Here is a 56,695-nt window from a genome sequence, read left to right as displayed (position 1 = left end):
CTGTGCGGGGGTCTCGGATGGGTCATGACGGGCGGCCTGGACACCGGTGCCGGCGCCATGATGCTGGCCGGCATCCTCGTGATCGTGGTGGGCGTGGCCATGCTGGCGGTGCCCCTCTTCGTCTGGCGGAACAGATGAGCGCAGGATCGGTGGGTGACCATGGCGGGTGAGGCGCTGAAGGAGGCGCGCGAGGGTGAGTTCGCCAAGGGCGTGGGCTTCGGTTCCTTGGAGGCGACGCTCTTGATGGAGACGCCGTCCCTGCGCGGCGCCCACCGCACCGACCTGTGGTTGCGGATCTTCAAGGCGGTCATGCTCATCGCTCCCTTCGCCGGGCTGGTCGCTCCCCTGGGTAACCCGGGCGTCCCGGGCTCGGGCGGAGGGATGTCGAGCACCATGCAGTCCGATGGTCTGGACGGCGGCCTGCTCTACGGGGCGGTCCACTGGTCCTTCGTCCTCGGGGCGATGGGGCAGGGATGGACGATCCTCGACTGGTGGCGGCTCGGCCGGCACAAGGACGGCCTGTGGACGGCGTGGTCAGCGGTGGCCCTCGTCTCCTCGATCATCGTGCTGGCCTGGTTTCCATCCCTCCTGTCGAGCGAGGAGTACCGGACGGTCGCCCCCTTCGTCGTCGCGACCGCGGTCCTGGCCCTCGTGGCTCTCGTTGCGATGCGGATGTGGTCACGTCCGCCCTCCCGCTACATCGCGGATCGCCTGCGGATGGAGGACTCGGTGCGCGCGGTGCCCGAGGAGGAGCGCCGCGCTCTGCTCGCCGAGCGGAGCCAGGTCGCGGAGGTCCTGCTCGAGCGGGACCTCATCACGCCGGCGGCGGCCGACGTGGCTGCACGTCTCGAGCCGGGCCAGTGGTGGCGCCTCGACGACAACGCTGGCCCGGACCACCGGATCTCGACATGAACGCGCCGGCGGGGCGGAGAAGAGACCGGTGTCAGCCATGACCTGACGATTGGTGCGCTGGGGGCGGGTTCAGCGCCGGGTCAGCTTGGTGGTGAGGCGCCGCCGCAGGTGGGACCTGTTGTTACGTGCGGGTACGACGTGCACTTGACCGTTGGGCCGGATCAAGAACCCCGGAAAATCAGGGTTTCGCTTCCGGGTCGCGGGACAAGTGGGTGTCGTACCCGCAAGTAATACCGCGGAGGCGCGCGCGTCAGTCGCGCACCGGGCGATATGTGACGTGGGTGACGAGCGAGGCGGCCCTGACCGAGACCCGCTCGAGCGACTGCGGCGGGACGCCCTCGAAGAGCCGCTCGCCAGAGCCCAGGATGCTCGCCGTCACGTGCAGGCGCAGCTCGTCGAGAAGCCCCGCGGCGAGGAACTGGTTGACCGTGCTCGCTCCACCCGCCACGGAGACATTGTGCTCGCCTGCCGCAGCCCGCGCCCGCTCGAGCGCGACCTCGATGCCCTCGGTGACGAAGTGGAAGGTCGTGCCACCCGCCATCTCGATCGGCTCGTGCGCGAAGTGCGTGAGGACGAAGACGGGCCCGTGGTACGGCGGCTCGTCGCCCCACCAGCCGCGCCAGTCGCGGTCCCACTCACCGCGGACGGGACCAAACATGTTGCGCCCCATGACGGTCGCGCCCGAGTCGAGGATCCCGTCGACCTCGGCCTTGTTGTCCTCGTAGGCCTCGAACATCCACGCATGCAGCGCGCCCTCGGCGATCTCGCCCATCGGGGTCTGCTCGCTCTGGCGCGGTCCGGCGGCGAACCCGTCGGCGGACACGGCGATGTCGCTGTAGACGACGCCCACGGCGGGGCTCCCTTCGGTCAGATGAACTCGAGCGGGTCGAACTCGTCGATCTCGATCACGCGGACGCGCGGCAGGCGGCTCTTGAAGGCCGAGACGTCGTACTCGAGGTCGAAGAACTCCACGCCCGGGACGTGCTTGAGCCCGGTGGCCATGAACTCGCTGAAGCCGACGATCCCGACGCGACGGTCGTCGTCCTTGGCCAACGCCTCCATCTGGGGCGTGAAGTCGTTGTCGTGGCTGACGAGCATGACGTCGGCGTCCCGCTCGATGAGCGCCTCGGCCGTGCGCTGGATCGCGATGTCGACGACCTTGCCCTCGCCGCGCAGTGGCACGGGGCGGTAGCCCATCGCGAGCAGCGCCTGGACGAAGGACGCGGGCAGCTCACCGGCGACGGCGAGGAAGAACAGGCCCTTGACCGGCTGGCCCCACGCTGCCTCGGTGTAGTCGAGCAGCGTGTTCCACCGCGGCCGCTCCTGCGGCTCGGGGCGACGTCCGAGGACCGAGACCCCCAGGGTGGCGTCGATGTTTTCCCCGTCGACGAGGAGGTAGGTGCTGCGCTCAGCCATGCTCGGACCTTACTGTGAGTGGTGCCGGTACGTCCGCCGGCACGACGACGAAGGGGAGTGTCCGCTCGTGTGCAGGCCGGTGAGGTGCCAGCAGTGTGGCAAGACGACGTGGAGCGGCTGTGGTGAGCACGTGGCCGACGTGCGGGCCCAAATTCCCGCCGCCAACTGGTGCCAGTGCCCGGAAAACGCTGATCCGAGGGCTTGATCAGCGCAGAGGGGCGGTCAGGGTGCGGGCAGGGCGAGCCCGGTGACGATGAGACCCCTGTCGATCCTCCATCGACCGAACACCGTCCGAGGGTGGGGACCGGTGTCAAGGACGAGGATCTCAGCTTGGAAGGTGCCATCCGGCTGAAGGGCAACCTCGGCCTCATCAAAGCCAAGCCAGGTGCGGCGCAGCGGAAACCATGTCTTGAAAAGCGACTCCTTGGCGCTGAAAATGATGCGCTCCCAAGGGCGCTCTTCAGATTCTCTGAGTTGTGCCACGGTGAACCTCTCGCGTGCCGTCAGGATGGCGCCGATGAGTTCAGTAGGTAGCGGTCGGGCGGGTTCGCAGTCGATGCCCAGGCCGCGCCAGTGTGTCGCGGGCGCCACGGCCGCTCCAGCGAAGCCGGCGCAATGGGTGATGCTACCGACGAGGTCGGACGGCCAGAGAGGTTCGCGGGTCGGGCCAGACAGGAGTGGACCAAGGTCATGACCCGTCTCGAGAGCTGCTTCTCTCGCGCAGGAACGTCCAGCAGCAAATTCTCTGCGACGAGATTCGATCGCGCGAGCCACGACCTGGACCTCAGGACCCACAAGGTTCGACGGGTTGCCCTGGCCACGCAGTTCACGAACTGCTGGCCCGGGGCCGAGAACAGCACGCAGGAGTGCGGACGCGCCGACGGGGCTCAGCAGTGGCTCCTTCTCGTTCGCGGTCTACTCAGGGAAGACCGGTCGAACGACCGGTCGTCCTCAGCGTAGTGCGCGTCGAATGAGGTGGCCATCAGTCTCGGAACGCAGTCCAACCAGCTGAGGCGTTGAAGCCCAGGGCGCTGCGTCGATCTCGGTAAAGCACGTCGTCTTTGCGGCCGTGGTGCCGGTGCGGTTCCTTAAAGGGATCCGTGAACGCGGGGGCCTCGGAAGATCCTCGGTCGTGGCGCTCTTGAACTGGTGAATCCATCCATCGCAACGACCCCAACGCTCTGACGCCATGCCTCGGGGCGAGCGGCGAGCCACTCCTTGAAGACCTGTTTGGAGCGGCCCTCGACATGGTGTCGCGCGGTTCCTTCACAGCCACAGCCTCGGCAGCAGCGGTCGGCGTTCGATCTCGTGGCGACACCTACCCGGGCAGCGCCCCGCTGATCGATCCTTGACCACGCGCTACACCCTCATCTGTGAAGAGCCGTCTTAAGAATCGTCGGGAAATGGTAAATGTTTCTCGGTGGACCGAGGAAGCGAAAGGAGCAATGGGGACCGTGAGGAAGTTGACGGATCAACCAGATGCAGATCGCCGATTGCTGTGTCAGGCTGCATTCGGCTAGAGGTTCCGACCTCGCGGCCAGCTGCGCGATACCGCGTCACTATCGTCGACACTTGGGGGACTCATGATTGCATCGGACATTTCAGAACCAGACGTTGAGCTGAACCTTGGCGCCTTGCTGGAGGCCAATAAGCACCTTCAGGTCGACCGAGACGAATACAACATCAATGTCACATCAAACAGTGGCGAGGGAGTGAGTGTCGAAGAGTGCAAGCGGGCCATCGCGAACTTCGATGGGGCAGGCAAGCGCGCTCATCTGTACTTTCATCTGCCCCTGTGCAATTACATCTGCCACTTCTGCAACTACGTCAAGCGCCTGATCCCTCGAGGTAAGGAAGACGCTTCCCTCCTGTTGTGGCAGGACCTCCTCATCGAAGAGTCGCGCCGGCAGCTCAAAAATGCCCCGTGGATGGCTGATGCCAAAATCGGCTCGTTCTACATCGGTGGCGGAACTGCTGCTCTGATGCTGAACAGCACTCAAACCATCGCGCCCTTGGTCGACTGGGTCCGCAGCGAGTACTCCATCCAGCCAGATGTCGAGTTCAACATCGAGGGAAATCCAGAAAACTTCACGAAGGAAAATCTGGAACGTGCGCTGGACCTTGGATTTAATCGGTTCAGCCTAGGCGTTCAGAGCCTCCAGGACGAGGTCAACGACTTCACGAAGCGCCGCCACACGGCCGCGCAATCTTTGGAAGCCATCGAGAATCTCAAGGCAACTGGGATGCCGTTCAACGTTGACATGATGTTTGGCCTGCCCTATCAAACCCCTGAGAGCGTGAGGCGTGACTTCGAGATCCTCACGGATCTCGACATTCCGACCATCACGATTTACCGTCTTCGCAATGCCGACCGACAAGACATGGGTATTGGTAATCGCGCGGTCTGGAACAATCCCAGCGTTCGAGAGCGACTCATTCAAGAGGGCCGTTTCCCATCGTTGAATCAAACCTACGACATGCGCGAAGTGGCGGTGGGTGAACTTCTCGGCGACGGGTACTCTCCGAGCCCGTGCGGATGGTGGTCCCGACCCGAAACCTACGAAGGCGGAAATATCCCACGCACCTCCAAGGACAAATGGGAGCACTATGACACGATGCTTGCCGTTGGTCCGGGCGCTTACGGGTGGCTCACCGGCGGCGGAGAAGAGTTCCTCCAGACCCACAACATGATTGATATCGGGAAGTACGCCAACTTCATGCAGAAGGAGGAAGGTCTCCCTCTGGCCCCTGGCCGGCGCTTGGAGGGACATCAGGCGATTGGCACGGCACTGGGATTCAACTTCAAGGCCAACCAGCCGATCCGTCTGGCACGCTACAAGGAGCAGTTTGGCGCGGACCTCGTCTCGATGGAGCCCTTCGCGTCCTCCTTCGCGGACCTTCTCGAGCGTGGCCTGGTGACTCAGACGGACAACGGTGACGCCTTCATCCCGACGCTCAATGGGGAGGCGCTGCACGAGGAGATCATCGAGCACTATTTCCACCAGCGCATCGGCCTGTCCGATGCCCCGGTGTGCCGTCGGTGAGCGCGCCGGCCACGACCGCCCAGGCGACGTCGCCCGGTGACGGTGGCGACGGGACCCTGATGGTGGGAGTGACCGTCACCGAAGCGTTGGCATTGTCGGCTCTTGCGATGTCGAATCGAGGGGGCCGGGTGGTGGTGTCCGCCTCCATCGCGGGTGCGAGCGACCTCGCCGACTACTTGCTTCGGCACGATCGCCCGACGTCGATGGTGGACGCGACGAACTTGGAAGATGTCGGTGGCCAGGTCGATGAGTTGACGCAGGTCGTCGTGCTCGACTCGATCACCGATCAGGGCGCGCTCGTGGACATCGCGGCCTTCGCTGAACTGTGCCACTCTCACGACCTGGTCCTGGTCATCGACAACAGCCGACTGTCCTCTCGGGTCCTTGAGGCAACCGACCTGGGCGCCACCTTGAGCGTCTCTGCACGAGGCGATGGCACCCAACCCTTGACAGAGATCGAGGGCACCACGTTCGCGACCTCGCTGTTGCTCCGGCTGGCACATCAAGCCCAGCTGGATGTAGCCATCAATGCGGCCCGCGCCGACTGGTCACAGGGCACCCCAGTGGACCTTGACGCGATCGCCTCCCTGCCCGACGTGGCAAAGGTCAGCCCACTGGACTGGTCTGAGTCCTACTGGGCGAGTGAAATCCACTCGAACCTCGACGACCTGGCCGTGGTCACCCTTCGCTCAGAGCGCGTCCTGCCAGCGGCCACGAGTGACGTGCGGGGACTGACGCAACTGACGCCAACGACGGTGCTGCTCCATCGCTCGTGGATTGGTGCTGAGTGGCCCGCAGCCGCGATCGCGACCCTGGCCTCAACCGAGCGAACGCCCGGGCAGCAGCGGATCAGCGCCCGCATTCAGGACTTCGATACCGACCGTGATCTCCCCGTCGAGAACTCTCGCCGCCATGCCCGTGAGTTGGTCGACGCCCAGCCATGGGCCTGCATGTGGACCTCCCGGCTCGAGGTCACGGGGCAGGGCGACGAGGTCACCGCCAGGACCCTGCCCTCGATCTGGGCGTCGACCCGGATTGTGCGGCCCTTCGCGATCCCCGCATCGAGCCGTGATGCTGTCACAGGCCACACGGACCTGGTGACGCGTGCCCTGCAGGCCGAAGTCATCCTCTCGGACCGTGACAGGCCCGGCGTTGTCTCCGCAACGGTGACCGCGGGGCTGCCACTGCGGGTCAGCATGGTCGGGGCGACTGGAGCCACAGAGTTGCAACTGCCGATCCTGCCCGCGCAGGACCGCGCCGCACTGGTCGCGGCCCAGCTGAGCGCAACGGTCTTGTCGCATCAGCCTCTCGACGGTGGACTGGTGATTGATCAGCCATGGCAAGAAGGCGGACTGGACCGGGGGCCCGACCCCGGAGAATTGCTCCTGCTCTCCCTCGGATTGGATCTCGGCCGAGCGCTTGCCTCCGTAACCGACGATCCGTGGAGCATTCTGATCGAGGCTCGGCGCGACCTGCGCACGGACGCCCAGTCGTGCGCATTGAGCAATGCGGTGGCCTACCTCAGTCTTGACGACCACGACGTGGTCGATCCCGACAGGGTGGCTCGCGCATGCTTCACTGCCCCCACTTATCAGCTACTCGCCACGTCTTGATCCCCAGCTCGTCATCACATATCGGAGCCTTGTATGCCACGTGAATGGAATGCCCGAAGCTACGACTCCCTTCCTCTGCCTCACCAGCACTGGGGGACTAGAGTCCTCGAGCAGGTGACCCTGACGGGTGCCGAGCATGTCCTGGACGCAGGCGCAGGAACCGGCCGCGACACGGCCGCGCTGTTGGAGCGGCTGCCCCGCGGTCGAGTCACCGCCGTCGACGCTTCCGACCGGATGCTCGAGGTCCTCCAGGAAAAGATCAACGACCCTCGTCTGGACTCCTACAAGCACGACCTGACCCAGCCCCTCCACCTGCCATCCCTCGTGGACGCCTGCATCAGCATCGCGACCTTCCACTGGATCGCCGATCACGAGGTCCTCTTCGCCAACATTGCCGATGCCATGCGCCCTGGCGGACAGTTCGTCGCCGAGTGCGGAGGTTCCGGCAATGTGGCGAGGGTCGACGCTGCGGTAGCGGCGACCTTGGGAGACCGTCAAGATGGCGCCGTCTGGCACTTCGCTGACGAAGGGGACACCCGCTCGCGCCTCGAGGCCGCCGGATTCACCGACATCCAGGTGCGTTTGCGACCCGACCCGGCCAAGCTGGAGGAGGGCGAGCAATTTGAGGCCTTCCTGGCCACGGTCATCCTGGGCGGGCACCTGCTCAAGCTTGACGAATCCGAGCACGAAGGATTCGTCAAGGAGGTCGCGGCCCGCATCGGCGAGCCCGTGGTGGATTATGTTCGCCTGGAGTTCAACGCCCGCAAGGCCTGAACCGTTATGCGCCAACCGATCCCCAGCGAATCAATACCCGGTCGCATCCACGCCTGGGTGGCGATGACACCCGACGCCGTCGCCGTCCAGGAGTCAACACGCACCCTCGCCTACGCTCAGTTGTGGGATCACGCAGGGCGGGTCGCTGAAAACCTGCTCACCCACCACGACGTCCACCCAGGCGAGACCATTTGTGTCGCCTTGGAGCCGAGCATCGACGCGATCACCGTCATGCTCGGCGTGTTGCGTGCCGGTGCCGTGATCGCGGCGGTGGACCCTCGTTGGCCTCAGCCACGTCGCGATCTGATCCGCGTCGAGCTCGGCGTCACCGTCAGCGTCGGTACCGGTGGGGGGGACATCCGTCCACAAGATCTGCTGTCGCCGCCGCCGCGTCCGCATGAGCAGGCTCTTCCGGTCGTGGACGCAGGATCGATTGCCACGATTTTTTTTACATCGGGCACGTCGGCCGCGCCCAAGATGGTTGCCTCACCACACCAAGCATTGACTCGCCTCATCGGCCCGGGACGAACCCTGTTGACCGAACCGGGTCACGTGATGCTGCATGCGTCGCGACCCGGATGGGACGTGCATTCCCTAGAAACCTGGGGCACTCTCAGCGGTGGAGGAACTGTCCACGTGTTGGCGGGCGGGGTGTTTCCTGATTCGGTGATCAGTGCCGTAGATGCGGGCGTGGACCACGCGTGGATCACGTCCTCACTGCTCAACCTACTGATTGACGAGGACATCGACTGCCTCGCTGGGTTGCGCACCATCTTTACCGGCGGCGAGAAGCTCTCCGCGCCGCACGTCGCCAAGTTCCTTGAGCGCCACCCTCACACGACCTTGATCAATGGATACGGCCCGGTCGAGAGCTGCGTGTTTGCCACTACTCATACGGTCACCTCAGCCGACCTCGATGACATTCCGATCGGACGTCCGGTCAGCGGCACCACGATTGCGCTGGTGACGCAGGGCGACGTTCCTGCTGACCTGCTAGGGGGTCAACCAGGCGATACGGGTGAAATCTGGCTCGGTGGCACCGGCCTGGCCACGGGATACGTCAACGCTCCGGACTCGGACGACCGGTTTGTTACCGCCGGACCCGAAGGGCAACGCTGGTACCGCACCGGTGACCAAGCATGGCTCGCCCCCGATGGCTCGTACCGGTTCCGGGGCCGCCTGGACCGTCAAGTGAAGATCCGCGGCGCACGGGTCCAACCCGAAGAACTGGAGGCACAGGCCACCTCCATACTCGGAGTCAGCTGCCGGGCAGAACCCGTCCCCGGACGCTGGAGTGGCTACGACCGCCTGGCCCTGTTCATTGGTCCCGGTATCACTACATCGCCGACCGAAGTGCGTCAAGCATTGGCCTCGGCCCTGCCCAAGCACCTCGTTCCCGATGTCGTCGTCTGTGTGCCCACGCTGCCGGTGACGGCCAACGGAAAAGTCGACTCACACACCCTTCTCGAGGCCCTCGCGTCGAGTGGAGAGGCCCAACCATGCCGGTCATAGAGGTGTACTCGCCCACGCCTGGACCAGGCGCGCAGAGGTTGGGTGAACTCAGCTCGGCAGTCACCGACCTGCTGGGCATCGACGGCGGCCACTGTTGGGTGATGTGGAATCGGTTAGCAGCCGGAGACCACTATCGACCGCAATGGCAGGAGGAGACGCCCGCCGCGCCCGTTGCCTTGGTGACGTGCAAGGTCACCTATCCGAGGGGACTGCGCAACGCGTTGGTTCAGACGATCGCCACCGGCCTGAGCAAACTCGCCGACGTCGACCCACAGGATGTCTACGTCGCCTTGCGCCCGGTAGACCCGGGTGACCTATGGGTCCGAGGCGCGCTATGGACCGATGAAGACCTTTCGAATCCACCATCCGACACAGGAGGAATGTAGACATGACCGCACCATCGCAGGACTGGAAGAACCCCGTCACCCTGAGCCCGATTGGCGTCGTCCGCGGCGGACGGCCGACCGGAGACGACGATTACTGGGGTGGGTTTGAGTCCACGATCGAGCTCGACTCCGAACGGTTCGGCGCCGACGCCTTGGCTGCCCTGGACACTTACTCGCACGTGCTCGTGCTCTTCCACTTCCACTTGCTCACGCCGGGATCCGAAGAGACCGGTGGCCGGCACCCTCGCGGCCGCAAGGACTGGCCGCTTGTCGGGATCTTCGCCCAACGAGCCAAGAAGCGCCCCAATTTTGTGGGAGCCACGACGTGTCGTGTCGTGTCTGTGGACGGAACCACACTGACCGTCGAGGGCCTAGACGCCATGGATGGCACCCCGATCCTCGACCTCAAACCCCACATGCAGGAGTTCGAGCCCCGCGGCGAGGTCATTCAGCCGGAGTGGTCGCACAACGTCATGGCCGACTACTTCGCCCCGCACACTGAGGGCCCGCAGTGACCGAGAGCGGCCCAGCCGCCCCTCGCGACAGCGTCGAGATGGAGTTGGTCGCCATCTGGGCTCAGGTACTCGCTGTGGACGAGGTCGGTATTCATGACAACTTTTTCGATCTCGGCGGGCACTCTCTGCTCGCCCTGCAACTGGTCAGTCGTATCCGTCGGGCGCTGTCTGTTGACCTGCAAGCAGATGAACTGCTGGCAGCGGGAACCGTCGCAGAGATGGCCCCACTGGTGCGGGGAACCCGCGGCGCGTCCCGGACTCACCCGCTGGTGCGTCTGCGTCCCGGTGACGGGCGTCCCTTGGCCGCTTTTCCTCCCGTGTCGGGGACCCTGGGCCTCTATGGGCCATTCAGCCGGCGACTGGATCCGTCGTGGGATGTGTGGGGTGTCCAGTCGATCGGGCTCCTCCCGGGCGAGGAGCCCATGGAGGACCTGGGTGAGATCGCGACGCGTGCCATCGCGGCCCTGGACTCCGTGCAGCGCACCGCTGCGTGGAACCTCGTGGGTTACAGCATGGGCGGATTGTTGGCCATTGAGGTCGCCCGGCAACTCATTGGTAGAGGTGATGAGATCGGACAGGTCTTTTTGTTGGACACCAGGCCTACGGTTGACCCCGCCGAAGACGACCTGGATTTCGCATTGCGTGCCTTGCTATACCGGGCGCTGAAGATCGACGTGGACATCGATTGGCTGCGCGGTCTGTCGGAGCACGAGCGGTCATCGGTGTTGCTGGAGCGTTCCGTCCAGGCCGGTACCATCCCGCCCGACTTCGACCCGGAGCGCCTACGGCGCATGGTCGACATGTATCGGCACAACCTCCAGGCGCTGTCGCAGTACGAGCTGCAGCCGACGGCGATCGGTGTTGACGTGATGCGCGTGACGGACCGGAGTTTGGAGGGCGCCACTCCGCTCGCTGAGGACCTTGACTGGTCTGCGTGGGCGACTAAGGGGGCTGCTGTGCACCTCGTGCCCGGTGATCACTTCACCATGGTCGATCCTGAGAACGCGGAGAGTTTGGCGCGCTCCATGGACCTGGCCGTGGGGGCTGCCCCGTGACACCGACCGCGGCGCAGGCACCGAGCATGCAGGAGCTGGACATCGATGTCGTCGGGGACGTGGACTCGGCCCCGCGAGCGACCGTCTTCCTCCATGGTGCCGGTGGGGACAAGTCGCAACTGGCGCCGCTTGGCCGCGAGTTGGGATCACCGGTGCAGATCATGCCCTCCCTGCGCGGACATGGACAGTCGTACTCGCCCAAGCAGGGGCACTCGCCCTTGGAATACGCGGCTGACCTGCACCGGAGCGCACACCGCTGGCCCGACAGCCTCGATGTCGTCGGCTACTCGTATGGCGCTCTCGTTGCCCTGCTGAGCGCCACGACGTGGGCCGCTGGCCGGGTGCGAAGCCTCGTGGTCCTCGACACCTCCTTCGAGTCCTTCCCGACGATGTACGTCAATGACGAGGACGCCGAAGGGAGTTGGTTGCGGTGGATGTACGACTATGAGTCAGCCTTGGCGTTGGTCCAGGTACCGGTCCTGTGTGTCAGGTCCTCCCAGAGCACCCTGCTGACTGAACGGACATGCCAGCGAATGAGCCAACTTGAACAGGTCAGCGTCGTGGAGCTGCCCGGTGACCACCGCAGCATCTTGGACGACTCGAAGGCCCTTGCGACAGTGATTTCGGAGTTTTACGGTGAGCTCAGTCTCTGAGGTGTTTCAGTCCGGACCGTTGCGGCTCCTCGCGGCGTCCACTCTCGTCAACAATTTTGGTAATGGCGCGTTCGGCGCTGCAGCAGTGGTCTTTTTGAGCGAGATCGTCGGCTTGTCCGCGAGCACCATCGGCGTGGGCCTGACCATCAGCGCCGTCGTCGGGTTGCTGTCGTCCTTGCCAGCCGGACTGATCTCTGACCGAACAAACGCCGCTATGGCCGCGGGCACCCTGCTCATCTTGGCCAGTGTGGCGTCCGCGCTCTACGCCGTCATCGATTCGGTCGTGCTCTTCATTGTCGTGGCTGCCGTCTTCGCGCTCCTGGAGAGGTCTGCGGCGGTGGCCCGACAGTCTCTCGTCGGGCTGGTCTTTACCGGTCCCACCCGAACTGCTGCCCGAGCCAGGCTCCGCTCCATCACCAACATCGGCGCTGCGCTGGGCGGTGGCTTGGCGGCGCTCACGCTGGCGATTGGCTCACGTGAGGCCTTCCAACTGCTCTTTCTCGTCAATGCCGCCTCGTTCGTGATCGCCGGCGTGCTGATCATGCGTGTGCGCTCGTACACCGCGGTCTCCGCGACCCTTGGCGATAGTGACTCAGAGATCAGCACCCATCGGGCACTGCGCGACCGACCATATGTGGCAGTGTCGATGGTCAACGCCTTGCTCACCATCCACGTCGTGGTGTTGGACGTCATCATGCCCATCTGGGTGGTGACCCGGACTCAGGCCCCCCACTCGGTCGTGGCGGCGCTGCTCATCAGCAACACCTTGTTGGTGATCGCCTTCCAGCTGCCCGTCAGCCGTCCTTTCGAGACGGTGCACACCGCGGTGTCCGGGCTCCGGTTGTCCGGTTTGCTCTTGGCGGCCATGTTTGCGCTGCTGGCTCTTTCGTCGTCCGTCTCCGTGTGGCCGGCCGTGATCCTGCTCTTCATCAGCGTTATCGCGCACACCGGTGCTGAAATGGTTCAAGGGGCCTCGTCGTGGCCGTTGAGTTATGACCTCGCCCCGCAACGGCACCTTGGCGAGTATCAAGGCGTCTGGAGTTTGTCCGAGCAGGCTGTGCGGATTATCGCTCCGGCTGGGTTGACGTTCATCTTGTTCAGCTGGTCCGGTCCAGGTGCCATCGTCCTAGCGGCGGCCTTGTGCGCCGTCGGTATCGCCATTCCGTTCTTTGTCCGGCCGCTCATTGCCTCACGTGTCTTGTCGGCGACGCCCTAACTTTGGGTCGGCCTCTCTAGTGCGGCGATCAGGTCGAGGGCGATGCGCTCCGCCGTCTCGGTGGATACAGCCGCGCACTGATGCGACACAGTCAGTGATGGCGTTACGCCTGGCGCGGCATGAATTTCGACCAGGAGTTCGACAGGCGAGTCGGGCGGTTGTGGCCGGGTGAACGATGTCGCACACCCGTCGATCTGCAGGCTTGGCTGAGCATTGTCCTGAAGGGCAAAGATGGCCTGATAGACGGGGGTGCGCGTCGAGCGAGGCGGCTGCAACTGCCGCACGAGTTCGGGGAATGACAACGCTCGGTGCTGCTGCGCTCGCTCGAGGTGCCCCTGGAAGGTGCGCGCCCTGACGATGATGTCACCGGCTGCGTGGGGGGCGACGGGTAGACACCACATGTTCAGGATGCACCCGACGGCGTTCTCTTCGACGACGCTATCCCGCTCCGTCACCGGGACACCGACCGCGAATCGCAGCCTGACGTGCGGCGCGAGGACCTGCTCATACAGGCTCAGGAGTACGGCGAGGAGGGAGACTGAGTGGTCCCGGGCAACGGTGGCCCAGGTGTGCAGCGTTGACGCATCCAATGGGTGGTGGACGGTGTGGCTGCCCCCGTGGTCGACACCTCCACATGAGTTTGGCGGTCCCGTCACCAGGGTCAGTTCGTTGCAGGAGCGGGCGATGCCCGTCCAATAGTCGAGGTCCTCAGGGGAATACGCATAGCGCCGCCGGGCCTCGCTCGCGTGGGCGAGGGCAGCAGCTGACGCGCTGGTCCGGGACCACGTCGGCTCTTCGCCGCGAGCGCGGGCGGCATAGGCGTGCGAGAGGTCAGAGGCGAGGACCGCCTCGGACCATCCGTCGAAGGCCACGTGATGGACGGCGATACCGAGGACCCCCATCTCGTGGCCTGCTACGGCTCGGGTCGTGGCGCGCCACACCTCGCCGCGATCGATGGACAGCGGTTGCGCGGTCAGGGCGCCGAGGACAGCATGACGCGCCGTGGCCAGATCGGGCAGAGGCAGGTCCTGTTCGGCAGTGAGCAGGACCTTGCGGGGCTCGCGCGTAGGGATCGCCACGCAGGTGTCGGTGACGTCATACCGCGCCCCCAAAAGTTGATGGCGCTGCTGGAGGTCTTGTAGGGATCGCCCGAGAGCCTGCAGGTCGACAGGGCCGTCAAGGTCCCACACCATGAGGCAGGTGGCGCTGGTGTCTGATGGATGCCGCAGGTACGAGGCCAAAAATGTGGCCTGGACGGGGTTCAACTCGACGGGGGCATGGGGATCGTGCGGGGGCGCGGGGATGGCTGCGTTCGGGTGGATCGAGTCAACGTAGTCGGCGATGGCGCGCAGATCGATCGCTTCGCTCAGCGCGGCGACAGAGATCCGGGTCATGCAGGTGCGCTCAAGTCGCATTGCCAGGCGGGCACGGTCCAAGGAGGTCGCGCCGGCATCATGAAGCCGGGTGTCGAGACCCACCTCCGTCTCGAGGAGGTCCCGCACGATGGCCAGCACGGTTGATTGCGTGGGCGACAGGTCTGTCGGCGGGTCCGCCCGGGGCTCGATGTTGCTCAGCGTGCCGAGTGACCTCAGCAGGGATGCTTCGTCGATCTTTCCGTTGACGGTCAGTGGGAAGGCCGGGACGTGCACTACCGCCCGTGGGACGAGGTAGGTCGGAAGGGTGGCGCTCAAGGAGTCCCGATGTGCGCCTGGGTTGGTGGCAGCCCCGGTGTAAAAGATGGCCAGGTCGACGGGACGATGGTCGGCACCCCTGACAGGCACGGCTCGGGCTCCCGTGACGCCGGCGAGGCTCATGACGGCTCGCTCGACCTCGCGCGGCTCGACCCGGTGACCACGGATCTTCAACTCACGATCGGCCCGCCCCACGAAGTACAAGAGGTCGTCTTCTTCGACCACGAGGTCGCCCGTGGCATAGGTCCGCACACTCGCCCCCTCACGGTCGATGGTCAGGAAGGCTCCGGGGCGATCGGGGCCTAGGTAGCCAAGTGCCAGTCGCGGCCCGCTGACGTGTAGCTCCCCCACCTCGCCGGCGGGGGTGGGTTGACCGTCGGAGATGACGGTGAGGGTGGTGTGAGGTACCGCTCGACCAATGGGGATCCCGCGGGGGTGGTGCACGTCTTCACGGGTGATCTCGTGGGTGCTCACGAAGACGGTGGCCTCGGCGGGTCCATAGCCATTGGTCAGTCGGCACCCGGGATGAGCCGCGAGGAATTGAGTGACATGCTCGGGGGAGAGTCTCTCGCCCCCGATGAGGAGGTGATCGAGGCCGACGAAACACTTGATCTCTTCGTCGACGAGCAGGTTGAAGAGGGTCGACGTCAGCCACATCAGCGACGTACCAGCGGCAATAGCGTCGCGGACCAACTCACCAGTGGGGGTGTGGAACTCGCCCGCCAGGAGCACGCTTCCCCCGGTGGTGAGCATGCTCCACACCTCCAAGCTGAGCCCATCCCACGCGATCGCAGCGGCTTGCAAGATGGCCGACCCGGGGCCGAGCGTCGCGAAGGCGCAGTCCCGGAAGAGCAGTACGGTGCCCGCATGGGGAACGAGCGCGCCACGTGGCGTGCCGGTGGTCGTCCCCGAGGTGAAGAAGACGCAGCACGGGTCCGAGGCGGCTGAGGGGTAGAAGGGGGCACTGGCCGCCATGGCCGGTCGAGAGCGCTCCCGCACCGCACGGGGGTCCCAACTGGGTATTGGCAGTTGTTCACTGGGTGGGCCCAGGATCAGGGTGGGCTCGATCATCGCCACCAGGTCGTGGACTCGTTGCTCCGGCCACGCCGGATCCAAGGCGGTGTACGCGGCTCCCGTCTTGAGGATGCCCAGGAGGGTCGCGATCAGGTCGGGACTTCGGTGCAGCAGGACCGGCACGATGTCGCCAGGTCCGATCCCCGTCGAGTGCAGGTGGGCGGCGATGTGATCGGAGTACTCATCAAGGTCCGCATAGGAGTAGACAGAGTTGCGCTGTCGCACCGCTATGGCCTGCGGAGTCTGCTCGACCCACTGACGGAAGCACGCGTGGATCGAAGGCGGCGCGGTGGTGGTCGGGGGACGAGACGCCGGGCCACCAGAGCCGCCCCACGCGGCACGAGCCCGGTTGCTTCGCGTCATCCGGAAGCGATCGTCCACGGACTAACGACTCCGTGGGTCCAGGTATGTGCCATCTACCTCGTCGCTCTCGTCATGAGCCCGATTCTGCCTGCTGGGGTGCGGGTCGGCGAGTCGAGTGATGGCCGGCCAAGGAGACGCCCGACTCCTCGTGCACAGGACGTCCGGGCTGATCAGCGCAGGGTCACGTGCACCTGCGGCTCGGGGCCCTGCGCCCCTGACAGCGCCCACAGCCGGCCGAGGGCCGGCTGGAGCAGCCAGGCGCCGAGCTGGCGCACCAGCACCGTCACAGCCTGCTCCGTGACGGGCGCCTGACTGGCTCCGATCCCGTGGTCGCGCAGGTGCTCGGTCTGGGCGACCTGCTCGGCGAGGATCTTGCGCACCAGCCGGGCATCACCCGCGCCGGGGGTGACGACGACCCGCCGCAGGTAGTCGACGGCGTGCGGGTTGCGGGCAAACATCCCGTTGACTGCCGAGTCACGTGCCGCGACCACCTCGGTCACCGTCCCCTCGAGGGGGACCGCGCCCAAGGTCTCGCTGAAGAGCCCGACGACCCAGTCCTCGACGGCCTCCTGCAGACCGTCCTTGCTCCCGAAGTAGTGGCCGACCAGTCCCGGGGCGACGCCGGCGGATCGGGCGACCTCGCGCAGGCTGGTCGCGGCCACCCCGTGCTCGGCGAAGAGAGCCAGTGCGGCAGTGCGGATCCGCTCGCGGGTGTCGCCCGCGGCGTTGACCCGTGAACTCACGGCGACCTCCCTTCGGTGTGATGGTGAACTCTTTGCACACCATTGCACAAGTGTTCAACGGATGCGTAGGGTGACGGAAAACCATCGTTTCATCGAAGGAGCCGGTCCATGCCCGAGCAGCCCCAGGCCGTCATCTATGACGCCGTCCGCACCCCCCGTGGGAAGGGGAAGTCTTCGGGCGCCCTCCACGAGGTCAAGCCGATCGACCTGACCGTCGGTCTCCTGAACGCCGTGCGTGAGCGCAACCCGGGCCTCGACGCCGCCCAGATCGACGACCTCGTCATGGGCATCGTCTCCCCGGTCGGTGACCAGGGCGCCGTCCTCCCGCGGATCGCCGCCCTCAAGGCCGGCTACCCCGAGCCCGTCGCCGGCGTGCAGCTCAACCGCTTCTGCGGCTCCGGCCTCGAGGCCATCAACCAGGTCGCGGCCCGCGTCCGCTCCGGCTTCGAGGACCTCTTCCTCGCCGGTGGCGTCGAGTCGATGTCCCGTGTGCCGATGGCCAGCGACGGCGGCGCCTGGGCGATGGACCCGGCCACCGCGCTCGCGACCGACTTCGTCCCCCAGGGCATCGGTGCCGACCTCATCGCCACCCTCGAGGGCATCGACCGCGCCGAGGTCGACCGCTTCGCCGCCCAGTCGCACGCGCGCGCTGCCGCCGCGTGGGACGCCGGCTACTTCGACAAGTCCGTCATCCCGGTCAAGGACGCCAGCGGCATCACCATCCTCGCCCGCGACGAGACGATCCGTCCCGGCACGAGCGTCGACTCGCTCGGTGGCCTCAAGCCCTCCTTCGCCGGGATCGGCGAGCAGGGCGGCTTCGACTCCGTGGCCCTCGAGAAATACCACTCGGTCGACCGGATCAACCACGTCCACCACGCCGGCAACTCCTCCGGAATCGTCGATGGTGCCTCGCTGATGCTCATCGGCAACGAGAAGACCGGCCAGGAGATGGGCCTGACCCCCCGGGCCCGCATCGTCTCCACGGCCGTCATCGGCTCCGAGCCGACGATCATGCTCACCGGCCCGGCCCCGGCCTGCCGCAAGGCGCTGGACCGCGTCGGCATGACCGCCAAGGACATCGACCTGGTCGAGATCAACGAGGCCTTCGCCGCGGTCGCCCTGAAGCTCATGCGCGACATGGGCTGGAGCGAGGACCAGACCAATGTCAACGGCGGCGCGATCGCCATGGGCCACCCCCTCGGTGCCACGGGCGCGATGATCCTCGGCACGCTCGTCGACGAGCTGGAGCGCCGGGACCTCGAGCGCGGTATCGCCACCCTCTGCATCGGCGGCGGCATGGGAATTGCCACCATCGTCGAGCGCGTCTGAACCAGCGGATAAGGAACCCAAGAGCTATGAGCGAGAACATGATCCGTTACGAGCGCGACGACGAGGGCATCGTCACCCTGACGATGGACGACCCCGACGCGGGCGCCAACACGATGAACGAGACCTACAAGGTCGCGATGGGCGAGACCATCGACCGGCTCGAGGCCGAGCGCGACGACATCACCGGTGTCGTGCTCACCTCCGCGAAGAAGACCTTCTTCGCCGGCGGCAACCTCACCGACCTGCAGTCGGTCACGCAGGAGACGGCGGGTGAGTTCTTCGAGGAGATCGAGGGCATCAAGTCGCAGCTGCGTCGCCTGGAGCAGCTCGGCAAGCCGGTCGTCGCGGCCATCAACGGCGCCGCGCTCGGTGGTGGCCTGGAGATCGCGCTCGCGACCCACCACCGCATCGCCGTCGACGACCCGAAGATCAAGCTCGGCCTGCCCGAGGTCTCCCTCGGGCTGCTGCCCGGTGGCGGCGGCGTCACGCGCCTCGTCCGGATGCTCGGCATCCAGGAGGCCCTCATGGGCTGGCTGCTGCAGGGTCAGCAGCGCAACCCCGCCGCGGCGCTCGACAAGGGCGTCGTCGACCAGCTCGTCGCCACCCGCGAGGAGCTGGTCCCCGCGGCCAAGCAGTGGATCCGTGAGCACAAGGACGACGAGACCGCGGCCGTGAAGCCGTGGGACGTCAAGGGTTACCGCATCCCCGGCGGCACCCCGTCCGTGCCGAAGTTCGCGATGAACCTCCCGGCCTTCCCGGCGAACCTGCGCAAGACCCTCAAGGGCGCCCCGACCAAGTCGCCCCGCGCGATCATGTCGGCCGCGGTCGAGGGCTCGCAGGTGGACTTCGACACCGCCAGCCGGATCGAGTCGCGCTACATCACCGAGCTCGCCGCCGGCCGTGAGTCGACGGCGATGATCCAGGCCTTCTTCTTCGACATGCAGACGATCAGCAGCGGCAAGCTGCGCCCGGAGGGTGTCGAGAAGCGTCAGGTCGCCAAGATCGGCGTCATCGGTGCCGGAATGATGGGCGCCGGGATCGCCTACTCCGCCGCCATGTCCGGCATCGAGGTCATCCTCAAGGACGTCACGGAGGAGGGCGCGGCCAAGGGCAAGAGCTACTCCGAGAAGCTCCTGGCCAAGCGTGTCGAGCGCGGCACGATGGACCAGGCCAAGGCCGACGCCGTCCTGGCTCGGATCACGCCGAGCATCGACGTGGCCGACCTGGCCGGTGTCGACGCCGTCATCGAGGCCGTCTTCGAGGACTACGACCTCAAGAAGCAGGTCTTCGCCGAGATCGAGGCCGTCGTCGGTCCGGAGACGCTCCTGTGCTCCAACACCTCGACCCTGCCGATCACCTCGCTCCAAGGCTTCTCCACCCGCCCCAAGGACTTCATCGGTCTGCACTTCTTCTCCCCCGTGGACAAGATGCAGCTCGTCGAGATCATCCGCGGTGAGCAGACCGGCGACGAGGCGGCTGCCCGGGCGATCGACATCGTCCAGCAGATCCGCAAGATCCCGATCGTCGTCGGTGACGGCCGTGGCTTCTACACCAGCCGCGTCTTCGGCACGCTGATCCTCGAGGGCGCGACCGCGCTCGCCGAGGGCATCGACCCGCAGTTCGTCGAGCGCGCCGCGACCCAGGCCGGCTTCCCGGCCCCGCCGCTGGCGATGCTCGACGAGGTCTCGCTGACCCTGACCCAGCACATCCGTGCGGAGGCCGACAAGGCTGCCGCCGCGGAGGGCAAGACCCTGCCCAAGGGTCCGGGCGAGCAGCTCATCGACACGATGGTCGAGCTCGGTCGCAAGGGTCGCGCCTCCGGCGCGGGCCTGTACGACTACCCGGCCGACGGCCCCAAGGTCCTGTGGCCCGAGCTGCGTGAGCGCTGGGGCAAGGGCACCGAGATCCCCTTTGAGGACCTGCAGGACCGCTACCTCTTCATCATGGCGCTGGAGACGGCTGGTTGCTTCGAGGACGGTGTCCTCACGGACGCGGTGTCGGCCAACATCGGCGGCATCTTCGGTATCGGCTTCCCGCCGCACACCGGTGGTCCGGCGACCTTCATGACCAACTACGAGGGTGGCCTGGCCGGCTTCGTCGCGCGGGCCAACGAGCTCGCCGACACCTACGGTGAGCGCTTCCGCCCGAGCGCGTGGCTCACCGAGCGCGTCGCCAAGGGCACCCTCGTGGACGAGGCCTGAGCGACATGTCGCAGACAGGGCCTCTGGCAGGTGTCACGGTCCTGTCGATCGCCATCAACCTGCCCGGTCCGGCCGCCGTCGCGCGGCTGGCCGGGCAGGGGGCGAATGTCGTCACGGTGCTGCCGCCGAGCGGGGATCCGATGGAGCAGTTCGCCAAGGCGTACTACGACGAGCTGCACGTCGGGCAGGAGGTGCGTCGGGTCGACCTGAAGTCGCCGGCCGGGCGCGCCGAGCTCGAGGAGCTGCTGGCCACCGCCGACGTCTTCGTCACGTCGTCGCGTCCATCCGCGCTGCGGCGACTGGGTCTGGACTTCGAGTCCGTGCACGCGAGTCACCCGCAGGTCTGCCAGGTGGACATCGTCGGCTACCCCGGTGACCAGGCGGAGACCGCCGGGCACGACCTCACCTACCAGGCCGGTACCGGGCTGCTGGGCGAAGGGAGCATGCCCACCACCCTCGTGGTGGACCTGGCCGGGTCCGAGAGGGCAGCCGCCGAGGCGTCCGCTGCGCTGGTCGCCCGGGCTCGCCTCGGGGAGGGGGTGCGCCGCGAGGTGCCCCTGTCCGACCTCGCCCACACGATGTCGCGCCCGCTGGCCCACGGCCTCACCGCTCCGGGCGCGCTGCTCGGTGGTGGTCTGCCGGCCTACGGCATCTACGACACCGCGGAGGGCAAGATCGCCCTCGGCGCGCTCGAGCCGCACTTCACCACGGCGCTGCTCACCGCCCTTCGCCTCCAGCCCGAGGACTGCACCGGTGAGCGCCTCGCCGAGGTCTTCGCCGAGCGCACCGCCGCCGACTGGCAGACCTGGGCGGACGAGCACGACATCCCCCTGACCGCCCTTCGCTCACCGGGTCTCGAGGCTTCACCGCAGAGCTCCTCGCACCTCGACCAACGGTGATCGAGGTGTGAGGCCGCCTGCGGCCGAGCCTCGAGATCCCCAGACCGACGCAACCCGAAAGAGGCAACGATGCCCGAGATCCTCCAGCCCCAGCCCTATGTCTCGCCCTGGATGAAGGACGAGGTGTCCGATGTCGCTGACCTGGCGCGGACCTTCTTCAGTCGCGAGGTGACTCCGCACCAGGAGCGCTTCGCCGAGCAGCACCAGGTCGACAAGGAGACCTGGCTGGCGGCCGGTGCAGCGGGCCTGCTGTGCATCTCGATCCCCGAGGAGTACGGCGGCGGAGGGGGCAGCTTCGCGCACGAGGCCGCCGTGATCTGGGAGCAGGGTCGGTCGGGTGACGACGCGCTCGGGTACTCCGTGCACTCCTCGATCGTCGCCCACTACCTGCTGACCTACGGGTCCGAGGAGCAGAAGCAGAAGTGGCTGCCCAAGATGGCCTCCGGTGAGCTCATCGGCGCTGTCGCGATGACCGAGCCCGGCACCGGCTCGGACCTGCAGAACATCAAGACGACGGCCAAGCGCGACGGTGATGACTACGTCATCAACGGCTCCAAGACCTTCATCACCAACTCCTCGCACGCCGGCCTCGTGGTCGTCGTCGCCCGCACGGGTGGCTCTGGGGCGCAAGGTATCTCGCTCATCGTGGCGGAGGTCGACGGGCTGGACGGCTTCGAGCGGGGCCGGGTGCTGCACAAGATCGGGATGCACGGGCAGGACACCCGTGAGCTCTCCTTCACCGACATGCGCGTCCCGGTCGCCAACCTCCTCGGCGAGGAGGAGGGGCAGGGCTTCTACCAGCTCATGGCGCAGCTGCCGCAGGAGCGGCTGGCGATCGCGGTGGGTGCCGTCGCATCAGCGGACCTCGCGGTCGACCTGGCAACGTCGTACACCAAGGAGCGCACCGCTTTCGGCAAGCCGATCTCGACCTTCCAGAACACTCGCTTCACCCTCGCCGAGGTGAGCACCGACGTCCTCGCCGCGCGCACCTTCCTCGACTTCTGCATCGGTCTGCACATCGACGGCAGGCTCGACGCGGCCACCGCCTCGCGGGCAAAGTACTGGACGACCGATGTGCAGTGCGATGTCATCGACCGCTGCCTGCAGCTCTTCGGTGGCTACGGCTACATGATGGAGTACCCGATCGCGCGCCTGTACGCCGCCGCTCGGGTGCAGAAGATCTACGGCGGGACCAACGAGATCATGAAGGAGCTCATCTCCCGCACCCTCTGAGCGCCGCGACGCGTGCCGGGCGGGAACGCTCGGCGCGCAGGGCGGGCAGCAGGCACCAGACGCCACCGAGGCCGAAGGCGCCCGCGGCCGCCATGGCTGCCGGCGTCGAGACGCTCTGCGCCAGCAGGCCGGCCAGCGGCATCGTCAGGGCGGTGTAGACGAGCAGGTGGGCGACGACGAGGCCGACCGGCCCCATGGCCAGCGCCATGCCGATCGTCAGCACGCTGTGGACCACCCGAGCGAGGATGGCGGCGCGGGCCACACCCCAGCGCGCCGACGACTTGCCGCACAACCACGCGCCGACCGCGAAGACGGCCCAGGCCCCCGCCGCGAGCGGACCCATGACCACGCCGGCCCGCTCCTCGCTGCCGAGCAGCTCTGCCATACGCACCGGGGTGAGGGCCTCGCTGGCGATCATCGCGGTGCTCCAGAAGCACTCGAGCAGCACGAGCCCGCGCAGCACCGGGTTGTGCCAGAGGAGCCGCAGGCCGGATCCGATGACCCCGGGGGTCGCCTTGGCGGACTCGGCCGCCCGCGACCATCCGGTGGAGTCGAGGTGGGTCGTCGGCTCGCGCATGAGCACGACGACGGCGATCAGGTGCACCACCGACAGCGCCAGGCAGATGACGACCGGCAGCCACAGCGCGGAGTAGGACGAGACCGGGTGCCACGCGACGAGGCCACCGGACACGAGCGCGCCCCCCGCGATGGCCAGCCCGAGGATCGAGGTGGACCGCGAGAGGTCCTGGTCGACATCGGCGCCGGGCCGGCTCGCGTGGACGGTGTCGACGTACCAGGCCTCGAGTGGTCCTGAGCCCGGATCCACCGTCCGGGTTCTCGTGACGGCGTGATTCACGATTTTCGGGTGGTCGCGTGTGAGGGCGTGAGGTAGTCGCCGGTCTGTCCGGCTCTTCCACTGCAGGTCCTTGGTCGTGCCCCGGCGGGGCTGGTGGTCAGTTCCTCGCGGTGCCTGGTGGTGCGCAGGTGGCGGCGAACAGGACTTCCCAGGCGTACTGCCAGGGCCAGCCCTCGGGCAGATGCAGGCGCAGGCGGCGGGCGGAGCGGGCCAGCCGGGCCGGGACGCTGATCAGTTGGTCGCGGATGGTGGCGGTGGTGGCCTTGGCGTGGAAGAGGGAGGCCAGGGCCCCGGCGGCGCGGGTGAGGTTGAACGCGATCGCGGCCAGCACCAGCCAGGCACTGTTCGCCGCGAACGAGCCAGAGGGTGCGTGGGCCAGGGGACCGGAGCGCAGGTCGGCGTGGACCTGCTCGATGATGGCGTGGGCGCGGTGCGCGACCTCCGCGTCGAGCATGGGCAGCGGGGTGTCGGTGAACACGCCGTGGTGGCGGTAGGTGGGGAACAGCTCGCCTTGCCCGGCGGGCACGCTGGTGGGGTTGAGGCGCTTGACGCGGCGCACGATCAGCCGGGCGGTGATGTGCTCACTCTTGCGGCGGGAGGTGAACGCGGTGAAGGGAATCTCGGCGACCTCGGCGTCAGAAACCAGACGCTGTTCGTCCTCGTCCCAGATCGCGTTGGGGTAGCGGATCGGGACCCACGATTCCTCGCTGATGGTCGAGATCGCCGCTGTGACAGCTGTGTTCATCCGGGCGGTGACGGAGAACCTGGCACCGGACCGGTGGGCGGCGGCGGCCACGTCGTGGCCGTAATAGGCGGAGTCGGCGCGCACGATCAGCTCGCCGGTCGCGCCGGCGGCGCGGCTGGTGGCCAGTGCGTCGGCGACGAACTTGCCCGCGCCGCGGGCGGAGTTGGTGTTGCCCTTGCGCAGTCGGGTGCCCACGATGACCGGCGCGGCCAGCGGGGTGGACAGGGTGGCGATCAACGCGTTGACGCCCTTGACGTGGTTGTAGCCGTAGCCGACGCCTTGCTTGGCGTAGCCGTGGGTGGCCTTGATCGTGTCGTCGACGTCCAGGTAGGCGATTCGGTGCGCGCCGGGCAGGACCGGAGACTGTTTGGTCAGGCCGGTCAGGAACCGGGAGGCGATCGCGTCCAGCTGCCGCACGTGCCCGAAGGTGAAGGTGCGCAAGAACGTGCCCAGCGTGGAGGGAGCGCGTACCCCGGTGAACAGGCGGTCCATCCCGCCGTGGCGCAGCAGGTCCATGTCATCGATGGAGTCCGCGCCGGCGACCATCCCCGCGACCAGGGCGGGGATCTTCAGGTGCGCGTTGGCGCTGCCGTCCCCCTCGAGTGTCAGGTGCTTGGTGACCAGCCGGGCCAGGCCGGCGCGCTGGGCCAGCGCCATGGTCGGGGCCAGCCCGGCGCAGGAGACCAGGTTCGGGTCATCGAAAACGGCGGTGAGGTTGTGAGAGGATTGCATCTACCGGATGCCCCTTCTTTGCTTGGTGAACTGGAACTGTCGTAAGTCCCAATTCTCCTCGCTCGCAGGGGCATTCGCATGTTCCGACCCGCACAACTGCCTACGTCATCGACACCTCATCGGTGGATCCGGGCTGAGTCGAGCGCTCGGAAGATCCCGGTGAGCAGCGACGCCAGGACGAAGGCGGCGAATGAGTGGGCGAGCAGCAGCGCCACCATCGACGCGACATTGGCGACCGCCGCCGTGATGAGCACCGGACGACGCCCGAGCGCATCCGCGAAGCCGGAGGTCGGCAGCTCCAGGGCGAGCACGGCGACGCCCATGACGGAGGAGGCGGTGAGGGCCTGCGTGAGGGTCAGCCCTCGCTCGAGCTGCCACAGGGTGAAGAGGCCGACGACGAAGCCGATCGGCAGCCACCGGGTCGCGGTGAGGGTGAGGAAGACGCGACGGGCGGCGGTGGGGGACAACGCCCTTCGAGACGGTCGCGGGGCGACCTCCTCAGGGAGCGGTGAGTCAGACATCCCAGGGGCCCTCGTCCTCGGTGGGGAAGCTCGAGACGATGACCGCGTAGCGCCGCTGCCCCTCCTCCAGGGACCCGGGGGTCGGCGGGTGCTCCTCGAGGACCTGCCAGACGAGCTGCTCGAAGCGGGACTGGATCGCCGCCGCCTGCTCGGCGGTCACGGGCACCTGCAGGTCGCTGATCGAGGTGAGCGGACGCCACGCGTCGCTGTCGCCACCACGCCGGGCCGCTGCCGCCTGCATCCGGCCCGCCGAGTGGGTCACGGCCAGCTGGTGGAAGGCATCGGTGGCGTCCCTCCCTTCGTCCGTCGTGACGTCCTCGTCGCGGACCGAGGTCATCAGGCTGGCGGCCCGCCACCACCGCTCCCGCTTGTTGCCCAGCTCGGGGGCCTCCTCGATGAACCCGTGCTCGGCCAGCTGGCGCAGGTGGTAGCTCGTCGCGCCGGAGTTGAGGCCGAGGCGCCGGGCCACCTGGCTGGCGGTCGCGGGGCCGAGTGTGCGCAGCATGCCGAGCAGGCGCATGCGCACCGGGTGTGACAGGGCGCGCAGCTGGGTGACATCGGGGATGACGGAGTCCATGGGAGCGAGCATAGACCGCAAAGAGATGTTTGCAAAGAGATGTTTGCGAAAGGCGTCTCGAGGCTCGTCGCAGAACTCCTCGCACCTCGACCAACGGTGTTCGCGCTCTCGTCAGGCGGTGTTCTCCCTTCGCCCCTAACGTCATCCGCATGACCCGACTCCACAGGTACGCGGCGCTGACCGGCGCCGCCGCGCTCGCGCTGACCGCGAGCCCCGCTCTCGCCCAAGACCGCCCGGCGCCGCAGGGGGGCGGGGACCGCACGCAGGCGGTGCGCTTCGCGACCTTCAACGCCTCGCTCAACCGCGGTAGCGAGGGCCAGCTGGAGCAGGACCTGTCGACCCCCGACAACGAGCAGGCGCGCAATGTCGCCGAGACGATCCAGCGGGTCGACCCCGACGTCGTGCTGGTCAACGAGTTCGACTACTCGCCCGAGGCGGCTCGTCTCTTCCGGGACAACTACCTGGCCGTCGGCCAGCGCGGCGCCGACCCGGTGGAGTACCCCTACCACTACATCGCGCCGAGCAACACGGGCGTGCCGAGCGGCCACGACCTCAACGACGACGGCACGGTCGGTGGTGGCGACGACGCCTACGGCTTCGGGCTCTTCCCCGGGCAGTACGGGATGGTCGTCTACAGCAAGTACCCGATCGACACCCGCAAGGTGCGCACCTTCCAGCAGCTGAAGTGGCAGGCGATGCCGGGCAACCGCATCCCCACCGACTTCTACTCGCCGGCCGAGCAGGCCGACCTGCGGCTGAGCTCCAAGAGCCACTGGGACCTGCCGATCGAGATCGGCAACCGGACCGTCCACTTCCTCACCAGCCACCCGACTCCTCCCACCTTCGACGGGCCCGAGGACCGCAACGGGCGGCGCAACGCCGACGAGATCCGCTTCTGGGCCGACTACGTGAGCGGCGGCCGGCAGGCGCGCTGGATCCGGGACGACGAAGGGGGCCGAGGTGGCCTCTCGCAGGGCACCAGCTTCGTCATCGCGGGCGACCAGAACGCCGACCCGAACGACGGCGACAGCACCGACGACGCGATCCAGCAGCTCCTCGACCACCCGCGGGTCAACACCTCCGTGACCCCGACGAGCGAGGGCGCGGTCGAGGCCAGCGAGCAGCAGGGCGGCGTCAACGCCGGGCACGTCGGTGACCCTGCCCAGGACACGGCCGACTTCGCCGAGCCTCCGGGCAACATCCGCGCCGACTACGTCCTGCCGAGCCGGGACCTGCCGATCCGTGACGCCCAGGTCTTCTGGCCCGCGAGCGGGGATCCGCTGTCGCGCCTGACCGGCAGCTACCCCTTCCCGACGAGCGACCACCGGATGGTCTGGGTCGACACCGAGGTCGGCGGGGGCCGCGGCCAGCGCGACTGACCCTCCCTTCGCCCACACCGCGAAGGGGGTGACGTGTTGCGGTGAGGGGCGCCGCGCGCGTTAGTGTCGCAACATGTCCTCCGTGGCCCTCGGCGATCATCGCCCCGACCTGATCGACGACTACCGACGGGTGGTCACGAGCAGCGAGGGGGTCGACGAGCTCGTCACCCTCGACGGGGTCCGCGAGGCCTCCCAGCCCCTCGTCGAGCAGATGGTCGAGGCCGGCCTGCCCGCACTGCTCGCCGCGCGCTCGGCCACCCGGCGCTTCGTCGCCGATGACGGCATCACCTACGGCGCCGGTGTCTCCCCGGAGGACAGCGAGGCCCCCGAGGGCCGCCAGATCCCCACCGAGCCCCGCACGTGGGACCTCGACCCCCTCCCGCTGACCTTCGGGCCCGGCGAGTGGAGCCGCCTGGAGCAGGGGGTCCGGCAGCGGGCCGTGCTCCTGGACGCCCTGCTCACCGACCTCAGCGGCGAGCAGCGGCTCGTGCGCTCGGGGACCCTGCCCGGAGCGGCCGTCTACGGGCACGACGGGTGGCTGCCCCAGGCCGACGGGATCCGCCTGCCCGGGCCGAGGCAGCTGGTCATGCCGGCGATGGACCTCGCCCGGGACCGCAACGGCAACTGGCAGGTCTTCGCCGACCGGACCCAGGCGCCCAGCGGTGCCGGCTTCGCGATGGCCAACCGCCGGATCATCGCCCGCGTCCTGCCCGACCTGCACCGCCGGGTCGACCTGGCCCGCCTGCGCGGATTCTTCTACCAGGTGCAGCGGGCGCTCGTGGCCGCGGCCCCTCAGACCGATGACATGCCGAGCATCGTCATCCTCACCCCCGGTGCCCTGAGCGACGCGGCCTTCGACGAGGCGCTCCAGTCGACCGTGCTCGGTGTGCCGGTGGTCGAGTCCGAGGACCTGGTCAGCCGTGACGGCCGGATCTGGATGCGCACCACCAGCGGGCTCTCCCCGGTCGACGTCATCATGCGGCGCGTCGAGGGTGACGCCATCGACCAGCTCGACCTGCGCGGCGACTCCCGCCTCGGGCTGCCCGGCGTCGTCGAGGCCGCCCGCCTGGGCAATGTCTCGATCGTCAACCCGATCTCCTCCGGCGTGCTGGAGAACCCCGCGCTCATCCCGTACCTGCCGCAGATCTGCCGTCAGGTGCTCGACGAGGACCTCAGCCTCACGTCGACGCAGACCTGGTGGGCCGGCGACCCCACCCACCTCAGCCACATCGTCACCCAGCTGGGGAGCCTCGTCGTCAAGCCGGCCTCCCGGACGGGCAGCACCAACAGCGTCTACGGCTGGGAGCTGACGGCGCAGGAGCGCGACGACCTGGCCATGCGGATCCAGTCCGAGCCGTGGCGCTGGACGGCCCAGGACCCGATGACGATGTCGAGCGCACCGGTCGTCACGGCCGGTGGCCTCGAGCCGCGCAGCGTGGTCCTGCGGACCTTCGCCGTCGCCGACGAGGACGACTACGCGGTCATGCCCGGTGGCCTCGGCCGGGTCGCCGTGCGTGCCGACTCGGGGACGGTCTCGAGCCTCACCGGCGCCACGAGCAAGGACGTGTGGGTCCGCGTCGACTCCGACACCACGCCCCGCGAGGGCGAGATCCAGAGCGTCCCGAGCCTGCTCGAGGGCAGCACACCGTCCGGCTACGCAGCACCGTCGCCCCGCGTCGCAGCGGACCTGTACTGGATGGGCCGCTACGCCGAGCGCGCCGAGGCCGCGGCCCGGCTGCTGCGGGTGGCCGACAACCTCGTCGACGACCACGCCGCCCGCCCGGGCACCACCGGTCACACCGCGATGCTCGCGATCCTCGAGGCGGTCACCGAGGTCATGTCGGTGCACCCCGGGTTCATCGGCGACGAGGCCGAGGCGCGACGCGAGGACCCGCTGCCCTACCTGCGCGAGCTCACCCTCGAGCCCCGCATCGTCGGGTCGGTCGCCTACAGCACCCACCGGGCGGTGATCGCGGCCCAGTCCGTGCGCGAGACCCTCTCCGTCGACACCTGGCTGGTCATGTCCCGCCTGGAGCGCACCCTGCAGCACAGCGTCCCGCAGGACGACCTGCAGGAGCTGCTGATGGAGACCATCGAGGGCCTCCTCGCGCTCGCCGGGATCGGCGTCGAGTCGCTGGTCCGCGACCCGGCGTGGGCCTTCGCCGACGCCGGCAAGCGGGTCGAGCGCGCGCAGCAGACGATCCGGCTGCTCGCGAGCGTCCTGGCGGTCGAGCGCACCCCCGTCGTCGAGGGGACGACCACGGAGTCGGCGCTGCTCGCCGCAGAGTCGGTCATCACCTACCGCCGCCGCCTCACGGCGGGCCTCGGACCCATGTCCGCGCTGCAGGCCGCGGTCGACCTGCTGCTGCGCGACGCGAGCAACCCGCGCTCGGTTGCCTTCCAGGTCCAGCAGCTCGGCGAGGACCTCGAGCTCATCGAGGACGAGGCCGCGCTCCCCGCGGTCCGCGAGCTCGCGGAGCGGATCGCCGGGCTCGACCTCGACGAGCTCTTCGCCGACGGACACCAGCCCCTCGCCGCGGCCCTGAAGGACGTCGGCGGTGACCTGCGCGCCGCGCACCAGGCGATCGACAGGGAGTACTTCAGCCGCAAGGAGCCGGGGCGCAGCGTCCAGTGGGTCCAGTGGAACGGCGCGGAGGAGTCCTGGTGAGCGCCGACGAGCAGCCCCGGGCCGACGAGCAGCCCCGGACCGACGCGGCGGCCCCGGACGAGCAGCGGACGACGGGGGACACCTCCGTCCCCGAGCGGCCACCGGCCCCCGAGCCGGTCGTCACCGGTGACCCGCTGGTCCCCGTCATCAGGCCGGAGCACCACACCCTTCGCCAGTACGAGGTGCGCCACCGCACGACCTACACCTACGAGGAGTACGTGACCGACTCCTTCGGTCGGGCGCTGCTGCGGCCCAGGCAGACCGACCAGCAGCGGGTCGTCGAGCACACCGTCGAGATCACGCCCGAGCCGCACATCCTCACCGAGCACGTCGACCACTTCGGCAACCAATCGAGCTTCTACGAGGTGCGCACCCCGCACACGGTGCTCGACGTCCACAAGCGCAGCCTCATGGAGATCGAGTGGCCGGCCCCGGACATGGACCGGCTCAACGCGTGGACGGTCGCCGAGGTGGCCGAGCTCGTCGCCACCGGTGACGAGCTCGACCGGGCCGAGGCGGCGCAGTACCTCCTGCCCTCCCAGCTGGTCGAGATCGCGCCCGAGGTCGTCGCCTACTCCGCGGGGATACTCCCGCCGGACCGGCCCTTCGGCGAGGGGCTCGTGGCCCTCTACTCCGACATCTACCGCGACTTCACCTATGCCAAGGGCACGACGAGCGTCAAGACGACGCTGCCGGAGCTGCTGGCCCAGCGCGAAGGCGTCTGCCAGGACTTCGCCCACCTCGCCGCCGGCTGCCTGCGGGCGGTCGGCATCCCCGGGCGCTACGTCTCGGGGTACATCGAGACGCGCCCGCCGGCCGGCGAGGTCAAGCTCGCGGGCTCGGACGCCTCGCACGCGTGGGTGGCCGCGATGACACCGGAGGGCGACTGGGTCGACCTCGACCCGACCAACAACCACTTCGCCGACTCCCGCTACATCGTCACCGGGTGGGGGCGGGACTTCCGCGACGTCTCGCCGCTCAAGGGCGTGATCTTCGGCGAAGGGGGTGGCTCCAGCCTCAAGGTCGGCGTGGACGTGATCCCCCTGGACGGGTCGGACCCGCGCGCCGACGCCCCGCCGAAGTAATCTGACGTCCATGCCCACCACCGCCTTCGTCCTCGGTGGCGGTGGCGTCCTCGGAGCGACCCAGGTGGGCATGCTGCAGGCGCTGCTCGCCGAGGGCATCACCCCCGACCTCGTCGTCGGGACGAGCATCGGTTCGGTCAACGGGGCCTTCGTCGCGGCCGACCCGAGCATCGACGGGGTCGCGCGGCTCGAGGAGCTGTGGCGCGATGTCGTCCGGTCCGGTGAGATGAGCGAGAGCCCGGTGCGGCAGGCCGCGCGCTTCGCCCGGCACCGCACGCACGTCATGCGCCGTGGCCTCATCCGCGACCTCGTCGCGGAGTACCTCGGGGTCGAGCGCATCGAGGACCTGCAGGTGCCCTTCCAGTGCGTGGCCGCCGAGATCGAGAGCTCGGCGTCGCGCTGGTTCACCTCCGGGCCGATCGGGCCAGCGGTGGCAGCCAGCTGTGCCGTCCCCGGGCTCTTCGCGCCCGTCGAGGTCGACGGCGCGCACTACTACGACGGCGGCCTGGTGCACTCGATCCCCGTGGGGCGGGCGATCGCGCTCGGGGCCACCGAGATCCACGTGCTGCAGGTCGGCCGGATCGAGCAGCCGCTGAGCGCCCCGACCAACCCGCTCGACGTCGGGCTCGTCGCCTTCGAGATCGCCCGGCGGCACCGCTTCGTCGAGGAGATCGCCGAGGTGCCGGACTCGGTGCGGCTGCACGTCCTGCCGAGCGGGGTCGACAGGACACCGACCGCGTCGCTGCGCGGCCTGGCGAGCGTGGCCAAGGTCGAGGACCGGATGGCCCGCGCCTTCGACGCGACCAGCGCCTACCTCGAGGGGACCACGCGATGAGGATCAGCTCGCTCCCTTCGCTCGGAGCGCCGCCGCTCTGGCTGCGGATGGTCCTGCAGGGGCTCTACCCGCTCTTCGGGATCGTCATGTCGCTGGTGCTGCTGCTCATCACCCCCTTCCTCCTCCTGCTGTGGCCCTGGGACCGGCACCTGTCGATCCTGCGCTGCCTCTTCCTCACCGTCTACGTCATGTGGGAGGACATCGGCCTGGTCGTCGAGTGCTGGTACCTGCGGCTGCGCTCACCGCGTGGGACGAGCCCGACCTGGGACGAGGACCACTTCGCGCTGATCAAGCAGGCGCTGCACAACGTCCTCTTCACGGCCAAGCGGGTCGTCGGCTTCCACGTCGAGATCGAGGGCGAGCTCACCGTCGGCCGCCCGGGGCACCCGCTCGTCGTCATCTCGCGCCATGCCGGACCCGCCGACTCGCTCGCGATCGCCTGGCTGCTGGCCTCGACGGCCGGGCGCGTCCCGCGGGTGATCCTCGCCGACGCGATGCTGTGGGACCCGGGCATCGCCATGGTCCTGCAGCGGGTGGGCTCCTACTTCGTCCCCTCGCGCTCGGGTGCCGGCGACGACCGGACCAAGGGGGTCGCCGACCTCGCCGCGACCCTGTCGGCCAAGGACGCGCTGCTGATCTTCCCCGAGGGGCGCAACTGGACCCGCGACCGGCACGAGGACCAGGTGCGCGACCTGCGGGCCAAGGGCGAGGCCGACCGGCTGGCCACGGCCGTCGCCCGGCCGTGGGTGCTCGAGGCCCGCTCCCGCGGGGTCGCCGCGATCCGCGAGCACGCGCCCGATGCCGATGTCCTCGTCATCGCGCACACCGGGCTCGACATGATCTCCGGGCCGGCCGCGGTCATCCGCAACGTGCCCTTCCGCAACCGGCTGCTCATCCGCGGCCGCACCTATCGCAGCGAGGACGTGCCCACCGACCCGGACGAGGTCGCGGACTGGCTCGAGGCCCGCTGGGGCGAGGTCAACTACTGGGTCGACAACCGGATCAGCGGACGGGACCACCTGTGAGGCTGCCGCCCTTCCCCCCGACGGTGAGCTCGGTGGCGGTCGCTGCCGCCGCGGAGGCGGACAACCGGGTGCACCGGTGGCCGCTCACGCCCCGGATCACCGCACGGCTGCGGGCGAAGGGAGCCGCGCAGCGGATCGCGGGCTTCGAGGCCGATCGTGCGGGGCTGGGTGTCGAGACGGAGCGCGATGCTCGTGGGCACCTGGTCATGACGGCGCCTGATCGGCACGACGTCGGGCAGACGGGTGCGGACGGTGACGACGCGTGGGTGCTGTGGATCCACGGCGGCGGCTTCTGCTGGGGGTCGGCGCGCGACGGGACCGGGCTGCGGCTGGCTGCCGGGCTCGGCCGACCGGTCGTGTCGGTCGAGTACCCGCTGGCTCCCGAGGCGCGCTTCCCCGTCGCGATCGACGTCTGTCTCGAGGCCTACCTGGCCGGGGTCGAGGAGCGCGGGCCGCGGGTCCTGCTCGGTGGGGTCTCTGCCGGGGCCAACCTGGCCCTCGGTGTGCTGCAACGGATCCGGGAGCTGCGCGCGGACGGTGACGGACCGCCGCTGCCGCTCGGGGTGGTGGCGCTGACCCCCTTCGGCGACCTGGCGGGGGAGGGCGACTCCTACCGCGTCAACGAGGGCCGAGACGCCTACCTGCGCTGGCGCGGTCAGCAGCGGAAGTTCGCGCTGGCCTACGCCGGTGGCGCCGACCTGCGCGACCCGCTCGTCTCGCCCGTGCACGCGGACTGGACCGGCGAGGCGCTGCCGCCGGCGATCTTCACGACCGGGACGCGCGACCTCTTCCTGTCGGACACCGCGCGGATCCACACGGCCTGGCGGGCGGCCGGTGGCGAGGCGGACATGGTGCTGGCCGAGGGGATGTGGCACTCCTACCTCTCCGACTCCCGGCTGCCCGAGTCGGCCGCGCTCCTGGCGCGGCTGCTGGACTGGTGCGAGGAGGTGCTGGGTCGGTCTCGAGACTCCCGTTCTGCTCCTCGTGGTGGGTCATGACCCACCACGAGGAGCAGAACGGGAGCGCCCGGAAGGGCTGTCGCCATGCCGGTCCGGGACCTGCTCAGTCCGGTCCGGGACCCGCTCAGTCGCCGAGGCGCCGTAGCCAGTCGAGCCACTCCCGCGCGGCGACGAAGGCCCGGTCGGTCGCGATCGGGTCGATCGTGATCTCGACCCCGGAGGCGGCGGCGTAGGAGCCGAGGAAGCGGACGTCGGCGCAGATGCGGTGCAGGCTCATCAGTGCCGCGCCGACCCGCTCGTCCTGCACGTGCCCCTCGAGGTCGATCGAGAAGCAGTAGGAGCCCATCGAGTCCTTGGTCGGCCGCGACTCCAGCCGGGTCATGTTGATCCCGCGCACCGAGAACTGCTCGAGCAGCTCGAGCAGGCCACCGGCGCGGTCGCTGCGCTGGTAGAGCACGACCGTCGTCTTGTCGCGCCCGGTCGGCGCCGGCTGCCACTCCGGGCGGGCGACCACGACGAAGCGGGTCACGGCGTTGGTCATGTCGCCGATGTCGTGCGCGAGCACGTCCAGACCGAAATGCTCGGCCGCGATCGGCGCGCACACGGCGACGTCGTACCCGAGGTCGTCCGGGTGCTCGGCGAGGTCCTTGGCGGCCGATGCGGTCGACAGGGTCGGCACGTAGATCGCCTGCGGCGCCTGCTTGCCCGCCCAGCCACGCACCTGCGCCCAGGCGTGGCTGTGCGTGCCGATGGCCCGAGCGTCGGTCAGGGTCGTGCCCGGCCGGGCGCACGCGACAAAGGTGATCGGGACGAGAACCTCGCCGACGACGACGAGCGGGTCGCCCGAGGTGAGGGCGTCGAGGGTGGCCGAGACACCCCCTTCGACCGAGTTCTCGATCGGGACGACCGCAGCGTCCACGTCACCGGCCCGCAGCGCGTCCAGCGCGACATCCACCGAGCCGAGCGGCACCTGCTCGTGCTCGGTGTCGGCCACCCACGACAGGAGTGCCTGCTGGGTGAAGGTGCCCTCGGGGCCGAGGTAGGCGTAGCGGGTCATGTCTCCTCCTGGGGACGTGCGGTCAGGCATCGGGCGAGCCGGTACGGGCCGCGGCGAGCGCCTGACGCTCTTCGGGGGTGAGGGTGGCGTCGGCGTCGCCACCGACGACGCCCTTGGCATAGGTGCGCGACTCCCCGCGGCCGTGGATGCTGCTGAGGACGACCCCGTCGCCGGTGTCGTCGATGATCGCGGCGGAGAAGGAGAGCCGGCCGCCCATGTCGCCGAAGGCGTCGTAGCGCACGACCGCCACGTGCCGCAGGGCCTGGGCGATGTCATGACGAAGGGCGGCGAGGTCCCCGTCGCCGACGGGCGAGCGGTCCTCGAGGACCGCGACGCGGTCGCCCAGTGACCGGACGCGCGCCACGAGGGCGGCGACGGCGAGGATCGCGAGGGCGAGACCGCACAGCAGGGCGATCTCGACAGCACTCATGGCGTCACCCTAACCACCGGACGCGACGCGGGTCCCGCTGTCCGCGCCGGGTGCAGGTACCGGGCGCAGCGCCGCGGTCACCTCTGCGGCCGACCGCTCACGGTCGGTGCGGTGCACGGCCCAGGCGAGCAGTGCGAGGACGACCACGCTGCCGACGACATTGCCCTCGACCAGGACGTCGCCGACCCAGCGCGGGTCCCTCCCTTCGCGGAGCCACAGCACCCCCCAGAAGGGCATCGTGCAGACGAACCACGCGACGACGACGGCGGCCGCGCCGACGCGACGCCAGTCCGGCCGGGCCCGCAGGACCGACCAGCCGAGGATCGCCGGGACGATGACCATGATCCAGTGCAGGTGGTGCACCCAGGAGACCGGCGAGATCAGGAAGCCCGCCAGGCCGACCGCGCCGACCTCGGCGATCCAGTCGCCCTGACGGTGGGCGCGGTGGGCGACCCAGAAGACGATCGCACCCATGACGAGCAGCCACGGCGCCCACGCGAGCGTCAGCTCGGTGCCCTCGAGCCCGCGCCGCAGCAGGGTCGCCCGGAAGGCCTGGTTGGCCGAGCCGTCGTTGGGCCCCAGCCGGGTCGGGTCGGACAGCGCGCCACCCCAGAAGGCGAAGGAGGCCTGCGGCAGCGCCAGCCAGGCCGCGACGGAGACGAAGGTGGCGGTGCCGATCGCCCAGCCGGCCTCCCGCCAGCGGCGGTTCAGCAGGTAGTGGATGACGAAGACTCCGGGCGTCAGCTTGATCGCCATCGCCAGGCCGACGAGGACCCCGGGCGGGACCTTGGCCAGCCACCGGGCACGCGGGCGCTGCAGGTCGAGCAGGCAGGCGAGTACGAGGACGGCGTTGACCTGGGCGAAGCGGATCCCGTCACCGACCGGCTGGGTCCACAGGAACCCCGCCGCGACGACCCCCACGAGCACCGGTGCCCACACCCCGACCCGCTCCCGCAGGCGGAACCACGCGACCCACGTGATCGCGACATTGGCGAGCAGCTGGGCGATCGTCCAGCCCCAGGCCGCGACGGGGAAGGGGACGAAGGCCAGCGGGACCGAGAGGAAGGCCGCGATCGGCGGGTAGGTGAAGGGCAGCAGCTGCGGCGGCTGGGTCATCTGCGCGTAGATGTCGCGCCCCTGCAGCACCGAGATCCCGCCCTCGCGGTAGACCTGCACGTCGACCTGCCACTGGTCCTGGGGGAAGAGCAGGAGGAACTTCGCGATCGGCCAGGCCGCGATCAGCACGAAGAGCACGACGGCCAGCAGCAGGTGGGGACGGCTCACGCGGGACATGCCGCCATTGTGTCCGACGGGCGCTCGCAGAGGACGCAGGTCACTACGGTGGACACATGATGAGCGCCCTGCACTCCCTTCGTCCTGCGGGTGTGCTCCTGGTCCTGCTCCCGCTGCTCGTCCTCATGGGGGCGCTCGCCCCGTCGTCGGCGGCCGCGCAGGAGCCACGTGACGTCATCGTCGTCGGGGCACCGGGCCTGTCGTGGAGCGATGTCACGCCCGAGGCGACGCCGGCCATCCACTCCTTCGCCGGGGGTGCAGCGATCACCAACCTCAACGTGCGCTCCACCTACTTCACGTCCTGCCCGTCCGACGGGTGGCTCGGCCTGTCGGCGGGTGCCCGCGCGGCCGAACCGCGCGATGTCACCCGGGCGCAGCTGCGTGCCAACCCCCGGGCGCTGCCGCACTGCAGTCCGCTCCCGTCCCTCCCCGAGTCCGGCCCCGACCTCGCTGCGGTCGAGATGGACCACGGCTACTGGCAGGACCTGTCGAAGAAGATTGCGGCACAAGGCTTCGACGCGCAGATCGGCACACTGGGCACGGCCGTCCGCGAGGCCGGAGGCTGCATCGCTGGCAGCGGCGCCGGCGCGGTGCTCGCGATGGCCGACCGCGACGGGGTGGTCCCCGGCGGCGAGCCCGGGATCAACGAGAGCTGCGCGATCACCCTCGCGGGTGCGCCTCCGGTGACCGCACCCGACCCGGGGCCGGTCCGCGCGCAGGAGGTCGAGGCCGTCGACGCCGTCGTCGCCGACGTCGTCGCCGGGGTCGACTCCGACACCGTCATCGTCCTCGCGGGCCTGTCCGACGACGGTGGCCAGCCCGGCCTGCGGGTGCTGGCCATGGCCGGCGCGGGGATCCGTGCCGGGTGGCTGCACTCCGACTCGACGACGCGCGACGAGATGGCCCAGATCGCCGATGTCACCCACACGGTGCTCACCACTGCCGGGATGAGCGTGCCGGAGGGTCTCGCCGGCCGACAGCTGGTCCCGGTCCCCGACGCGTCGCCCGTCGACGACCGGATGGCCTCCCTCGTCGACGACGATGCCCAGCTGCGGGCCGCGGACGAAGTCATCCCGCCCTTCTTCCGTGGCTTCGGCATCGGGCTGGTGGCCCTGCTCGCCCTCGCGGGGCTCGTGGGGGCCTTCGGTCCTCGACGTTGGCGCCCGGTGGTCAGCCGCGGGGCGGGGCTCGTCGGTCTGGTGGCGATGGCCGTCCCTGCCTCGACCTATCTGCTCACCCTGACGCGGTGGTTCGACACGGCGACCCCCATGTCGGCCTTCGTCCTGCGACTCGCGGTCATCGACCTGGCCCTGGTCGCTCTGGCCCTCACCGCGGTCTGGGCCGCCCTGCAGCGGCCTTCATCGCGCTCGCGTGCCGAGGGCACGACGGCCGCCCTGACCGGCGTCGGGGTGCTGAGCGCGGTGACCTTCCTCCTGCTCGCCGGTGACCTGCTCCTCGGCGGTGGGCGGATGACGATGCTGTCGGTCCTCGGGCTGCTGCCCCTCGACGGCGGGCGCTTCCACGGCTTCGGCAATGTCCCCTTCGCGATCTTCGTGGCGGCCGCCTTCCTGCTCATGACGGCGCTCGCGGACTCGTCCCTGGCTCGAGGACGCCGTGGTCCGGCCGTCTTCGTGGTCGCCGTCGTGGGGCTGGCGACCTTCGTCGTCGACGCCTGGCTGGGGGCTGACGGTGGTGGCGCGCTCGCGCTCATCCCGTCGGTCGGCTACCTCGTGCTCGCCGTGGCCGGGGTACGGCTGGGCTGGGTCAAGGCGCTGGGCATCGCGGTCGCCACCGGGGTCGGCTTCCTCGCGATGGCGGGCGCGGACTGGCTGCGCCCCGAGGAGCAGCGCACCCACCTGGGTCGCTTCTTCCAGAGCCTGCTCGACGGCGACGCGTGGGGGATCGTCTGGCGCAAGCTGCAGACCAACGTGGACCTGCTGCTCGGACCGGAGCGCGCGGCACTCCTCGTGCCGCTGGTGCTCATCGCGCTCATCTGGGTGCTCGCCCGGCCGGGCAGCGCTGCGGGAGCGCGCCTGCAGCCGACCTTCGCGGCCTACCCGGCCCTGCGGGTCGGGCTCATCGGCCTGGTCGTCGCGCTCACCGTGGGCTTCCTGCTCAACGACTCGGGCACCGCCATCCCGGCTGCCGCCGCCCTCGTCCTGGGACCGGCGCTGGTGGTCCTGTGGGTCGGGCACCGGCCGCAGCGCGCCCTGCGCGCCTCTACGTGAGGAGCGCAGCGCCCGACGACCAACTCGCGGTGAGGTCTGTCAGGGACTCGTGAGCTGCCGCGGGTAGCAGGTGTTGGTGAGGTCGTCGCCGGTCAGCCACGGGAACTCGCTGTCGCACCACGCCTGGGCGTCGGCGCGTGAGGACAGACCGCCCGGGTCGACGATCGTCATCCAGATCTTGTCTCCGTCGGGGCCCTTGGTGCTGCCCAGGTCCTCGGCCTTGAGGAGATAGACCGACGTGTAGCCGGAGTAGACGCTGTCGAGGTCGTCGTGGAGCTCGAGGATGTCCTGGAGACGGAAGACGTGCGACCCGCTGCGCGTCGTCTGGCGCTCGTCGCGAGTGCCGTCCTGCTTGGCCGAGAGGCTCAGCGCCCAGGAGTCGTCGGTGACGAGCTGACCGAGGGACTGGTCGCGCAGGTCGCCCAGCTGGTCGGCAGCCGTCACGGGCGCGGTGGTCGTGGACGTGCTCGTGGCGGTCGTAGTCACGGTCGTCGTCGGGGGTGGCGGAGGCGCAGTGCTCGTCACTGTCGTCACCACCGCGGTCGCGGTGCTGGTGGTCGGCGCCGCGGCGCTCGTGTCGTCGCGCGTGCTCGCCCACCAGGCGGCCGCCCCTCCGAGGACCAGGACCATCGCGGCGACCGCACCGACCGCGACGAAGACCGGCCAGTGTGGTCCGCCGCCACCGGACGGCGCGGGCGGGCCCGACGCCACCGGTGACATGGGGGCCGGGGTCGTCTCGGCAGGCTGTCGGGAGACCAGCCAGTCGTCCCAGCCGGACTCGGGACCGTGGGGCTGGTCCGGGGGCGCAGCCGGATGCTGGACGGAGGTCGGTTGGTCGTCGGCCCAGAAGACATCGTTGGGATCAGCCTCGCCCGGACTCAGACGCGCTCCGCACCGGGCGCAGAAGGTGCCCGTCCCCGTGGTCCCACAGCTGTTGCACAGCATCTCGCTCCCCGCTCTCCCCAACGAACCTGAAGTCTAGGGCCGGCGACCGACAGCCGTGGGTCTCGGGGCCCGACGCCACATGACCCACAGCGCCGCCCACACCGCCAGCGTCATCAGCGGCGACGCGACGAAGCGGAAGCCCAGCGTCACCGCCTCGATGTCCCCGGGCAGGTGGACGCGCCCGGGCACGTAGGCCAGTGCGAGGACGACCGACCGGGCGAGCAGCAGCAGCAGGAGCGGACGGAAGCGGCGCCAGCCCTCGGCCGACAGCAGACCCACGAGCGCTGCCGTCGCCAGCCACTGCGGCAGCTCGTACCAGGGCAGGACATAGCCGGCCCCGAGCGAGTAGGCGGTCGTCAGGACGAAGAGTGCCCGCACCGCGAGGACGTGCGTCAGTTCCTCGGTGAGGCGCCACAGGGCGATGGCGAGCAGGACGCAGCCGACCGCGGCTATCCAGGTGGTCGCCGTCCGGGCCGCCGGCTCGCTGACCACCAGGTCCAGCGCCGTGTAGACCGCCCGCCACGGCATGGCATAGGAGATGCCGCCACCCGCCTGGGCGATCCGGCCGAGCGCGTGGCCGCCGATGACCAGGTGCGCCGGCACGATGACGAGCAGCGAGCCGATGACGAGCCGAGCCGCCCCTCCCAACCGAGCCGCCCCTCCCAACCGCATCTCCTTAAGGTCGTGCGCAGGGGCATCACGGTTCGGGCGCATCTCCTTAAGGTCGTGCGCAGGGGAATCACGGTTCGGGCGCATCTCCTTAAGGTCGTGCGCAGGTTGGGGGGCCTGCGGGTGCCTGCGCTCGGCGACGAGCGCCCACAGCAGGGTGATGCCGACGACCCCCGCGGTCAGCTTGGTGCTCGCGGCGAGACCCGTCGCGAGCCCGGCCAGGAGGGGCCGGCGGGCCAGCCCGAGGGCGAGGGCCGCCACCATCGCGCAGACGGCCAGCGTGTCGACGTGTGCGCCGAGGACGCCGGCGCCGAGCACGACGACATTGGTCGTCCACCAGCGGTCGACGGTCGGGCGAGCGGTCCCGAGCCGGACGAGCACCTCACGGGTGCCGAGCCACGCCCCGACGACGACGACCTGCCAGACCCACACGACCTGCCGGGTGACCTCGCCGCCCAGCCACGCGGACAGGCCCATGAGCCAGGTACCGACCGGGCCGTAGACGCTCGTCGCCTCCCGCCACGGGTCCTGCACCTGGCTGACGACGGGGTCGACCCCGCCGCGCCAGTCGGCCGGGACCACCGACCACGGGTCGCCGCCCTCGACCAGGATCCGGCCGTAGGCGGCGTAGTTGGTGTGGTCCGCGGTGCCGAAGGGAGCTGTGAGCAGGACCAGCGCGGCGAGGGCCGCCAGGTGCCACGACCGCAGGCGAAGGGGGGTGGGCCGGCACACGTGCCGCCACAGCGAGAGGCCGCCGAGCAGGTAACCCGAGGTCTGCAGCACGACGACGGTCCAGCCGCCGAGCTGCCAGGGCAGGTCCGGTGGCGCCCAGCCACGTGGTCCGAGGGGCGGCAGGGCGAGCGAGGTGCCGCTGGCCCCGACGAGCAGCAGCAGGCCGATCGCGGTCGCGAGCAGGGCGAGCCCCAGCGAGTCGCGATCGTCGCGGGTGTCCGTCACGACAGGAAGCGACGGGCGAGCAGCGCGGTCGACACGTCGCGCAGCTGCTTGGCCCGGTGCAGGCGCCCCGCGAGGTCGGTGCCGGTGCGTCGGTGGGTCAGCCCCACGGGGACCTCGACGACCCGGCGGCCGGCCCGCAGCACGTCGACGAGCATCGCGGCCTCGACGCCCCAGCCGCTCGCCAGCGGGGTCGCGTCGGCGAAGGTCTCGCGGGTCATCGCGCGCATTCCGTTGAGCGGCTGCTCGATCCTGCGGCCCGTCATCGCCTCGATCTGGCCCCGGGCCAGCCGGACCACCCTGCCGGCGCCGAGCGACGACGCGCTCCTCGGGATGTTGGCCACGGCCAGGTCGGCGCTGCCGGCGAGGACCGGCAGCAGCAGCGGCTCGAGGTTGGTCGCCGAGGCGCCGAGGTCGGCATCGGCGAAGAGCAGGACGTGCGGGTCGGAGCCGGTACGGGTCTCCTCCTCGAGGAGCCGAGCGACGCCCGTCTCGAGCGCAGCAGCCTTGCCCCGGTTGGCCGGGTGGCGCACGACGAGCGCCTCGGCGTCGGCAGCCACGGCGGCCGTGGCGTCGGTGGACCCGTCGTCGACCACGATGACGAGGTCGACGTCGTCCAGCGCCAGGAGGGCCGTGACGGTCGCGGCGACCCGGTCGGCTTCGTCCTTGGCCGGGACGATCGCGGCCACCCCCGCGGACATGATCAGCGCAGCGTCACCTGCCGCGAGAGCAGGCCGGACCGGGCCCGGCGCTCCTCGGCAGTGAGCTCGTCGGTGGCTGCGGCAGCCGAGGTGTACCGCTCGGCGAAGTCGGCGACGGCGCCCTCGTGCTCCGACGGCTCGGAGTCGGCGGGCACCTCCCACACGGGGACGAGGAGGCCACCGGCGCGGAAGGCGCCGAGGAGGCGACGCTCGTCGTCGAGGTGGGCCGCCCCCTTCGCGTGGAGCCGGGCGAGGGCCGTGGTCGCGGTGTCCTCGTCGTCGGCGAGGACGTGACGGATGTAGGTGCGCTCGCCGATCCGGCACCAGTAGGTGCTCGGGGTGCCGGCGATCGGGGAGGTCGGGACGACCGAGCCGTTGGCCTGCTCGAGCGACGCGGCGGCCTCACCGGTCAGCTCCTGGCCGTCGACCCAGAAGTCGAAGCCCTCGTGCACGGTGATCTCGAAGGGAGCGTCGGTGTCGATGAGCTCCTGCAACCGCGGCGTCTCCACGGTGGTGCGGGGCAGCTGCGGGATCGGGGCGCCCGGCTCGGTGGCGAGCGCGGTGAGCAGTGCCTGCGCGAGGTCACGGCTCGGGTCGCTGCTGCTGGAGCCGGACTGGCTGGCGATGAGGATCTCGCCGTCCTGCCGGCGCAGCGCCGGCCAGGCCATCGGCAGCACGCTCGCGAGGGTGACCGTCGCGGGGGAGCCCTCGGGGACGGCGCCCGCCTTGAGGGTCAGGACGGCCGTCGCCGCCGGGAGGATCTCGTAGGCGGCGACCCAGTCGGGCTCGCCCGGCAGCCCCTCGAAGGGGCGTGCCACATAGGGCGCGGGGGCGACCTTGGTGGTCTTGCCCTGCGTGTCCTTCTTACGACGAGATGCCTTACCCATGGCGGTCAGCGTAGGCCCTCGGCGTGGCCTGGTTGGGTAGCACCGCCAGAGCAGGGACAATGGCCGGGCCAGCGACCGCGACGAAGGGACCCTTCCAGATCATGGGCCAGGCACACGACGGCATCGACCCCGAGCGCACCGTCGACTCCTTCGGCGGTGAGATCGGCCGAGGCCAGGCGCGCACCATCCGCGCCCGCTGGGAGCTGCAGACCGTCACCAGGGTCCGTGAGGCGATCGCCCTGGACCTCACCGCGCGGGGGGTCTCCGACGAGATCGTCAGCGAGGCCGAGCTGGTCGCCACCGAGCTCGTGACCAACTCCCTTCGCCACGCCGCTCCGCTCTCGGACCGGACCGTGCGCATCCACTGGAAGGCGCGCGGCGACTCCGTCGAGATCGAGGTCAGCGACGGCGGAGCCGAGACCGAGCCGGCCCCGGCGCCGCGCCAGGTGTGGGCGACCTCCGGCCGTGGGCTGCGGATCGTGCGCAGCATCGCCCACGAGTGGGGCGTGCAGCGCGACGAGCGGCAGACGACCGTGTGGGCCGCGCTGGGTGGTCCCTCCCGCCGCCGGGTCGGTCCATGACGTCCCCGGCCGCGCCCCAGAGCCGCCGACGCACCTGAGCACCGCCCGACCGCGGTAATTCGGTGGCGGCCCGGGGCCCGTGGTGCCACCGTGGCCGGGATGACCGACACGACCGATCTGGTACCGCTGGGCTGGGACGACGCCTGGGCGGCCGCCTACCGCGAGACGAAGGGGGCGACCCCCTTCGCCCTCGAGCCCGGCCGCGTCGGCCGGGTCGACCGGGGCCGCGTCACCGTGCACACCACGGCCGGCCCAGTCCCCGCGCTCGTCCGCCTACCCGCCGGCAGTGATCTCGAGGACCAGCCGACGACCGGCGACTGGGTCGGCCTGGAGCGTCGTGACGACGGGGACGTCGTGCGCGTCGTCCTCCCCCGCCGCAGCTCGATCGTGCGCAAGGCCGCCGGTGAGCGCTCGGACGCGCAGGTCATGGCCGCCAACCTCGACCACGTGCTCGTCGCGGTGCCCTTCGAGACCCGGGTCAACCTGTCGACGATCGAGCGCTACCTCGTCGTCGCCTGGGAGTCGGGGGCCCAGCCGCTCGTCGTGCTGACCAAGACCGACCTGGCCTTCGACCCGGACGCCACGCGCGCCGAGGTCGAGGCGGCCGCCCCCGGGGTGGGCGTCCTGGCCGTCTCGGCCGAGACCGGCGAAGGCGTCGACGAGCTCGCCGCGGTCCTCGCCGGTGGCACGACCGCGCTCGTCGGCCAGTCGGGCGCGGGCAAGTCCACCCTCGTCAACGCCCTTGCGGGAGAGCCGGTCCAGGCGGTCTCGGACACGCGGCAGGACGGCAAGGGCCGGCACACGACGACCGCGCGCGAGCTCGTCCCGCTCGCCGACGGTGGGGTCCTCATCGACACCCCCGGCCTGCGCTCGATCGGTCTGCACGACGACGGCGAAGGGGTGGCCCTCACCTTCCCCGACGTCGAGGAGCTGATCGGGTCGTGCCGCTTCAGCGACTGCGGGCACGTGAGCGAGCCCGGGTGCGCGGTGCGCGCCGCGCTCGAGGAAGGTGATCTCGACGAGCGGCGCTGGCACAGCTGGCAGAAGCTGCAGCGCGAGGCCGAGTGGATCGCCATGCGCACCGACCCGGCCGCGCGGTCGGCCGCGCGCAGGCGGTGGGCGGCGACGGGCAAGGTCGGCAAGGCGCAGGCGGCGATCAAGCGGGGGCAGGACCCCTTCGCACGTTCCTAGGCCCGGTCTCGGCCTGGGGGGACGGACCGCTCACGGTGAGCGATGCCCGGCTGGCGTCCCTGCACAGGGCAGGGATCTCGCTGGAGCTCGAGATCTACGGTGAGTCCTCGACCATGTCGACCCCAGGGGAGTCCAGTGACACTGCGCACCAACGTCGTCGTCGGGGTGCTGGCCCTGACGCTCAGTGCTTGCTCCAGCGTCCGCTTGGGTGGGCAGGACCCCACGGACGAGCTGCCGAGCCCGAGCGAGGCCATGCAGCAGGCCGGACTGGAGCTGCCGGCCGGCGCGACGGATGTCACGATCACGTCGTCGGACCTGCCCGACCGCGAGCACGCATGGGCGTTGGCCTTCACGGCGCCGCGCGTCGAGGCCGAGGCCGTCTGCGAGCCGATGGGCGGAGCGGGCCGCCAGTCCTTCGTGCCGAAGATGCACCAGGAGCTCCTCGGTGACGTCGAGGCCGGCCCGGAGACTCGCGGGTGCAGCGCCTCGACCGGCAATGGCGGACTGTGGGGCCGCTTCGTGCTCATCGAGCCGGGCGACCCGGCCACAGTGCACGTCTCCTTGCAGCAGCTGACGCGCTGATCCCCCTTCGCCGACGGCTGGCGAAGGGGGACCTGCGGGCTCAGAGCACGTCGTGCCCGGGGTGTCCGCCGTGCTCCATCGCCTCGACGACCTCGAGCGCGGGACGGACCTTGGGCGTCTTGGGGATGACGCCGAGCCGACCGGCCTGGAAGTCCTCGAAGGCGGTGACGAGCTCCTCGCGGGTGTTCATCACGAAGGGCCCGTACGCGGCGACGGGCTCACGGATGGGACGGCCACCGAGCAGGATGACCTCGAGCGAGGCGCTGCGCGAGTCCTGCCGGTCGTCCGCCGCGATCTCGAGCGCGCCGCCGGAGCCGAAGACGGCGAGCTGACCCTCGCGGATCGGTCGCCGCTCGGGACCGGCGACGCCACGGCCGGAGAGCACATAGGCCAGGCCGTTGAAGTCCTCGGGCCACGGGATGTGCATCCGCGCGCCCGGGGCGATCGTCGTGTGGATCATCGAGATCGGGGTCGTCGTCATGCCGGGACCCTGGTGACCGTCGAGCTCGCCGGCGATGACGCGCAGCAGCGCGCCCCCGTCGTGGCTGGAGAGCAGACCGACCTGGCCGGAGCGGATGTCCTGGTACTTCGGGTCGGACATCTTCTGGTGGCTGGGCAGGTTGACCCACAGCTGGAGGCCGTGGAAGACGCCACCACCGACGACGAGCTCCTCCGGCGGGGCCTCGATGTGCAGCAGCCCGGACCCGGCGGTCATCCACTGGGTGTCGCCGTCGGTGATCAGGCCGCCGCCGCCGTGGGTGTCCTCGTGGGCGAAGGTGCCGTCGATGATGTAGGTGACGGTCTCGAAGCCGCGGTGAGGGTGCCAGCTGGTGCCGCGCGCCTCACCGGGGGCGTACTCGACCTCACCCATCTGGTCCATGTGGATGAAGGGGTCGAGGCGCGCCATGTCGACGCCGGCGAAGGCACGTCGGACGGGGAAGCCCTCGCCCTCGAAGCTCTTGGGCGCCGTGCTCACGGACAGGACCGGGCGCGAGATCGCGTCGGGGCGCGGCTGGGTCACGCGGGGGAGGGTGAGGATGTTGTCGACGGTCACGGCGGGCATCGGGTGCTCCTTCGGGTTGCGGTCACCTGTACCAACAGTAGTTGAAAATCAAACATTCCCCCTCGTGGTCCCTGAGGAGGTCGCGCAGCGACCATCTCGAAGGGCGCCTAGTCTCTCGATCGTGCCCCCACGCTCACCCCTCCCTGCCCGCCACGGGCTCAGCGCCGCGTGGGTGCGCACGCCCGACCTCGACCACGGGCGACCGCGACCGTGGTCGACGATGGCTGCGTGGCTGCGGGACAAGAGCCCGGACGAGGTCGACGTGGAGGGGATGCTCGCCGATGAGCGCTTCGTCTACGACGACGGGCGCGCGGTCCTGGCCGACGACGCCTACCGCCCGCACACCTTCGTGTGGTTCCACCGCGACCTGCGCGACGAGCCCGAGGTGCCCGGCGAGGTGACCGTCCTGCACCGCGACGAGCGGCTCGTCGTCGTGGACAAGCCGCCCTTCCTCTCGACGATCCCGCGAGGTCGACACGTGCGCCAGAGCGTGGTGGTCCGGCTGCGTGACGAGCTGGGTCTGCCAGAGCTCTCGCCGCTGCACCGCCTGGACCGGGTGACCTCCGGCGTGCTCATGCTGGCGACGGAGCGTCGGTGGCGCGGGCCGTACCAGACGCTCTTCGCCGACCGGCAGGTGCGCAAGACCTACCTGGCGCTGGCACCCTGCCGCGACGACCTGGCCCTGCCCGTCACGGTCCGCAACCACATCCACAAGACGCGCGGGGTGCTGCAGGCTCAGGTGGTGCCCGACGCCCCGGTCAACGCGGTGACCCAAATCGAGCTCGAGTCCCGGGTCGGGGACTTGGCGGTGTACCGGCTGACGCCGCAGACCGGGCGGACCCACCAGCTGCGCCTCCACCTGAACGATCTGGGCATCCCGATCGTGGGCGACCCGCTCTACCCGGTCGAGCTGGATGTCTCGGTCGACGACTTCTCCCGGCCGCTGCAGCTCCTGGCCAGCACCGTCGAGCTCGTGGACCCGATCGACGGCAGCGAGCGGCGGTTTGTGAGCGCTCGGCAATTCCCGCTCCTTTAGCTACCTGCGGGTACGACGTGCACTACATCGGTAGGCAGGGAGCAGAACCCCGGAAAATCAGGGGTTTCCGTCGGGCGGGAATGGCAAGTGGGTGTCGTACCCGCAAGTAACTCTGGCGCAGGTCGCCGTAGAGCTCGACTCGCCCCGCGGGTGCGTCACGCCGACGGCCCCGCCCCGCGGGTGCGGGACGGGGCCGAGCTCTACGGCGTGACGGCCGTCGAGCGACGAAGGGAGCGGCTCAGGCCCGCGGGGACGCCGTCAGCTGCGGCTCGGTGCTGCGCGGGTCGGCGTCGGGCGACTCCGAGGCGTAGGCGTCGAGCACGTGCTGGCCCGCGTCCTCGGCGGGGTGCTCCTCGTTGCTCTCGCGCAGCGGCGTGTGCGGGATGAAGAGGGTCGCGAGGAAGACCACGGCCAGGACCGGCAGGCCGAGGGTGAAGGCGTCACCGAGCTGCTGCGCCAGGCCCCACCGCACGGCCTCGGCGACCTGCGGAGGCAGCTGGCTGAGGGCGGAGGGGTCGAGCACGGCACCGGCGTCGATGTGCCCGGTGGCCGTGGCCGGCAGGCCGGACGGCAGGTGCGAGGCGATGCGCTCACCCAGACCGCTGGCCATGACCGTGCCGTAGATGGCGATGCCGACGGTCGAGCCGACGTTGCGGAAGAACTGGGTCGACGCGGTGGCGACGCCCATGTCCTTGCGGGAGACGACGTTCTGCACGATGAGCGTGTACTGCTGCATCGCCATGCCCAGGCCGATGCCGAGGACGACCATCGCCAGGGTGAGCTGACCGGCCGTGGCGTTGTGGTCCAGGCGGGTCAGCATGAAGACGCCGCCGCCCATGATCGCGATGCCGGCGAGCATGAAGGGCCGGTAGTGCCCGGTCCGCGTGATGAGCAGCCCGGTGAGGATGCCGCAGATGATGAAGCCGAGCATCAGCGGCATCAGGATCAGGCCGGAGTTGGTGGCGTTGACCCCGATGACTCCCTGCGCGTAGACGGGGATGTAGATGATCGAGCCGAACATCACGATGGCCACACCGAAGGACGCGACGAGGCTCAGCGCGATCGTGCGGTCGGCGAAGAGGCGCAGCGGGAGGATCGGCTCGACGGCGCGCAGCTGGATGAGGACGAAGGCGATGCCCGCGACGATGGCGATGCCGAAGAGGACGAGCGAGGTGGTCGAGCCCCAGGCCCACGAGGTCCCGCCGGAGGAGACGGCGACGAGGAGGGCGATGAGGGCGGTCGACAGGGTCGCGATGCCCGGGTAGTCGATGACCGCCTTGCGCGGCTCGTGCGGGATGTGGAGGAACTTGACGATGAAGGTCAGGGCGATCAGACCGACCGGGAGGGTGACGAAGAAGAGCCAGCGCCAGCCCAGGTGGTCGGTGACGACGCCTCCGGCCAGCGGCCCGGCGACCGAGGTGACGCCGAAGACGGCGCCCATGAAGCCCTGGTACTTGCCGCGCTGACGGGGCGGGATGATGTCGCCGATGATGGTCTGCGACAGGGGCATCAGGGTGCCCATGCCGAGGCCCTGGATGCCACGGGCGATGACGAGCATCCAGAAGCTCTGGGCGAAGCCGGCGAAGATCGTGCCGACCATGAAGACGATGATGCCGCCGATGTAGAAGGTGCGGCGGCCGTAGAGGTCGGACAGCTTGCCGACGATCGGCACGGTGACGGCGGAGACGAGCATGGCCGCGGTGGCGACCCAGCTGTAGTGGTCCATGCCGCCGAGCTCGGCGACGATGCGCGGCAGCGCCGGGCCGACGATCGTCTGGCTGACCGAGGCAACGAGCATGCCGAGCATCAGGCCGATGAAGACACGCCGATGCTCCTTGCTCATCTTGTAGGGAGCGGGGGCTGTCGTGCTCATGAAGCGGTCCTTGCGGTGGTGGGGAGTGGCGAAGGGCGGTGGGCGGCTTCGGCGTCGGTGGCGAGGTCGTCGCTGAGGCGGGTGAGGAGACGGTCGAGCTCGACGAGGTCCGCCTCGGGCCAGTCGACGAGGATCGCGCCCAGGAGGCCGGTGCGGGCGATGCGCTCGTCGTGCAGCGCCGTCCTGCCGGCCGGGCTGAGGCACACGGTGTAGGCGCGGCCGTCGCTCGGGTCGGGTGCCCGCTCGAGCAGGTCCTGCCTCTCGAGGTGGCTGACCCGACGGCTGATCGTCGACAGATCGTGCCCGAGGGCGGCGGCCAGCTTGGAGATGCGGATGCCGGCGTCGTGGGGGCAGTGCTCGAGGACGCCGAGGAGGGAGTAGTCGGTGCGGCTCATGGCCTGGGGGTCGGTGGCCTGCCGCCGGGCGATCATCTTGGCGAACTGACCGAAGACGCGACCCAGCGTCTCCTGCAGGTGGACCGCGACGGCCGGAGTGGTTGTGTGCACCCATCAACTATATACCTGCATGGCGCAACCAATCAAATGAGTCCGGGGCGGCCCCCGCCCCACCGGCGAAGGGGGGTCAGGCCCCCTTCGCCAGGTAGGACAGGACCGCGACCGTCATCGCGCTGGCGCCGGTGCGCAGGGTGGGCTCGGCCACGGGGGCGAAGGTGCTCGCGTGGTTGCCGGGGATCGTCGAGTTGAGCGTGCCGTCTGCCTCGGCGCGGTGGTAGGTCCCGGGGTCGAAGCCGCCCCAGACCCAGTAGAGGTACGGCGCACCGAGGGCCCGTGGGATGTGGCTGAAGTCCTCGCTGCCCGTCGACGGCTCCATCGCGATCGCCTTGTCGCCGAAGTGCTCGGTGAAGGCCGCCGACACCCGCGCGTGCACCTGCGGGGAGTTGTCGGTCAGCGGGAAGGGGTCTGTGTACTCGAAGTCCGGAGGCCGGGGCGAGCCGGACGCCTCGCACTCCGCCCGCACGATCCGCTCGACCGCCGCCTGCAGCCGGGTGCGGGTCGCGTCGTCGTAGCTGCGCAGGTTGAGCAGCAGGGTGGCGGTGCCGGGGATGACATTGCTCTTGGAGCCCGCCTGCAGGCTGCCGACCGTCACGACGCCGAACTGGCCGGGCGCGAGCTCGCGGGCCACGATCCCCTGCAGCCGCACGACGATCGAGCTGGCGAGCAGGACGGCGTCGATGCCCATGTGCGGCATCGACCCGTGCGTCCCGCGGCCGTGCACGGTGACCTTGATGCTGTCGGCCGCCGACATCGCCGGGCCGGGTCGGCTGGCGACGGTGTCGTGGGGCAGGCCCATGACGTGCTGGCCCAGCGCCACGTCGGGGGTCGGGATTGCCGCCGCCAGACCACCGTCGACCATCGAGGCGGCGCCGGTGCCGACCTCCTCGGCCGGCTGGAAGAGGGCGGTGAAGGTGCCCGACCAGGTCTCGCGGTGCTCCGCGAGCAGCTGGGCCGTGGCGAGCAGGCAGGTGACGTGCATGTCGTGGCCGCACGCGTGCATGACGGGCACCGCGCGCCCCTCGGCATCGGTCGCGGTGGCGGTCGAGGCGTAGGGCAGGCCGCTCTCCTCGAGCACGGGCAGGGCGTCCATGTCCGCGCGGGAGAGGACCGTGGGGCCGTCGCCGTTGCGCAGCACCCCGACCAGGCCCGTCGGGCCGATCTCGGTCGTCACCTCGTAGCCGAGCTCACGCAGCCGGACGGCGACAATGCCGGAGGTGCGCTGCTCCTGGAAGCTCAGCTCCGGGTGGCTGTGCAGGTCCTCGTAGAGGTCGAGGTGCGCCGGCACCAGCTCGTCGAGGTGGGTCAGCAGGGTCTGTGCAGCAGTGACCATGGCTCCAGTCTGCACCCGCCCGCGAGAAGGGCAGTGAGTGCGCACGACCTCAAGGAGATGCGCGCTCAGGCGGGTTGCTGGATCAGGAGGGTGGGGGTGCCCAGCGCGGGGTCGCGGACGGTGGCGACCCGGGTGCCGGGCTTGCGCCCGACCCGGACCTCGGAGACTTCCACGCCGGCGCCGACCAGGCGCTCTCGGGTTGCCTCGAGATCCCTTGTGCGCCAGGCGATCCCACCGAAGACGTCGGGGCCGTCGACCCCCTTCGTCGGGGCCACGACCTCGACCACCGCATCACCGCAGCGGAAGAAGAGCCCGCGGAAGCCGTGCTCCTCCAGCCGGCGGTCCAGCCGCAGCTCCAGACCGAGCCGGGCGCCGTGGTCGGCAGCGGCCCGCTCGGGGTCACCGGTCCGCACGACGACGTGGTCGAGGGCGAGGTCGCTCCCTTCGCCGGGGACGAAGGGGGCCAGTCGCCACCGCAGACCGCCCACGTCGAAGCCGCTTGCGTCACCTTCGAGCCCGCGTCGCTGGAGCAGGCGCTCGGTCGCGGCCACGTCGTCGACGCCGAGGACGAGCGCGGCCAGGCTGCCGTCGTCGCCGGCCTCGACCAGCACCTCCCGGTCGAGCGCGCCGAAGCGCCGCCACGCGGCCTGCGTGGCGGCGACGTCGGGGGAGCTGATGACGAGTCCGGTGATCCTCACCCGGACATCATGACGTGGCGGGCTCCTTGGCGGACCAGGGCTGGGCGAAGGGGGTCGCCGGTCGCCCCGTGTCGGCGAGGACGAGCTCGCCGCTCTGCGCCCCGTCGATCTGCTCGCGGATGATGTCGGCGTGGCCGGCGTGCCGGGCCAGCTCCTCGATGACGTGGACGAGGGAGTAGCGCAGCTTGACGTCCGAGCTGGTCATCTGGCCGAACCACGGGGCCGGCGGGACGCTCGAGTCGGCATCGGCGTCGCGGGAGGCGACCCACTCGACGATCGCGACCCGGCGCCGGTCGAAGACCTCGATCGTCCCCGCCAGGGTCTCGTCGTCACGCAGCGCGAAGGTGTCCATGAAGGCCGCGAAGGCGTCGGCGCTGACCTCGCCGCCCTCCTCGACGCGTCCCTGCTTGTCCTCGGGCGGAGCGATGACATAGCTCGTGTGCTTGATGATCCCGCCGATCGACAGCGCTGACCGGGTCGGGGTGAGGCGGGCCTGCTCCTCGGTCAGGCCGTGGGCGCTGGCGCGCAGCGCCTCGAGCTGCTGGTCGACGTACTCGGCGTAGCCGGTGCTCTCGTCGTGGACGGCCGGTGCGTACATGGGGTGCTCCTTGTCTCGGTGTGCGAAGGGAGGTCCCTCGCCCTTCGTCTGAGATCCACTGTCGACCCCATTGCGGACACTTCCTGTCACCAATGGGAGGAGGATGGGTGCATGGCCGAGACGACCGAGCGTGTGCTGCGCCTGCTGGGGCTCTTCGAGACCCGGTCGGTGTGGACCGGGCCCGAGCTGACCGAGGTGCTCGGGGTGACCACCCGCACCCTGCGCCGGGACGTCGAGCGGCTGCGCGACCTCGGCTATCCCGTCGCGGCGACCCCCGGGGTCGGGGGTGGCTACCGGCTCGGCTCGGGCGGGCGGATGCCGCCGCTCCTGCTCGAGGAGGACGAGGTCGTGGCGGTGGCCGTCGCCCTTCGCGTTGGCGCACAAGGGATCTCGGCGATCGGGGAGCCGGCTGTCCGCGCGCTCACCAAGCTCGACCAGGTGATGCCGCCTCGTCTGCGCGGCGAGGTCGCGGCGATCGCCGACGCGACCGCACTGCTGCCCGGCGCCACCGACGACGTCGACACGGGGGTCCTCGTCGTTCTCGCCCACGCGATCCGCGACCGGGTGCGGGCCCGCTTCGGCTACACGGGTCGCACGGGCGAGGCGAGCGAGCGCGATGTCGAGCCCTACCGCCTCGTCGCGACCGGCAGGCGGTGGTACCTGCTCGCCTGGGACGGGCGAAGGGAGGACTGGCGCACCTTCCGCCTGGACAGGATGGCGGGGGTGCGGGCCTCGACCTTCCGCTTCACCCCGCGGCCGGCGCCGGATGCGGTGGAGCACGTGCGCCGTGCGGTGACCCGTGCTGGCTACGCCCATCGGGTGCGGGTGCGCCTCACGGCGGAGGTCGACGCGGTGCGCCGCCGCGTACCGGCGGCCTACGGCGTCGCCACCGAGGTCCGGCCGGGCATCACCGACGTCGAGTCGCACGCCGACGACCTGGCCGACCTCGCCCGCCATCTGACGCTGGCGGCCTTCGACCTCGGCGCGACGCTCGAGGTTCTCGACCCACCCGAGTTGGCCGACGCGATCGACGACTTCACCGCCCGTCTGGCCGCCACGCACGGTACCGAGATGGCGCAGGCCGAAGGGGGGTGACGGCGCACATCAGGCCGAGGTCAGTGACGACAACTGCCGGTACCGAGGTGGCGCAGGCCGAAGGGGGATGACGGCGCACATCAGGCCGAAGTCAGTGACGACAACCGCCGGCGGCAGCGAGACGAAGGACTTCGGCGGGCGCCGTCACCCCCCTTCGACCGGAGCCGGCCCTTCGAGACGGTCGCGGGGCGACCTCCTCAGGGACCGGGGGAGATTCAGAGCAGCTTGCGCACGACCGACAGCGGCAAGACCCTCATCGCCGAGCCCACAGCCACCCAGGGCCTCGGCGGGACGAGCGCCTTGGCCTTGCGGCCCTCGATCGCGACGACCATCGCGCGCACGCCGACCTCGGTGTCGACCATGAACTTCGTCTGCTGCTCGACCTTCTCGTTCATCTCCGTGCGGATGTACCCGGGGAAGAGCACGGTGACGTCGATGTCGAGGTCGGGCTTGCCGATCATCTCGGAGCGGATGCCCTCGCCGAGCGAGGCGAGGAAGGCCTTGGAGGCGCCGTAGGTCGTCATCGACTTGGGCATGCCACGCAGCGCGGTGACCGAGGAGATGAGCACGAGGTGGCCGGCCTTCTGCTCGCGGAAGATCGCCATCGCGGCCTCGGTCTGGATCGCGGCGCCGAGGACGTTGGTCTCGATGGTCTGCCGGTTGGCGTAGTGGCTGCCCTTGCCGTAGGGCGCGCCCTTGCCGAGGCCGGCGTTGACGACCACGCGATCGAGGCGACCGAGGTCTCCCTTCGCCTGGTCGAAGACCCGCGTGACGGCGTCGTCGTCGGTGACGTCGAGGGCATAGGTCTCGACCCGGCGCGCGGGGTGGGCGGCGGTGATCTCGGCCTTGAGCGCGTCGAGGCGATCGGTGCGGCGTGCGGTGAGCGCGAGGTCGTGCCCGAGCGCGGCGAACTGGCGGGCCATCTCGGCGCCGAGCCCGGAGCTGGCGCCGGTGATGAGGGTCGTGAAGGTCATGGAGTGCTCCTGGGGTGTGGCGAAGGGGGGCTCAGCCGATGAGGGAACGGCAGCGGGTCTCGAGGTGGGTGACCATCGGGCCGAAGACCGCGAAGCGTGGGTTGGTCGTCTTGCCGGCACGGTAGCGCTGGTAGATCTGCTGGGCGATGCCGGCGAGGCGAAAGTGCCCGAAGGCCTCGTAGAAGGTCAGGTCGCGGTCACTCACCTCGAGTCCTCGTGCGGCGCAGTACCGCTCGACGATCTCGGCGCGGGTGAGCATGCCGGGCAGGTGCGTCGGCTGCAGGCGAAGGGAGAGTGACGTCGCGTCGTCGTCGGCATGGGTCCAGTAGGCGAGGGCCGCGCCGAGGTCCATGAGCGGGTCGCCGACGGTCGCGAGCTCCCAGTCGAGGACGCCGACGACCCGGGTCGGGTCGTCGGCGTCGAGCACGAGGTTGTCGAGCCGGAAGTCGTTGTGGATCAGGGCGTGCGGTCGATCGGCGGGCTGGTGCTCCGTGACCCAGTCGATGACCTCGGCGAAGTCGGGCACGTCGTCGGTGGCCGCCGCGTGGAAGCGCTTGATCCAGCTCTCGACCTGACGCCGGACGTAGCCCTCGCCCCGGTCGAGCGCGGCCAGGTCGGGGACGGCGCTGACGTCCACCTCGTGGAGCTCGACCAGGGTGGCCAGTGCGTTGTCGGACAGGGCCCGTGCCTGCTCGGGGTCGAGAGTGACTCCTTGCGGCAGGTCCTTGCCCAGGACCGTGCCCTCGACCTTGTCCATGACGTAGAAGTCGCAGCCGAGGACCGACTCGTCGGTGCACAGCGCGACCATGCCGGGCACGTGCGGGAAGGCCTGGCCGAGCGCGGCCTGCAGGTCGTGCTCGCGGTGCATGTTGTGGGCCGAGCCGCCGAGGGCACCGTGGGGTGGGCGGCGCAGGACGAGCGCCCTTGTGGGCCAGCGCAGCTCGTAGGTGAGGTTGGAGGCCCCGCCCTCGAACTGGCGGACCTGCGGGTCGCCCTCGAGCTGCGCAGCGAGGTCGTCGCCGACCTGCCCGCGCAGCCACGTGGCCACCCGGGTCACGTCGAAGGTGTCCTCCTCGCGGACTGCTCCCGAGCTCATCGCGACTCCATTCCTGAATCGAGGTTCATGCTGGTGAACCTACCCGTTCGGCGGACCGGACCATCAAGCCGCGGGCCGCCGTCGCGACCTCGCTGACTCGGGCCTCTCGCCCCTGCGACGCCTCTATTATTCACGGACAAAAACGTATAAAATAATCAGACCCCAACCACAAGGAGCGCTCCTCACCGGACGCAGATGCCAGGAGGTCACCATGACAACCATCCAGAGCCCCGGCCGATCACCCGCACCGGTCGACCACCGTGGGTTGGACGTGCTCAACCTCGACGAGTGCCTGCTGCGCATCGCCTCGCGTCCGATGGGCCGAGTTGCCTTCCAGGACAAGGGCGAGGTGATCGTCCTCCCGGTCAACCACGTCATCGACGAGAGCACCATCGCCTTCCGCACCCGATGGGACTCGTCCCTCGCGGCGGCCGTCAACCACGAGTCGGTGACCTTCCAGGTCGACCACTACGACCCCTTGCAGCACACGGGGTGGAGCGTCCTCGTGCGCGGGGCAGCCGACACGGTCTCCGACCCGGCCGTCTGCGCGCGCTTCGAGGAGCTGCTCGACGTCCCGTGGGAGGGCCACCCGGAGGAGACCTTCTGGACGGCGATCCGTCTGCAGGAGGTCAGCGGGCGCGAGCTGGCCTCGAGCCGCAGCGAGTGTGGCTGCTGTTGAACCCGAGGGGCCGGGGTCGACCAGGGCGTGACGCCCCGGGTTGGCGTGAGCTCGCGGCCTGCGAGGGAGAAGACCTCGACACCTTCTTCCCCGTCGGCTCCGCAGGACCCGCGCTGTGGCAGGAGCGCCGGGCGAAGTCGATCTGTGCCGGCTGCCCGGTGGCCGAGGAGTGCCTCTCCCATGCGCTGCGCACGGGCCAGGACCACGGC

Annotated in this window: 52 protein-coding genes and 2 pseudogenes (2 of these 54 only partly in view); 28 read left to right on the top strand and 26 right to left on the bottom strand. The window is 69.8% G+C overall.

Annotation, left to right across the window (positions count from 1 at the left end; translation table 11 throughout):
• Both EXU32_RS15205 and EXU32_RS15200 read left to right on the top strand, forming a co-directional pair.
• A protein-coding gene (locus tag EXU32_RS15205; RefSeq protein ID WP_130630666.1) for a hypothetical protein crosses the window boundary here: on the top strand, window positions 1-138 show its 3' portion. 135 nt of this gene lie to the left of the window's left edge; only the last 138 of its 273 coding nucleotides appear in the window; its start codon lies beyond the left edge, outside the window; the stop codon is at window positions 136-138.
• A gap of 15 nt (window positions 139-153) precedes the next feature.
• On the top strand, window positions 154-912 hold the full coding sequence (locus tag EXU32_RS15200) for a hypothetical protein (protein ID WP_130630665.1): 759 nt from the start codon (window positions 154-156) through the stop codon (window positions 910-912).
• Window positions 913-1,162: 250 nt separating this feature from the next.
• Here EXU32_RS15200 and EXU32_RS15195 read toward each other — a convergent pair whose 3' ends face one another.
• The 5 genes and pseudogenes from EXU32_RS15195 to EXU32_RS17535 form a co-directional block, all read right to left on the bottom strand.
• Window positions 1,163-1,762, bottom strand: a complete 600-nt coding sequence (locus EXU32_RS15195) for a dihydrofolate reductase family protein (protein ID WP_130630664.1) — start codon at window positions 1,760-1,762, stop codon at window positions 1,163-1,165.
• A 17-nt stretch (window positions 1,763-1,779) separates the two neighbouring features.
• Entirely contained in the window at window positions 1,780-2,328 is a 549-nt protein-coding gene (locus tag EXU32_RS15190) for an NYN domain-containing protein (RefSeq protein WP_130630663.1), read from the bottom strand.
• A 222-nt stretch (window positions 2,329-2,550) separates the two neighbouring features.
• Window positions 2,551-2,919, bottom strand: coding sequence for a 4'-phosphopantetheinyl transferase family protein (locus EXU32_RS15180; protein ID WP_242612809.1), 369 nt, complete (start codon window positions 2,917-2,919; stop codon window positions 2,551-2,553).
• Between the two features lie 54 nt (window positions 2,920-2,973).
• A pseudogene (locus EXU32_RS17705) lies at window positions 2,974-3,102 on the bottom strand (4'-phosphopantetheinyl transferase family protein); the annotation flags it as partial.
• Between the two features lie 342 nt (window positions 3,103-3,444).
• A pseudogene (locus EXU32_RS17535) lies at window positions 3,445-3,575 on the bottom strand (transposase); the annotation flags it as partial.
• 336 nt (window positions 3,576-3,911) lie between these two features.
• Here EXU32_RS17535 and EXU32_RS15170 point away from each other — a divergent pair.
• From EXU32_RS15170 to EXU32_RS15135, 8 genes are all read left to right on the top strand, one after another.
• Entirely contained in the window at window positions 3,912-5,372 is a 1,461-nt protein-coding gene (locus EXU32_RS15170) for a radical SAM protein (protein ID WP_130630660.1), read from the top strand.
• The gene (locus EXU32_RS15165) at window positions 5,369-6,985 is read left to right on the top strand and encodes a PLP-dependent transferase (protein ID WP_130630659.1); all 1,617 of its coding nucleotides are present in this window, start codon (window positions 5,369-5,371) and stop codon (window positions 6,983-6,985) included. The genes EXU32_RS15170 and EXU32_RS15165 overlap by 4 nt, the downstream gene beginning before the upstream one ends.
• A 114-nt stretch (window positions 6,986-7,099) precedes the next feature.
• Window positions 7,100-7,759: a class I SAM-dependent methyltransferase gene (locus tag EXU32_RS15160; protein ID WP_207233821.1), complete on the top strand. Its 660-nt coding sequence runs from the start codon at window positions 7,100-7,102 to the stop codon at window positions 7,757-7,759.
• Between the two features lie 63 nt (window positions 7,760-7,822).
• On the top strand, window positions 7,823-9,271 hold the full coding sequence (locus EXU32_RS15155; RefSeq protein WP_242612990.1) for an AMP-binding protein: 1,449 nt from the start codon (window positions 7,823-7,825) through the stop codon (window positions 9,269-9,271).
• A gap of 388 nt (window positions 9,272-9,659) precedes the next feature.
• On the top strand, window positions 9,660-10,172 hold the full coding sequence (locus EXU32_RS15150; protein WP_130630656.1) for an SAM-dependent methyltransferase: 513 nt from the start codon (window positions 9,660-9,662) through the stop codon (window positions 10,170-10,172).
• Window positions 10,169-11,227, top strand: coding sequence for a thioesterase domain-containing protein (locus tag EXU32_RS15145; RefSeq protein ID WP_130630655.1), 1,059 nt, complete (start codon window positions 10,169-10,171; stop codon window positions 11,225-11,227). Before EXU32_RS15150 ends, EXU32_RS15145 begins: the two co-directional genes overlap by 4 nt.
• Window positions 11,228-11,253: 26 nt before the next feature.
• A complete protein-coding gene (locus EXU32_RS15140; RefSeq protein ID WP_130630654.1) occupies window positions 11,254-11,880 on the top strand; it encodes an alpha/beta fold hydrolase in 627 nt (208 codons plus the stop codon).
• On the top strand, window positions 11,864-13,096 hold the full coding sequence (locus EXU32_RS15135) for an MFS transporter (RefSeq protein ID WP_130630653.1): 1,233 nt from the start codon (window positions 11,864-11,866) through the stop codon (window positions 13,094-13,096). The genes EXU32_RS15140 and EXU32_RS15135 overlap by 17 nt, the downstream gene beginning before the upstream one ends.
• Here EXU32_RS15135 and EXU32_RS15130 read toward each other — a convergent pair.
• Window positions 13,093-16,242 (bottom strand): AMP-binding protein, encoded by a 3,150-nt coding sequence (locus EXU32_RS15130; protein ID WP_130630652.1) that lies wholly within the window; start codon window positions 16,240-16,242, stop codon window positions 13,093-13,095. The genes EXU32_RS15135 and EXU32_RS15130 overlap by 4 nt on opposite strands.
• 152 nt (window positions 16,243-16,394) lie before the next feature.
• Window positions 16,395-16,967: a TetR/AcrR family transcriptional regulator gene (locus EXU32_RS15125; protein ID WP_165399703.1), complete on the bottom strand. Its 573-nt coding sequence runs from the start codon at window positions 16,965-16,967 to the stop codon at window positions 16,395-16,397.
• A 108-nt stretch (window positions 16,968-17,075) separates the two neighbouring features.
• On the opposite strand from EXU32_RS15125, the gene EXU32_RS15120 reads away from it, so the two are divergent.
• The 4 genes from EXU32_RS15120 to EXU32_RS15105 all read left to right on the top strand — a co-directional run bounded on the left by EXU32_RS15120 (window position 17,076) and on the right by EXU32_RS15105 (window position 22,629).
• Complete coding sequence (locus EXU32_RS15120; RefSeq protein ID WP_130630650.1) at window positions 17,076-18,296, top strand: acetyl-CoA C-acetyltransferase; 1,221 nt, start codon at window positions 17,076-17,078, stop codon at window positions 18,294-18,296.
• 26 nt (window positions 18,297-18,322) lie between these two features.
• Complete coding sequence (locus EXU32_RS15115) at window positions 18,323-20,497, top strand: 3-hydroxyacyl-CoA dehydrogenase NAD-binding domain-containing protein (RefSeq protein WP_130630649.1); 2,175 nt, start codon at window positions 18,323-18,325, stop codon at window positions 20,495-20,497.
• 5 nt (window positions 20,498-20,502) lie between these two features.
• Window positions 20,503-21,396 (top strand): CoA transferase, encoded by an 894-nt coding sequence (locus EXU32_RS15110; RefSeq protein ID WP_130630648.1) that lies wholly within the window; start codon window positions 20,503-20,505, stop codon window positions 21,394-21,396.
• 69 nt (window positions 21,397-21,465) lie between these two features.
• Window positions 21,466-22,629: an acyl-CoA dehydrogenase family protein gene (locus EXU32_RS15105; RefSeq protein WP_130630647.1), complete on the top strand. Its 1,164-nt coding sequence runs from the start codon at window positions 21,466-21,468 to the stop codon at window positions 22,627-22,629.
• Here EXU32_RS15105 and EXU32_RS15100 read toward each other — a convergent pair.
• The 4 genes from EXU32_RS15100 to EXU32_RS15085 form a co-directional block, all read right to left on the bottom strand.
• On the bottom strand, window positions 22,610-23,455 hold the full coding sequence (locus tag EXU32_RS15100) for a hypothetical protein (protein ID WP_207233820.1): 846 nt from the start codon (window positions 23,453-23,455) through the stop codon (window positions 22,610-22,612). The genes EXU32_RS15105 and EXU32_RS15100 overlap by 20 nt on opposite strands.
• Before the next feature lie 127 nt (window positions 23,456-23,582).
• Window positions 23,583-24,962 carry an IS1380 family transposase gene (locus tag EXU32_RS15095; protein WP_130628322.1) on the bottom strand — a complete coding sequence of 460 codons (1,380 nt, stop codon included), beginning with the start codon at window positions 24,960-24,962 and terminating at the stop codon, window positions 23,583-23,585.
• Between the two features lie 116 nt (window positions 24,963-25,078).
• Window positions 25,079-25,483, bottom strand: coding sequence for a hypothetical protein (locus EXU32_RS15090; RefSeq protein ID WP_207233819.1), 405 nt, complete (start codon window positions 25,481-25,483; stop codon window positions 25,079-25,081).
• On the bottom strand, window positions 25,476-26,060 hold the full coding sequence (locus EXU32_RS15085) for an ArsR/SmtB family transcription factor (RefSeq protein WP_165399702.1): 585 nt from the start codon (window positions 26,058-26,060) through the stop codon (window positions 25,476-25,478). The genes EXU32_RS15090 and EXU32_RS15085 overlap by 8 nt, the downstream gene beginning before the upstream one ends.
• 149 nt (window positions 26,061-26,209) lie before the next feature.
• Between EXU32_RS15085 and EXU32_RS15080 the strand changes: the two genes are divergently transcribed.
• The 6 genes from EXU32_RS15080 to EXU32_RS15055 all read left to right on the top strand — a co-directional run bounded on the left by EXU32_RS15080 (window position 26,210) and on the right by EXU32_RS15055 (window position 34,050).
• Window positions 26,210-27,439, top strand: coding sequence for an endonuclease/exonuclease/phosphatase family protein (locus tag EXU32_RS15080; protein ID WP_130630645.1), 1,230 nt, complete (start codon window positions 26,210-26,212; stop codon window positions 27,437-27,439).
• A 73-nt stretch (window positions 27,440-27,512) separates the two neighbouring features.
• Window positions 27,513-30,107: a circularly permuted type 2 ATP-grasp protein gene (locus EXU32_RS15075; RefSeq protein ID WP_130630644.1), complete on the top strand. Its 2,595-nt coding sequence runs from the start codon at window positions 27,513-27,515 to the stop codon at window positions 30,105-30,107.
• Entirely contained in the window at window positions 30,104-31,192 is a 1,089-nt protein-coding gene (locus EXU32_RS15070; RefSeq protein WP_242612808.1) for a transglutaminase family protein, read from the top strand. Before EXU32_RS15075 ends, EXU32_RS15070 begins: the two co-directional genes overlap by 4 nt.
• A 10-nt stretch (window positions 31,193-31,202) precedes the next feature.
• Window positions 31,203-32,027, top strand: coding sequence for a patatin-like phospholipase family protein (locus tag EXU32_RS15065; protein WP_130630643.1), 825 nt, complete (start codon window positions 31,203-31,205; stop codon window positions 32,025-32,027).
• The gene (locus tag EXU32_RS15060) at window positions 32,024-33,052 is read left to right on the top strand and encodes a 1-acyl-sn-glycerol-3-phosphate acyltransferase (protein WP_130630642.1); all 1,029 of its coding nucleotides are present in this window, start codon (window positions 32,024-32,026) and stop codon (window positions 33,050-33,052) included. Before EXU32_RS15065 ends, EXU32_RS15060 begins: the two co-directional genes overlap by 4 nt.
• Before the next feature lie 32 nt (window positions 33,053-33,084).
• On the top strand, window positions 33,085-34,050 hold the full coding sequence (locus EXU32_RS15055) for an alpha/beta hydrolase (RefSeq protein WP_130630641.1): 966 nt from the start codon (window positions 33,085-33,087) through the stop codon (window positions 34,048-34,050).
• A gap of 85 nt (window positions 34,051-34,135) precedes the next feature.
• On the opposite strand, the gene pheA is transcribed toward EXU32_RS15055, so the two are convergent.
• From pheA to EXU32_RS15040, 3 genes are read right to left on the bottom strand one after another with little or no spacing between them, the layout of a single operon-like run.
• Window positions 34,136-35,068 carry a prephenate dehydratase gene (gene pheA / locus EXU32_RS15050; RefSeq protein ID WP_130630640.1) on the bottom strand — a complete coding sequence of 311 codons (933 nt, stop codon included), beginning with the start codon at window positions 35,066-35,068 and terminating at the stop codon, window positions 34,136-34,138.
• Window positions 35,069-35,090: 22 nt separating this feature from the next.
• Window positions 35,091-35,498, bottom strand: a complete 408-nt coding sequence (locus tag EXU32_RS15045) for a DUF4446 family protein (protein WP_130630639.1) — start codon at window positions 35,496-35,498, stop codon at window positions 35,091-35,093.
• Between the two features lie 9 nt (window positions 35,499-35,507).
• On the bottom strand, window positions 35,508-36,791 hold the full coding sequence (locus EXU32_RS15040) for a glycosyltransferase 87 family protein (protein WP_130630638.1): 1,284 nt from the start codon (window positions 36,789-36,791) through the stop codon (window positions 35,508-35,510).
• 56 nt (window positions 36,792-36,847) lie between these two features.
• Here EXU32_RS15040 and EXU32_RS15035 point away from each other — a divergent pair, with 56 nt between their 5' ends.
• Complete coding sequence (locus EXU32_RS15035) at window positions 36,848-39,019, top strand: hypothetical protein (RefSeq protein ID WP_130630637.1); 2,172 nt, start codon at window positions 36,848-36,850, stop codon at window positions 39,017-39,019.
• A 39-nt stretch (window positions 39,020-39,058) separates the two neighbouring features.
• On the opposite strand, the gene EXU32_RS15030 is transcribed toward EXU32_RS15035, so the two are convergent.
• From EXU32_RS15030 to EXU32_RS15015, 4 genes are read right to left on the bottom strand one after another with little or no spacing between them, the layout of a single operon-like run.
• Entirely contained in the window at window positions 39,059-39,964 is a 906-nt protein-coding gene (locus EXU32_RS15030) for a hypothetical protein (protein WP_130630636.1), read from the bottom strand.
• Window positions 39,965-39,997: 33 nt separating this feature from the next.
• A complete protein-coding gene (locus tag EXU32_RS15025) occupies window positions 39,998-41,590 on the bottom strand; it encodes a glycosyltransferase 87 family protein (RefSeq protein WP_130630635.1) in 1,593 nt (530 codons plus the stop codon).
• The gene (locus EXU32_RS15020) at window positions 41,587-42,288 is read right to left on the bottom strand and encodes a glycosyltransferase (protein ID WP_242612807.1); all 702 of its coding nucleotides are present in this window, start codon (window positions 42,286-42,288) and stop codon (window positions 41,587-41,589) included. Before EXU32_RS15020 ends, EXU32_RS15025 begins: the two co-directional genes overlap by 4 nt.
• A 2-nt stretch (window positions 42,289-42,290) precedes the next feature.
• The gene (locus tag EXU32_RS15015) at window positions 42,291-43,175 is read right to left on the bottom strand and encodes a DUF5926 family protein (RefSeq protein WP_130630634.1); all 885 of its coding nucleotides are present in this window, start codon (window positions 43,173-43,175) and stop codon (window positions 42,291-42,293) included.
• 59 nt (window positions 43,176-43,234) lie between these two features.
• Here EXU32_RS15015 and EXU32_RS15010 point away from each other — a divergent pair, with 59 nt between their 5' ends.
• The 3 genes from EXU32_RS15010 (at window position 43,235) to EXU32_RS15000 (ending at window position 45,529) form a co-directional block, all read left to right on the top strand.
• Window positions 43,235-43,756: an ATP-binding protein gene (locus EXU32_RS15010; protein WP_242612806.1), complete on the top strand. Its 522-nt coding sequence runs from the start codon at window positions 43,235-43,237 to the stop codon at window positions 43,754-43,756.
• A 99-nt stretch (window positions 43,757-43,855) separates the two neighbouring features.
• Entirely contained in the window at window positions 43,856-44,947 is a 1,092-nt protein-coding gene (gene rsgA, locus EXU32_RS15005; RefSeq protein ID WP_130630633.1) for a ribosome small subunit-dependent GTPase A, read from the top strand.
• Between the two features lie 135 nt (window positions 44,948-45,082).
• Window positions 45,083-45,529 carry a hypothetical protein gene (locus EXU32_RS15000; RefSeq protein WP_130630632.1) on the top strand — a complete coding sequence of 149 codons (447 nt, stop codon included), beginning with the start codon at window positions 45,083-45,085 and terminating at the stop codon, window positions 45,527-45,529.
• A gap of 40 nt (window positions 45,530-45,569) precedes the next feature.
• On the opposite strand, the gene EXU32_RS14995 is transcribed toward EXU32_RS15000, so the two are convergent.
• Window positions 45,570-46,592: a pirin family protein gene (locus EXU32_RS14995; protein ID WP_130630631.1), complete on the bottom strand. Its 1,023-nt coding sequence runs from the start codon at window positions 46,590-46,592 to the stop codon at window positions 45,570-45,572.
• Between the two features lie 121 nt (window positions 46,593-46,713).
• On the opposite strand from EXU32_RS14995, the gene EXU32_RS14990 reads away from it, so the two are divergent.
• On the top strand, window positions 46,714-47,628 hold the full coding sequence (locus tag EXU32_RS14990; protein ID WP_130630630.1) for a pseudouridine synthase: 915 nt from the start codon (window positions 46,714-46,716) through the stop codon (window positions 47,626-47,628).
• A 238-nt stretch (window positions 47,629-47,866) separates the two neighbouring features.
• Here the strand turns inward: EXU32_RS14990 and EXU32_RS14985 are convergent, their stop codons facing one another.
• The 5 genes from EXU32_RS14985 to EXU32_RS14965 all read right to left on the bottom strand — a co-directional run bounded on the left by EXU32_RS14985 (window position 47,867) and on the right by EXU32_RS14965 (window position 52,642).
• Entirely contained in the window at window positions 47,867-49,501 is a 1,635-nt protein-coding gene (locus tag EXU32_RS14985; protein WP_130630629.1) for an MDR family MFS transporter, read from the bottom strand.
• Complete coding sequence (locus tag EXU32_RS14980; protein WP_130630628.1) at window positions 49,498-50,007, bottom strand: MarR family winged helix-turn-helix transcriptional regulator; 510 nt, start codon at window positions 50,005-50,007, stop codon at window positions 49,498-49,500. Before EXU32_RS14980 ends, EXU32_RS14985 begins: the two co-directional genes overlap by 4 nt.
• A gap of 76 nt (window positions 50,008-50,083) precedes the next feature.
• Window positions 50,084-51,346, bottom strand: a complete 1,263-nt coding sequence (locus EXU32_RS14975) for an amidohydrolase (RefSeq protein ID WP_130630627.1) — start codon at window positions 51,344-51,346, stop codon at window positions 50,084-50,086.
• A 65-nt stretch (window positions 51,347-51,411) separates the two neighbouring features.
• Complete coding sequence (locus EXU32_RS14970; protein ID WP_207233818.1) at window positions 51,412-52,044, bottom strand: VOC family protein; 633 nt, start codon at window positions 52,042-52,044, stop codon at window positions 51,412-51,414.
• Window positions 52,045-52,051: 7 nt separating this feature from the next.
• Window positions 52,052-52,642 carry a DUF664 domain-containing protein gene (locus tag EXU32_RS14965; RefSeq protein ID WP_130630626.1) on the bottom strand — a complete coding sequence of 197 codons (591 nt, stop codon included), beginning with the start codon at window positions 52,640-52,642 and terminating at the stop codon, window positions 52,052-52,054.
• A 111-nt stretch (window positions 52,643-52,753) separates the two neighbouring features.
• On the opposite strand from EXU32_RS14965, the gene EXU32_RS14960 reads away from it, so the two are divergent.
• On the top strand, window positions 52,754-53,737 hold the full coding sequence (locus tag EXU32_RS14960; protein ID WP_130630625.1) for a helix-turn-helix transcriptional regulator: 984 nt from the start codon (window positions 52,754-52,756) through the stop codon (window positions 53,735-53,737).
• A 215-nt stretch (window positions 53,738-53,952) separates the two neighbouring features.
• Here EXU32_RS14960 and EXU32_RS14955 read toward each other — a convergent pair whose 3' ends face one another.
• Complete coding sequence (locus EXU32_RS14955) at window positions 53,953-54,711, bottom strand: SDR family oxidoreductase (protein WP_130630624.1); 759 nt, start codon at window positions 54,709-54,711, stop codon at window positions 53,953-53,955.
• A gap of 31 nt (window positions 54,712-54,742) precedes the next feature.
• On the bottom strand, window positions 54,743-55,807 hold the full coding sequence (locus tag EXU32_RS14950; RefSeq protein WP_130630623.1) for a phosphotransferase family protein: 1,065 nt from the start codon (window positions 55,805-55,807) through the stop codon (window positions 54,743-54,745).
• Between the two features lie 211 nt (window positions 55,808-56,018).
• Between EXU32_RS14950 and EXU32_RS14945 the strand changes: the two genes are divergently transcribed.
• Both EXU32_RS14945 and EXU32_RS14940 read left to right on the top strand, forming a co-directional pair.
• Window positions 56,019-56,486: a pyridoxamine 5'-phosphate oxidase family protein gene (locus EXU32_RS14945; protein ID WP_130630622.1), complete on the top strand. Its 468-nt coding sequence runs from the start codon at window positions 56,019-56,021 to the stop codon at window positions 56,484-56,486.
• A protein-coding gene (locus EXU32_RS14940) for a WhiB family transcriptional regulator (RefSeq protein WP_130630621.1) crosses the window boundary here: on the top strand, window positions 56,483-56,695 show its 5' portion. 66 nt of this gene lie beyond the right edge of the window; 213 of the gene's 279 nt are visible here — the first part of the coding sequence; its start codon is at window positions 56,483-56,485; the stop codon falls past the right edge of the window. Before EXU32_RS14945 ends, EXU32_RS14940 begins: the two co-directional genes overlap by 4 nt.

It is taken from the genome of Janibacter limosus (genome assembly GCF_004295485.1).
Taxonomy (GTDB): Bacteria; Actinomycetota; Actinomycetes; order Actinomycetales; family Dermatophilaceae; genus Janibacter; species Janibacter limosus_A.
Note: the sequence above shows the minus strand (reverse complement) of the source record. Positions and strands in the feature narration are given on the sequence as shown.

Coding starts and splice junctions, on each gene's coding strand:
- EXU32_RS15190 (WP_130630663.1), bottom strand. CDS start 2,328: ATGGCTGAGCGCAGCACCTACCTCCTCGTCGACGGGGAAAACATCGAC.
- EXU32_RS15170 (WP_130630660.1), top strand. CDS start 3,912: ATGATTGCATCGGACATTTCAGAACCAGACGTTGAGCTGAACCTTGGC.
- EXU32_RS15155 (WP_242612990.1), top strand. CDS start 7,823: ATGACACCCGACGCCGTCGCCGTCCAGGAGTCAACACGCACCCTCGCC.
- EXU32_RS15150 (WP_130630656.1), top strand. CDS start 9,660: ATGACCGCACCATCGCAGGACTGGAAGAACCCCGTCACCCTGAGCCCG.
- EXU32_RS15140 (WP_130630654.1), top strand. CDS start 11,254: ATGCAGGAGCTGGACATCGATGTCGTCGGGGACGTGGACTCGGCCCCG.
- EXU32_RS15120 (WP_130630650.1), top strand. CDS start 17,076: ATGCCCGAGCAGCCCCAGGCCGTCATCTATGACGCCGTCCGCACCCCC.
- EXU32_RS15115 (WP_130630649.1), top strand. CDS start 18,323: ATGAGCGAGAACATGATCCGTTACGAGCGCGACGACGAGGGCATCGTC.
- EXU32_RS15110 (WP_130630648.1), top strand. CDS start 20,503: ATGTCGCAGACAGGGCCTCTGGCAGGTGTCACGGTCCTGTCGATCGCC.
- EXU32_RS15105 (WP_130630647.1), top strand. CDS start 21,466: ATGCCCGAGATCCTCCAGCCCCAGCCCTATGTCTCGCCCTGGATGAAG.
- EXU32_RS15095 (WP_130628322.1), bottom strand. CDS start 24,962: ATGCAATCCTCTCACAACCTCACCGCCGTTTTCGATGACCCGAACCTG.
- EXU32_RS15090 (WP_207233819.1), bottom strand. CDS start 25,483: ATGTCTGACTCACCGCTCCCTGAGGAGGTCGCCCCGCGACCGTCTCGA.
- EXU32_RS15085 (WP_165399702.1), bottom strand. CDS start 26,060: ATGGACTCCGTCATCCCCGATGTCACCCAGCTGCGCGCCCTGTCACAC.
- EXU32_RS15080 (WP_130630645.1), top strand. CDS start 26,210: ATGACCCGACTCCACAGGTACGCGGCGCTGACCGGCGCCGCCGCGCTC.
- EXU32_RS15075 (WP_130630644.1), top strand. CDS start 27,513: ATGTCCTCCGTGGCCCTCGGCGATCATCGCCCCGACCTGATCGACGAC.
- EXU32_RS15065 (WP_130630643.1), top strand. CDS start 31,203: ATGCCCACCACCGCCTTCGTCCTCGGTGGCGGTGGCGTCCTCGGAGCG.
- EXU32_RS15060 (WP_130630642.1), top strand. CDS start 32,024: ATGAGGATCAGCTCGCTCCCTTCGCTCGGAGCGCCGCCGCTCTGGCTG.
- pheA (WP_130630640.1), bottom strand. CDS start 35,068: ATGACCCGCTACGCCTACCTCGGCCCCGAGGGCACCTTCACCCAGCAG.
- EXU32_RS15045 (WP_130630639.1), bottom strand. CDS start 35,498: ATGAGTGCTGTCGAGATCGCCCTGCTGTGCGGTCTCGCCCTCGCGATC.
- EXU32_RS15040 (WP_130630638.1), bottom strand. CDS start 36,791: ATGTCCCGCGTGAGCCGTCCCCACCTGCTGCTGGCCGTCGTGCTCTTC.
- EXU32_RS15035 (WP_130630637.1), top strand. CDS start 36,848: ATGATGAGCGCCCTGCACTCCCTTCGTCCTGCGGGTGTGCTCCTGGTC.
- EXU32_RS15030 (WP_130630636.1), bottom strand. CDS start 39,964: ATGCTGTGCAACAGCTGTGGGACCACGGGGACGGGCACCTTCTGCGCC.
- EXU32_RS15020 (WP_242612807.1), bottom strand. CDS start 42,288: ATGTCCGCGGGGGTGGCCGCGATCGTCCCGGCCAAGGACGAAGCCGAC.
- EXU32_RS15015 (WP_130630634.1), bottom strand. CDS start 43,175: ATGGGTAAGGCATCTCGTCGTAAGAAGGACACGCAGGGCAAGACCACC.
- EXU32_RS15010 (WP_242612806.1), top strand. CDS start 43,235: ATGGCCGGGCCAGCGACCGCGACGAAGGGACCCTTCCAGATCATGGGC.
- rsgA (WP_130630633.1), top strand. CDS start 43,856: ATGACCGACACGACCGATCTGGTACCGCTGGGCTGGGACGACGCCTGG.
- EXU32_RS14995 (WP_130630631.1), bottom strand. CDS start 46,592: ATGCCCGCCGTGACCGTCGACAACATCCTCACCCTCCCCCGCGTGACC.
- EXU32_RS14985 (WP_130630629.1), bottom strand. CDS start 49,501: ATGAGCACGACAGCCCCCGCTCCCTACAAGATGAGCAAGGAGCATCGG.
- EXU32_RS14975 (WP_130630627.1), bottom strand. CDS start 51,346: ATGGTCACTGCTGCACAGACCCTGCTGACCCACCTCGACGAGCTGGTG.
- EXU32_RS14965 (WP_130630626.1), bottom strand. CDS start 52,642: ATGTACGCACCGGCCGTCCACGACGAGAGCACCGGCTACGCCGAGTAC.
- EXU32_RS14960 (WP_130630625.1), top strand. CDS start 52,754: ATGGCCGAGACGACCGAGCGTGTGCTGCGCCTGCTGGGGCTCTTCGAG.
- EXU32_RS14955 (WP_130630624.1), bottom strand. CDS start 54,711: ATGACCTTCACGACCCTCATCACCGGCGCCAGCTCCGGGCTCGGCGCC.
- EXU32_RS14950 (WP_130630623.1), bottom strand. CDS start 55,807: ATGAGCTCGGGAGCAGTCCGCGAGGAGGACACCTTCGACGTGACCCGG.
- EXU32_RS14945 (WP_130630622.1), top strand. CDS start 56,019: ATGACAACCATCCAGAGCCCCGGCCGATCACCCGCACCGGTCGACCAC.